This is a genomic window from Pantoea phytobeneficialis (assembly GCF_009728735.1).
Taxonomy (GTDB): domain Bacteria; phylum Pseudomonadota; class Gammaproteobacteria; order Enterobacterales; family Enterobacteriaceae; genus Pantoea; species Pantoea phytobeneficialis.
The window spans coordinates 387665-445335 of sequence record NZ_CP024636.1 but is presented as its reverse complement, the minus strand read 5'-3'; the positions used below and the strand labels follow the sequence as shown (position 1 = coordinate 445335).

46 protein-coding genes (2 of these 46 running past the window's edge) are annotated in these 57671 nt (G+C 53.5%); 27 read left to right on the top strand and 19 right to left on the bottom strand.

The features are described 5' to 3' along the window. A protein-coding gene (locus CTZ24_RS01955; protein WP_021184160.1) for an ABC transporter substrate-binding protein crosses the window boundary here: on the bottom strand, positions 1–410 show its 5' end (the start). Its footprint begins 931 nt before the window's first position; the window shows 410 of its 1341 coding nt (coding positions 1–410); it begins with the start codon at positions 408–410; its stop codon lies beyond the left edge, outside the window. A gap of 528 nt (positions 411–938) precedes the next feature. On the opposite strand from CTZ24_RS01955, the gene CTZ24_RS01950 reads away from it, so the two are divergent. Together CTZ24_RS01950 and CTZ24_RS01945 are read left to right on the top strand one after the other, a co-directional pair. Further along, entirely contained in the window at positions 939–1538 is a 600-nt protein-coding gene (locus tag CTZ24_RS01950; protein ID WP_021184158.1) for a GNAT family N-acetyltransferase, read from the top strand. A gap of 12 nt (positions 1539–1550) precedes the next feature. After that, the gene (locus CTZ24_RS01945; RefSeq protein WP_208724653.1) at positions 1551–2642 is read left to right on the top strand and encodes an ABC transporter ATP-binding protein; all 1092 of its coding nucleotides are present in this window, start codon (positions 1551–1553) and stop codon (positions 2640–2642) included. A gap of 378 nt (positions 2643–3020) precedes the next feature. Here the strand turns inward: CTZ24_RS01945 and CTZ24_RS01940 are convergent, their stop codons facing one another. Further along, positions 3021–4142 carry an ROK family transcriptional regulator gene (locus CTZ24_RS01940; RefSeq protein WP_021184155.1) on the bottom strand — a complete coding sequence of 374 codons (1122 nt, stop codon included), beginning with the start codon at positions 4140–4142 and terminating at the stop codon, positions 3021–3023. Between the two features lie 28 nt (positions 4143–4170). Continuing rightward, on the bottom strand, positions 4171–5037 hold the full coding sequence (locus CTZ24_RS01935) for a glucosamine kinase nucleotide-binding domain-containing protein (protein ID WP_437180275.1): 867 nt from the start codon (positions 5035–5037) through the stop codon (positions 4171–4173). Positions 5038–5318: 281 nt separating this feature from the next. Here CTZ24_RS01935 and CTZ24_RS01930 point away from each other — a divergent pair, with 281 nt between their 5' ends. Beyond that, on the top strand, positions 5319–6479 hold the full coding sequence (locus CTZ24_RS01930; RefSeq protein ID WP_208724651.1) for a Gfo/Idh/MocA family protein: 1161 nt from the start codon (positions 5319–5321) through the stop codon (positions 6477–6479). 69 nt (positions 6480–6548) lie between these two features. Here CTZ24_RS01930 and CTZ24_RS01925 read toward each other — a convergent pair whose 3' ends face one another. Beyond that, on the bottom strand, positions 6549–7820 hold the full coding sequence (locus CTZ24_RS01925) for an MFS transporter (protein WP_208724650.1): 1272 nt from the start codon (positions 7818–7820) through the stop codon (positions 6549–6551). Between the two features lie 417 nt (positions 7821–8237). On the opposite strand from CTZ24_RS01925, the gene CTZ24_RS01920 reads away from it, so the two are divergent. Further along, positions 8238–8837, top strand: coding sequence for a hypothetical protein (locus tag CTZ24_RS01920; protein ID WP_208724649.1), 600 nt, complete (start codon positions 8238–8240; stop codon positions 8835–8837). Positions 8838–9121: 284 nt separating this feature from the next. Continuing rightward, positions 9122–11512: a glucose/quinate/shikimate family membrane-bound PQQ-dependent dehydrogenase gene (locus CTZ24_RS01915; RefSeq protein ID WP_036626384.1), complete on the top strand. Its 2391-nt coding sequence runs from the start codon at positions 9122–9124 to the stop codon at positions 11510–11512. 109 nt (positions 11513–11621) lie between these two features. Here CTZ24_RS01915 and CTZ24_RS01910 read toward each other — a convergent pair whose 3' ends face one another. The 3 genes from CTZ24_RS01910 to CTZ24_RS01900 form a co-directional block, all read right to left on the bottom strand. Continuing rightward, a complete protein-coding gene (locus CTZ24_RS01910; protein WP_208724648.1) occupies positions 11622–12830 on the bottom strand; it encodes an MFS transporter in 1209 nt (402 codons plus the stop codon). A 111-nt stretch (positions 12831–12941) separates the two neighbouring features. Next, positions 12942–13838 carry a LysR family transcriptional regulator gene (locus tag CTZ24_RS01905; RefSeq protein ID WP_208724647.1) on the bottom strand — a complete coding sequence of 299 codons (897 nt, stop codon included), beginning with the start codon at positions 13836–13838 and terminating at the stop codon, positions 12942–12944. Between the two features lie 106 nt (positions 13839–13944). Beyond that, a complete protein-coding gene (locus tag CTZ24_RS01900) occupies positions 13945–14313 on the bottom strand; it encodes a helix-turn-helix domain-containing protein (RefSeq protein ID WP_013507554.1) in 369 nt (122 codons plus the stop codon). Positions 14314–14476: 163 nt separating this feature from the next. On the opposite strand from CTZ24_RS01900, the gene CTZ24_RS01895 reads away from it, so the two are divergent. From CTZ24_RS01895 to CTZ24_RS01885, 3 genes are all read left to right on the top strand, one after another. Further along, positions 14477–15136, top strand: a complete 660-nt coding sequence (locus tag CTZ24_RS01895; RefSeq protein WP_021184146.1) for a response regulator — start codon at positions 14477–14479, stop codon at positions 15134–15136. Then, complete coding sequence (locus tag CTZ24_RS01890) at positions 15133–16488, top strand: sensor histidine kinase (protein ID WP_208724646.1); 1356 nt, start codon at positions 15133–15135, stop codon at positions 16486–16488. The genes CTZ24_RS01895 and CTZ24_RS01890 overlap by 4 nt, the downstream gene beginning before the upstream one ends. Positions 16489–16945: 457 nt before the next feature. Next, positions 16946–17812 (top strand): nucleoside-specific channel-forming protein Tsx, encoded by an 867-nt coding sequence (locus CTZ24_RS01885; protein WP_208724645.1) that lies wholly within the window; start codon positions 16946–16948, stop codon positions 17810–17812. A 109-nt stretch (positions 17813–17921) separates the two neighbouring features. On the opposite strand, the gene yjdN is transcribed toward CTZ24_RS01885, so the two are convergent. Continuing rightward, a complete protein-coding gene (yjdN, locus tag CTZ24_RS01880) occupies positions 17922–18347 on the bottom strand; it encodes a VOC family metalloprotein YjdN (protein ID WP_021184142.1) in 426 nt (141 codons plus the stop codon). A 78-nt stretch (positions 18348–18425) separates the two neighbouring features. Beyond that, on the bottom strand, positions 18426–19328 hold the full coding sequence (locus tag CTZ24_RS01875) for a LysR family transcriptional regulator (protein WP_013507549.1): 903 nt from the start codon (positions 19326–19328) through the stop codon (positions 18426–18428). Positions 19329–19444: 116 nt separating this feature from the next. Between CTZ24_RS01875 and CTZ24_RS01870 the strand changes: the two genes are divergently transcribed. From CTZ24_RS01870 to CTZ24_RS01855, 4 genes are all read left to right on the top strand, one after another. Continuing rightward, positions 19445–20758 (top strand): amidohydrolase, encoded by a 1314-nt coding sequence (locus CTZ24_RS01870; RefSeq protein ID WP_208724644.1) that lies wholly within the window; start codon positions 19445–19447, stop codon positions 20756–20758. Continuing rightward, positions 20755–22200, top strand: coding sequence for a M20 family metallopeptidase (locus CTZ24_RS01865; protein WP_208724643.1), 1446 nt, complete (start codon positions 20755–20757; stop codon positions 22198–22200). Before CTZ24_RS01870 ends, CTZ24_RS01865 begins: the two co-directional genes overlap by 4 nt. Before the next feature lie 92 nt (positions 22201–22292). Further along, entirely contained in the window at positions 22293–23813 is a 1521-nt protein-coding gene (gene abgT, locus CTZ24_RS01860; RefSeq protein WP_208724642.1) for a p-aminobenzoyl-glutamate transporter, read from the top strand. Between the two features lie 199 nt (positions 23814–24012). Next, positions 24013–25422 (top strand): MFS transporter, encoded by a 1410-nt coding sequence (locus CTZ24_RS01855; RefSeq protein WP_021184138.1) that lies wholly within the window; start codon positions 24013–24015, stop codon positions 25420–25422. A gap of 571 nt (positions 25423–25993) precedes the next feature. On the opposite strand, the gene CTZ24_RS01850 is transcribed toward CTZ24_RS01855, so the two are convergent. Genes CTZ24_RS01850 through CTZ24_RS01840 form a run of 3 tightly spaced genes read right to left on the bottom strand, consistent with a single transcriptional unit; the run spans position 25994 to position 29846 of the window. After that, positions 25994–27313: a c-type cytochrome gene (locus tag CTZ24_RS01850; RefSeq protein WP_021184136.1), complete on the bottom strand. Its 1320-nt coding sequence runs from the start codon at positions 27311–27313 to the stop codon at positions 25994–25996. An 11-nt stretch (positions 27314–27324) separates the two neighbouring features. Continuing rightward, on the bottom strand, positions 27325–29109 hold the full coding sequence (locus CTZ24_RS01845; protein ID WP_208724641.1) for a GMC family oxidoreductase: 1785 nt from the start codon (positions 29107–29109) through the stop codon (positions 27325–27327). A gap of 2 nt (positions 29110–29111) precedes the next feature. Continuing rightward, a complete protein-coding gene (locus tag CTZ24_RS01840) occupies positions 29112–29846 on the bottom strand; it encodes a gluconate 2-dehydrogenase subunit 3 family protein (RefSeq protein WP_036626341.1) in 735 nt (244 codons plus the stop codon). A gap of 295 nt (positions 29847–30141) precedes the next feature. On the opposite strand from CTZ24_RS01840, the gene sbmA reads away from it, so the two are divergent. Beyond that, positions 30142–31383 carry a peptide antibiotic transporter SbmA gene (gene sbmA, locus CTZ24_RS01835; protein WP_021184133.1) on the top strand — a complete coding sequence of 414 codons (1242 nt, stop codon included), beginning with the start codon at positions 30142–30144 and terminating at the stop codon, positions 31381–31383. Positions 31384–31427: 44 nt separating this feature from the next. Here the strand turns inward: sbmA and yncE are convergent, their stop codons facing one another. The 3 genes from yncE to CTZ24_RS01820 form a co-directional block, all read right to left on the bottom strand. Beyond that, positions 31428–32483 (bottom strand): 7-bladed beta-propeller protein YncE, encoded by a 1056-nt coding sequence (gene yncE, locus CTZ24_RS01830; protein WP_208724640.1) that lies wholly within the window; start codon positions 32481–32483, stop codon positions 31428–31430. Between the two features lie 210 nt (positions 32484–32693). Beyond that, positions 32694–32903 carry a YdgH/BhsA/McbA family protein gene (locus CTZ24_RS01825; protein ID WP_013507539.1) on the bottom strand — a complete coding sequence of 70 codons (210 nt, stop codon included), beginning with the start codon at positions 32901–32903 and terminating at the stop codon, positions 32694–32696. 294 nt (positions 32904–33197) lie between these two features. After that, entirely contained in the window at positions 33198–34385 is a 1188-nt protein-coding gene (locus CTZ24_RS01820) for an MFS transporter (protein WP_208724639.1), read from the bottom strand. 103 nt (positions 34386–34488) lie between these two features. Between CTZ24_RS01820 and CTZ24_RS01815 the strand changes: the two genes are divergently transcribed. Then, positions 34489–35448, top strand: a complete 960-nt coding sequence (locus CTZ24_RS01815) for an AraC family transcriptional regulator (RefSeq protein WP_208724638.1) — start codon at positions 34489–34491, stop codon at positions 35446–35448. Here CTZ24_RS01815 and CTZ24_RS01810 read toward each other — a convergent pair. Continuing rightward, entirely contained in the window at positions 35445–36977 is a 1533-nt protein-coding gene (locus CTZ24_RS01810) for a methyl-accepting chemotaxis protein (protein ID WP_208724637.1), read from the bottom strand. The two genes, CTZ24_RS01815 and CTZ24_RS01810, sit on opposite strands and share 4 nt — an antisense overlap. 91 nt (positions 36978–37068) lie before the next feature. Then, complete coding sequence (locus CTZ24_RS01805; protein ID WP_208724636.1) at positions 37069–37377, bottom strand: hypothetical protein; 309 nt, start codon at positions 37375–37377, stop codon at positions 37069–37071. A 908-nt stretch (positions 37378–38285) separates the two neighbouring features. Here CTZ24_RS01805 and CTZ24_RS01800 point away from each other — a divergent pair. From CTZ24_RS01800 to CTZ24_RS01755, 10 genes are all read left to right on the top strand, one after another. Continuing rightward, positions 38286–40490, top strand: coding sequence for a polysaccharide biosynthesis tyrosine autokinase (locus CTZ24_RS01800; RefSeq protein ID WP_208724635.1), 2205 nt, complete (start codon positions 38286–38288; stop codon positions 40488–40490). Between the two features lie 45 nt (positions 40491–40535). Then, positions 40536–41279 carry a hypothetical protein gene (locus CTZ24_RS01795; protein ID WP_208724634.1) on the top strand — a complete coding sequence of 248 codons (744 nt, stop codon included), beginning with the start codon at positions 40536–40538 and terminating at the stop codon, positions 41277–41279. A gap of 239 nt (positions 41280–41518) precedes the next feature. After that, positions 41519–43672 (top strand): polysaccharide biosynthesis tyrosine autokinase, encoded by a 2154-nt coding sequence (locus tag CTZ24_RS01790; protein ID WP_208724633.1) that lies wholly within the window; start codon positions 41519–41521, stop codon positions 43670–43672. Positions 43673–43763: 91 nt separating this feature from the next. Beyond that, entirely contained in the window at positions 43764–44642 is an 879-nt protein-coding gene (locus tag CTZ24_RS01785; protein WP_208724632.1) for a glycosyltransferase, read from the top strand. Then, on the top strand, positions 44639–45895 hold the full coding sequence (locus CTZ24_RS01780) for an EpsG family protein (RefSeq protein WP_208724631.1): 1257 nt from the start codon (positions 44639–44641) through the stop codon (positions 45893–45895). Before CTZ24_RS01785 ends, CTZ24_RS01780 begins: the two co-directional genes overlap by 4 nt. A gap of 29 nt (positions 45896–45924) precedes the next feature. Then, on the top strand, positions 45925–46962 hold the full coding sequence (locus tag CTZ24_RS01775; RefSeq protein ID WP_208724630.1) for a glycosyltransferase family 4 protein: 1038 nt from the start codon (positions 45925–45927) through the stop codon (positions 46960–46962). Between the two features lie 29 nt (positions 46963–46991). After that, a complete protein-coding gene (locus CTZ24_RS01770; RefSeq protein ID WP_208724629.1) occupies positions 46992–47807 on the top strand; it encodes a glycosyltransferase in 816 nt (271 codons plus the stop codon). A 106-nt stretch (positions 47808–47913) separates the two neighbouring features. Next, on the top strand, positions 47914–48450 hold the full coding sequence (locus tag CTZ24_RS01765; RefSeq protein WP_208724628.1) for a serine acetyltransferase: 537 nt from the start codon (positions 47914–47916) through the stop codon (positions 48448–48450). A 13-nt stretch (positions 48451–48463) separates the two neighbouring features. Further along, positions 48464–50149, top strand: a complete 1686-nt coding sequence (locus CTZ24_RS01760) for a hypothetical protein (protein WP_208724627.1) — start codon at positions 48464–48466, stop codon at positions 50147–50149. A gap of 47 nt (positions 50150–50196) precedes the next feature. After that, entirely contained in the window at positions 50197–51777 is a 1581-nt protein-coding gene (locus CTZ24_RS01755) for a hypothetical protein (RefSeq protein ID WP_244634010.1), read from the top strand. Between the two features lie 35 nt (positions 51778–51812). Here CTZ24_RS01755 and murQ read toward each other — a convergent pair whose 3' ends face one another. Both murQ and gltP read right to left on the bottom strand, forming a co-directional pair. Continuing rightward, positions 51813–52724 carry an N-acetylmuramic acid 6-phosphate etherase gene (gene murQ / locus CTZ24_RS01750; RefSeq protein ID WP_208724625.1) on the bottom strand — a complete coding sequence of 304 codons (912 nt, stop codon included), beginning with the start codon at positions 52722–52724 and terminating at the stop codon, positions 51813–51815. A 145-nt stretch (positions 52725–52869) separates the two neighbouring features. Continuing rightward, positions 52870–54171, bottom strand: coding sequence for a glutamate/aspartate:proton symporter GltP (gene gltP, locus CTZ24_RS01745; RefSeq protein WP_021184117.1), 1302 nt, complete (start codon positions 54169–54171; stop codon positions 52870–52872). Between the two features lie 561 nt (positions 54172–54732). On the opposite strand from gltP, the gene acs reads away from it, so the two are divergent. The 3 genes from acs to actP all read left to right on the top strand — a co-directional run. Beyond that, positions 54733–56688: an acetate--CoA ligase gene (acs, locus tag CTZ24_RS01740; RefSeq protein ID WP_208724624.1), complete on the top strand. Its 1956-nt coding sequence runs from the start codon at positions 54733–54735 to the stop codon at positions 56686–56688. Between the two features lie 235 nt (positions 56689–56923). After that, the gene (locus CTZ24_RS01735; protein ID WP_208724623.1) at positions 56924–57253 is read left to right on the top strand and encodes a DUF485 domain-containing protein; all 330 of its coding nucleotides are present in this window, start codon (positions 56924–56926) and stop codon (positions 57251–57253) included. After that, positions 57250–57671, top strand: partial view of a cation/acetate symporter ActP gene (gene actP / locus CTZ24_RS01730; RefSeq protein WP_021184113.1) — the beginning only. 1231 nt of this gene lie beyond the right edge of the window; 422 of the gene's 1653 nt are visible here — the first part of the coding sequence; its start codon is at positions 57250–57252; the stop codon falls past the right edge of the window. The genes CTZ24_RS01735 and actP overlap by 4 nt, the downstream gene beginning before the upstream one ends.

Here is a 57671-nt window from a genome sequence, read left to right as displayed (position 1 = left end):
AGAATCGAATCCGGGAAGCGCGTGGTCCAGCCGTAGGTTTTGGCGTAATCATCCAGCGGCCAGAGTAATTTGTCTTTGACCAGCGATCCCATATCGCCGCCGCCCTGGTTGACCTGCGCAATCTGCGGGCCATCACCGGCGGTCAGCGCCAGTTTGAGCGGGATGCGGGTATCTTCAAAGGAGTGCACGGAACGCTGGATGACAATGCCCGGATTTTTTTGCTGGAACGCTTTAATCGCCTGATCCACCGCTTCGGTCTGCTGTGGATAGTTATAAATGTCCCATTCGTTAAGGGTCACGCTGGCGGCCTGCGCCATCGATGCGCCGAGCAGTACCCCAGCGGAAACCAGACGAGACAGGGTGCGCAGAGAGCGATGGAAGTACTGCGAACGTACGGTTGACTCACACATAATGCTCGGTTTCTCCAACAGATGACTGGCATCCCTTCATCTCGACACCCGCAGATCCCGCAGGTTGATTCAGCAGAAATATCGCGCTTATCCATACTTACTTTATGAACAAAAGAAAGTCAAACCTGTGCGGCGCGGAATTTTTGCTCTGTGATGCAGTGCAAAAAGTGAGAAGAAAGGCCCGTCGATCAGCAGAGAATGCTGCTTAATTCAGCAAGAATTGGCGGTAATCAGCCTGTCAGCAATGATGACCAGCATAAATCACTCGTGATTTTGCCAGCCATTAAGCCACTGATAGAGCATATGAAAATCGTATAGTTATGACGAAGAAACGAAGGGGAATGGGTACAAGGCCCGCGCAGCAAGGACCAGCCAGCGCATTTTAGCGCGACTGTCATCGCATCAGTCATGCGCTGCGGTTATGCTTCTGTGCCGCTTTGCGGGATGACGCAATTATTACACCTTGAAAACTAAGTCAGCTTTCATTACCGTAAAAACTGTTCATCTCCTGACCACAGAGGCTCCACCATGACGGCTGAAGGTGTTATTCGTCACGCCACCGAGGCGGATTTTCCCGCGCTCTCGCGTATTTGCTTAGAAACCGCCAATGCGGGAAAGGATGCGACGGCGCTTTATTCCGATCCCGCCCTGCCTGGCCTGCGCTTTGTGATCCCTTACGCGCGCTTCGTCCCTGAGTTTGCCCTGGTGCTGGAGCAGCACGGCGAGGTGGTGGGCTACGCCGTAGCGGTGCCGGATACCCGCACGTTTGAGGCCATCCTCAATCAACAGTGGTGGCCGATGTTGCAGACGCAATATCGCGCCACTCCCGCCAGCGCACCACTCGACAGCAAAGTGCTGGATGCCATCCGTCAGCCGGATGCCGCCGCCGAGCAACTGGTAAGCCAGTGGCCTGCGCATCTGCATATCAATCTGTTGCCTGTGGCACAGCAAGGCGGTTGGGGACGTAAGCTGATCGAGCAATTGTTGACGCTGCTGCGTCAGGCCGGCGTTTCCGGCGTACATCTTGGCGTCAGCCTGCAAAACGAGCAGGTGTGCGGTTTTTATCAGCGCCTTGGCTTTACGCCTATCGTGCGCAGCAACGCCATCTATATGGGCCAGTTACTTTAAGCGAGACACAGCATGACCAGCCTGCATCTGCAAAGCGTTAAGAAATCCTATGAGAACGTGAACGTGATTCACGGTATCGATCTCACCATCAACAGCGGCGAGTTTGTGGTGTTTGTTGGCCCTTCCGGCTGCGGTAAATCGACGCTGTTACGCATGATTGCCGGGCTGGAGGAGATCAGCGACGGCAAGTTGCTGATTGAGGGGGCGGATATGACGCACCAACCCGCCACCGAGCGTGGTATTGCGATGGTGTTTCAGTCCTACGCGCTCTACCCGAATATGACGGTACGCGGCAACCTCGCTTATCCGCTGGAGGTGATGAAACGCCCGAAAGCGGAGATTGAACAGGCGATACGCCAGACCGCCGGGCGTCTGCATTTAACGGAATTGCTGGATCGGCTTCCGCGTGCTCTGTCCGGCGGGCAGCGTCAACGCGTGGCGATAGGCCGCGCCATTATTCGCCATCCGCGCATTTTCCTGTTTGATGAACCGCTGTCGAACCTCGATGCCGAATTGCGTTTGCAGATGCGTATTGAGATCGCCCGCCTGCACGCTTCACTCGGCAATACCATGATTTACGTTACCCATGACCAGTTAGAAGCGATGACGCTGGCTGACCGTATCGTGGTGCTGCGTAAGGGGCAGATTGAGCAGGTTGGCGCACCCCTGGAGTTGTACCGCGACCCGGATAACCTGTTTGTCGCCGGGTTTATCGGCTCACCGAAAATGAACTTCTTGCCAGCCGAAGTGGCGGCGTTGGCCCCCGGTCAGGTGCAACTACGCGTGCCATCGCTGGGGATTCAGGCGTTAACCCTGAAGCTGGCGGCGACCTGCCACGAAGGGCAGAAAGTGACGCTGGGGGTGCGGCCTGAGCATTTTCAGCTCGCCCCGGATGCCAACGCGCCGCTGAGTTTTAGTGCACCGCTGTCGTTCAGCGAGATGCTGGGACATACCAATTATCTTTATCTGGATGTCGGGCAGGAGCGTCTGCTGGTGATTGAGGAGCGCCATGCGACTCATCATGAGATTGGCGAACTGATGCGTTATCAATTGGATGCGGGGAGTTGTTTGTTGTTTGATGAGCAGGGGATGCGGTTGCGGTGAGGAGGTTTCGGCTGCCGGGCCAGCAGCGGTCTGGCACCGGGAAGATTCCGCCCGCCGGGCATCAGGTAGTTTCAGCACCGCCGTGCTGGCGGACGGGTTAAGGCCCGAAGGCGCGGGCCTTAACAATCCGCGCTCGGCGCTGCGGATGCCGCCCACCCCACCGCCTGAAAGCCAGGTGCTTTCTTCATTGCGCGATAAATGGCAGCACGTTACCCGTAGCGGCGCGATAAATCGCGCAAAAAAGAGGCTGGCGCGAGGCCCGGGATTGCAAAGGGCGCGGCCAGGCGCCCTTTGCTCGGTCACCGCACCGGCGAGCTGAAACTGCATCAGCCTGTGGCGAACGAAATCACCCCGATGCCAATGCAAGCAAAACCCGTTTTAAGACGCGATCTCTTCATCCGCCTGCGCGGCCAGCAAATCCAGCAACTTATTCACCGCAAAACCCGCCGCGCCTTGCGCCCACATCCGATTAGACTCGGTCAGGAACTGCAACGGCGTCATATGCGGCGTCAATTTCAGGCGATAGTTCTGGAAGCTTTGGGTGATATGGTCCAGCAGGATACGCGACGCCATCTGCGGCTCCATCGCCAGATAAACCACATCCGGGTCGTAGGCAATTGACAGGTTCGCCAGTGACATCCCCAACTGATGCCCGGCTTCCGCCAGCGCACTCAGCACCTCCGGAGTCGGACGCATATCGAGGTCACGCAACGCCTGCGGCACCTCATCTTTCAACGTGGCAGCCACCCGTTGCAGGATCGCCTGCGATGAGGCGACATCCTCCAACAGGCGTTCGGAGCCGTCGCCCAGCAGGGCATTGCCAATCTCCCCCGCTTTGCCGTGGCGGCCCCGATATAGCTGGCGATCGAGCAGAATCCCTGCGCCAATGCCTTTGCCAAAGGTGGCGATAATCGCCGACTGAGCATGGCCGAGCTGACCAAAAACCAGCGCCGCCATCGCCAGCGCATTGGCGTCGTTTTCGATAAATACCGGCAGCGAAAAACGCTCTTCCAGCAGGCGAGCAATCGGCACGTTGTCCCAGTCCAGCACGCGGGAGCGCACGCAGTATCCGTTGCTGGCATCCACCAATCCGGAAAGCGCCAGGCCAATCGCCCCCACTTTCTTGCCCTCGACGCCACGCAAGAACTTCGCCAGCGCATCGCCCAGTTGCTTGGGCGTCATCGCACCGGAAGGCATCTGCTGCTCGCCAATAATGTTGCCACCAAGGTCGGTCAGCACGATCAAATTGCGTTCGGCGTTGAGCTGGATACCCACCACGCTGGCGTGGTCAGGATTAAGACCGAGCAGGGTTTTTGGACGCCCCATCGAAACGCGTCGCAACCCCAGCTCCTGCACAATGCCCCGCGTCAGCAGGCGATTGGTGGCCTGCGAAACCGTTGACATACTCAAGCCGCTGCGCACTTTCAGATCGGACTGGCTGATCGGCGCATTTTCGACAATCAGCCGCAGAATTCGGGCGGTTACGTTCGGAGCGATCATGGTTCTCTTTATCAGCAGAATGAAAAGGTTATGCGGGTTGGCTCAGGCTAAACTGCGTGGCAAGCCGGATCGCGCCACTCAGCGCATCCCCCTGCGGCGGCACCAGCAACGCGGCGATCTCCGCCGGAAGCCAGGGCTGAATCGGGGCGGCTAAGCCTCCCATCAGCGCCAGATTACCATGACTACGCGCCAGCAGCGGCTGCACCATCTGCGCGATATCCGCTGCGGTTTGCTGAATCAACGTCGTGCCATGCACATCTCCCGCCTGCGCGGCAGCGAAAACGTCCGGCACCACCCGGCCCCAGTCAGCCGGAGTGGCATGACGTGACCAGATTAGCATCTGTTCCGGGCTGTCGTGATAATGCGCCATGATGCGTTGCGTCAGCGCAGAAGGTGGCACAATGCCTTCGTGTGCCAACAGCGCCAGCCTGAGTGCGCGCTGGCCCAGCACCGCGCCCGATCCGGCATCGGACAGGGCAAAACCCCAGCCGCCGAGCAGCGTAAATTGCGTGCCATCCCAGGCTGCCCCCTGGCTACCGGTGCCGGTGATAAACACCGCACCCGGCGCGCCATGATGCGCACCGGCACAGGCGATTTCGACATCGGTGAAGAGATAGCGTGCCTGACAAACCGGCTGCCAGCTCTCCAGCCGGGCTTTCACCGAGGCAACATTGGCCCCCGCCAGCCCCGCCACCAGCACCGTTTGCGCCCGCGCCGTCGCCGGTAAGGCCGCCTGGGTGAAGAGATCGTCAATCACCCGATCAATCGCATCAATGGCCGCCTCAAACTGCGACCAGACGTTAGCAGGCCCACCGCGCGCTTCCGCCAGCAGCTGTCCCTGAGCGTCGGTGAGACGTCCACGACAGTGCGTACCACCACCATCAATACCCAGCATCAGTGACTGCACGCGCTTCCTCCTGCTTTGCCCCGCACGGAATGACTCTATATAGATGTGCGAAAGATAGGGTAAAAAAACTTAAATCGCAATAACAAATAAATATGGAAGCCACAACACCAAATAAAAATGATTAAAATCATACAAATAATAAAAACACGCATTTCTTTTACCAGGATATCCATTGACATTAGTTTTTCTGCCGTAATAAGTTAGCGGTCATATTATCAGCAGCCTGATGGGTCGGGCGGCTAACAGGCAACGGGCTTCAGGGGTACAACATGAAAGTGGGCATTATTGGTCTTGGCTTTCGTCTTTCCCATGTGGTGAAAGAGTTCAGCAAAGCCGATACAGAGTTCTCCGTCGTGGGTTATGTCGATCCGGCTCCGGCGGGTTTACCTAATCTTCACACCTTCGGCATCGATCCCGGCAAAGCATTCGACAGCATCGACGCCCTGCTGAGTCATGGCGGCTTTGATCTGCTGCTGGTCGGTTCACCGAACTTTATGCATCTTGAGCATATCCGTCAGGGACTCGCCGCGGGTTATACCGTCTTCACTGAGAAGCCGGTGGTGATCAATGAAGAACAGACTATGGCGATGGCGCAGCTGGTGCAGCAATACGGGCATGAACGCATTCTGGTCGGCCTGGTGCTGCGTTACTCGCCGCTGTACCACGATCTGCTTTCAGCGCGTGATGACAACCGTCTCGGAGAAATCACCTCCATCGAAGCCACCGAACATATCAAGCCGTACCACGGTGCCTTCTTCCAGCGTGACTGGCGTCGTCTGGAAAAATACGCCGGTCCCTACATTCTGGAAAAATGCTGCCACGATATCGATCTGTATCAGGGATTGATGGGTGAACGTCCAGTGCGCGTCGCCAGCTTTGGTGGCCGTAAATCCTTTACCCCGCAACACGCGCCGCAAGGTGCCGTGACGGCAGATTCCGAGTTGTATCACGTCAAGCCGAGCGGCTGGTCAAGCACCGATGCGGTGTTCGACAGCGACGCCGATATCGTTGACTACCAGACAGCGCTGATTGAATACGCCGGTGGCGCTACCCTCGCCTTCCACGCCAACCTTAACGTGCCGGATGAGTTCCGTCGTTTCTGCGTCATGGGCACCGATGGCATGGCTGAGGGCGACTTTGTACGTAACTACTTCCGTGTGCACAACGCCCGAACTGGCGAACGTGAAGTGGATACCGTCTACAGCGGCAACGCTTACGATGGCCACTATGGCGCTGATGCCCTGATGGCCGAAGAAATCGTGAAACACATTAAACAGGGAACGCCGCTGAAGGTCACGGTGGTGGACGCGCTGGAAGCGGGACTCACCGCGATAAAAATCGACGAAGCGCGAAAATCGAAAACCGTGGTGGATATGACAGAAAGCTGGAAAAAATTTGATGCCAGCCTGGGGAAAACAGCGGCCGTCTGACGGCCACTGCTCGCGATCCCAGCCCCCTGATCGCGAGCTTTGTCATGGCAGTTCGGACTGGCAATACCCTTAACCGGCCTGTTGGCCGGTTTTTGTTGCCTGCGGCACCACCGGATCGTTCTCCAGCCGCTGACGTTTCCGCAGATGCGGGAAAAGGGTCATCCAGAGCGCCACCACCACCAGCGTACCAATACCGCCGAGCGCCGCAGCTGGCACTGCACCCAGCCACGCCGCCAGCATCCCGGACTCAAATTCACCCAGCTGGTTGGAGGTATTAATAAAGATGGCGTTCACCGCGTTGACGCGCCCCCGCATATCGTCCGGGGTATCCAACTGAACCAACGCGCCGCGAATCACCATGCTGACCATATCAAACGCCCCAAGCGCGGCCAGCGCCAGTAGCGACAGCCACAACTGGCTGGAAAGCGCAAAGATAAGCGTCGCCACTCCAAAACCGGCCACCGCGCCAAACATGATCATCCCGACGTGCTTTTCCAGTTTGTGACGACTGAGCCATACACCGACCACCAGCGCCCCGACTGACGGCGCGCCACGTAACATCCCCAACCCCCAGGGTCCGGTGTGCAGAATGTCTTTGGCGAAAATAGGCAGCAGCGCGGTCGCCCCGCCTAGCAGCACCGCAAACAGATCGAGTGAAATCACCCCAAGCACATCTTTGCGTTCACGGATGAAATGCACACCGGCAAACAGGTTGGTGAGGTTCATCGGCAGGCGCGTTTGCGGCGGGCGTTCATAGCGGATACGGCTGACCAGCAGCAGTGAGAACAAATAAAACAACGCCGAAACACCGTACACCACATCCGGTCCGGCTACGTACAGCAACCCACCGAGCGTAGGCCCAATGATCACCGCGGCCTGTCCACCGACCGCGTTAGCCGCCGTTGCGCGAGCCAGAATCTGTGGCGGCACCAGCGCGGGCAGCATCGAGGATAATGCCGGCCACTCCAGCGCCTTGGCGACGGCAATCAGAAATACCAGGCTCCAGATAGCGGTTTTATCTGCCCAGTTGAATAACGTCAGCGCCACTAACGCCAGCAGCGCTCCCCACTCGACCAGTTGTCCCAGCAGCACAATTCGCCGCCGGTCGAACTGATCGGCCAGATGTCCGGCTGGTAACGCCAACAGCACCGATGGCAGAAACTGCATCAGGCCGATCATCCCCAACGCCATCGCGCTGTTGGTCAGCGAGTAGATTTGCCAGCTGACGGCAACGGAAAACATCTGAAAACCAAATGAGGAACAGGTGCGCGCCAGCCAGAAAGCAACAAACGACCTGTGCCGCAGCAGCGAGCCATCCGCTGCTGATGTCAGAGAACCCATATTTATCCCATCCTGAATTGCAGTTCCGGCCAGTGTCGTTGCACAAGCCTTATGAAAAAACCTCGCTGAGGTTTTCCTTATCTTTTTCAGGCGACAGAGTGCGGGATTTTGGCGGCTCAGGCAACGGCAAGGCGTGCTCTTTAAAAACAGTTGGTTATATAAAAAAAATCCAAGCATAGAGCTCTGAATATTAGCAGGCTTATTTTTTATTGAGGAAATAGCGTAAACCACCAGAGAAGGGCAATAAGACGTTAATTAATGTATTAATAATACCTAATATCTCTTTAGCAGAGACAGATAAAAAAGGTGATCTTCACAAAGGAAACGTTTTATATTAGAAAACTGTTCACAGCAGCAGTCGCACCATTTTTATTATAAATAAACCCTTCCAGTTAATTAATATATTTATAGAGATAAATGGAAAACAGTTCATACAACCCTTATGTTACTGAGCGTATCCGCCGCTTCGATGGCAGGATAACCGGCGCTTGCTATTCATCACCCCTTATAAATTCTGGGCAGAATAGTCATGCATCACTTAACGATCGCAACATAGTTTCCTTACATAACCAATTTTTTGATGAAACAGCGTTAATAATTACCCCATTACAGGGAAATAGGCTTACGGATTTATTACAGACACCAGAAAATTATTCCTGCCTGCGATCAGACAATGTCCGACTGGCCATTAACTATGAGGCGTTGCAGCAGAATGGTCCCGCCCTAAAGTCCCTGGCACAGGATTTTAGTTTCTGGCTCTACGATGTAGCGACACCGGGAACCCAGTGGCGAAATATTGAGGAATTTCCCTTCAGCGGCATTGTGCTGACCCATGTTTTTTTCAACGAAAATTATCTCAAGTTCAGCTTTCCCTTTCTCCTCTCTGCCTTCCGGGAAAGAGAAGCAGAGGTGATATTACGCACCCCGACTTTAACACTGACGGATGAGTGCTATGCTCGATTACATATCAGTGGCTGGCAGGAACAACGCACCAGCAGCGATTTATTTGAAGTGTAAACGGTTACACAAAATAGCGCGCTCAGCAAAAACAGCCCGATCAATTCGGGCATGTTACCGGTAATACCCTTATAAAATGTTGTGTCATTCCCCATTCTGAAGTCCAAAGCGCTGAAAAAGATCAAACCTGTTAACGTTTTTAAGATAAAATTTAACGCAAAGGGATCATCAGGCGTCACGGAAGCGTTCCGGAGTGGACATTTACATCACCTCGTACCTTATATCGGGATTCGGCGCAACGCGTTGTTTCCTTTAGTCTTATGGCGAAAAAAGAGGTCAACATTATGGGGAAAAATTCCTCATCTTTTGGCGTAATTCGTTTCCTGACAGTGCTGTTCGCACTGCTGACAGGGGCGTTTATGCTGATTGGCGGCGCGTGGTTAGCCGCCATTGGAGGTTCCTGGTACTACGTAATTGGCGGTGTGGTTATGTTAATCACCGCTATTCTGCTGTGGCGTCGTAGCGGTTCAGCATTGGTGTTGTACGCCTTGCTGCTGCTGGCTACGTTGGTGTGGGGCGTATGGGAAGTCGGTTTCGACTTCTGGGCGCTGGCACCGCGTACTGACGTGCTGGTGATTTTTGGCGTCTGGCTGGTGTTGCCGTTTGTGTATCGCAAACTCAACAACGCCGGAAAAGGTGCGCTGGGCATTATGGGCATCGCCCTGGTTGCCAGTGCGCTGGTGCTGGCGTGGGCAGTATTCCACGATCCGCAAGAGCTGAATGGCACTCTGCCAGCCACCGAAGCCAATGCCCCGCAGGCACAACCGCTGAGCAACATCGCCGATGGCGACTGGCCTGCTTACGCGCGTGACCAGCAAGGCACCCGCTTCTCACCGCTGAAGCAGATCAACGCAGATAACGTGAAAAATCTGCAAGTTGCCTGGCAGTTCCAGACGGGTGACCTGAAGACGCCAAACGATCCGGGTGAAATCACTGATGAAGTGACCCCGATTAAAATCCGCGACACCCTGTATCTCTGCTCACCGCACCAAATCCTGTTTGCACTGGATGCGAAAACCGGTAAGCAGAAGTGGAAATTTGATCCAGGCTTGAAGCCGAACCCGACCTTCCAGCACGTAACCTGTCGTGGCGTTTCTTACCACGAAGTTCCGGCCGCTGCTGATGCGTCTGGCACCCAGCCTGCGCTGTGCTCACGCCGCATTTACCTGCCGGTAAACGATGGTCGTCTGTTCGCGCTGGATGCGGAAACCGGTGAGCGTTGTGCTGCTTTCGGCAACAACGGCGAGCTGGATCTGCAACACAAACAGCCGGTGCTGACCCCAGGCCAGTATGAGCCGACTTCACCACCGATCATCACCGATACCACCATTGTGATTGCCGGTGCGGTGACGGATAACTACTCAACCCGTGAGCCGTCTGGTGCCATCCGTGGCTTTGACGTCAATACCGGTAAACTGCTGTGGGTGTTCGATCCGGGCGCGAAAGATCCGAACGCGATTCCTGATGATGAACATACCTTCACCATGAACTCGCCTAACTCCTGGGCGCCGGCGGTGTACGATCCGAAACTGGATATCGTTTACCTGCCGATGGGCGTGTCTACCCCGGATATCTGGGGCGGTAACCGCACACCAGAACAGGAGCGCTATGCGAGCAGCGTACTGGCGCTGAACGCCACCACCGGTAAGCTGGTGTGGTCGTATCAGACCGTGCATCACGATCTGTGGGATATGGACCTGCCGTCACAGCCGACGCTGGCCGATATCACTGACAAAGATGGCAACACCGTACCGGTGATTTATGCTCCGGCGAAAACCGGTAACATCTTTGTGCTGGATCGTCGCACCGGTAAGCCAGTTGTTCCGGCACCGGAAACCCCGGTTCCGCAGGGCGCAGCGAAAGGTGACCACGTTTCTCCGACTCAGCCTTATTCAGAACTGACCTTCCGTCCGAAGCAGAATCTGACTGATAAGGATATGTGGGGCGCGACCATGTACGACCAGCTGGTGTGCCGCGTGATCTTCAAGCGTCTGCGCTATGACGGTCCGTTCACCCCACCGTCTGAGCAGGGTACGCTGGTGTTCCCGGGTAACCTCGGTATGTTCGAATGGGGCGGCATTGCGGTCGATCCGCATCGCCAGATCGCTATCGCTAACCCGATGGCCCTGCCGTTCGTCTCCAAACTGATTCCGCGCGGTCCGGGCAACCCGATCGAGCCGCCGAAAGGCGCGGAAGGGGGTTCTGGCACCGAAACCGGTATCCAGCCGCAGTACGGCGTGCCGTATGGCGTGGAGCTGAACGCGTTCCTGTCACCGTTTGGTCTGCCGTGTAAACAACCGGCGTGGGGCTATGTCTCTGCCGTTGACCTGAAAACCAACGAAACCGTGTGGAAAAAACGCATTGGTACGGTTCGTGATAGCGCGCCGGTTCCGCTGCCGTTCAAGATGGGTATGCCGATGCTCGGCGGCCCGATCACCACAGCCGGTAACGTATTCTTCATCGGTGCGACCGCAGATAACTACCTGCGTGCCTTCAGCACCAACACCGGTGAAATGCTGTGGCAGGCACGTTTGCCAGCAGGCGGCCAGGCAACGCCGATGACCTACGAAATGGATGGCAAGCAGTATGTTGTCATCGCTGCCGGTGGTCACGGTTCGTTTGGCACCAAGCTGGGCGATTATGTGATTGCCTACGCACTGCCGGACAATAAATAGCGTAAATAAAACAGGCGGACTCAGTCCGCCTGTTTTATGCATTCAAAACCGTAGCGGCGCGATTTATCGCGCAGTTTTAAAGGCGCGCGATAAATCGCGCCGCTACGCATCAATGCTTCCGCAGCACCCGCGCATTCAACACCGCACACAACGCCATAATCACGCAGGTTGCCAGAAACACTGGCCGCATGCCGAAAGCCCCGCCGACAAAGCCGCCAAACAACGGGCCGCTCACCTGACCGACATACTGCGCCGACGTTGAGTATCCCAGCATTTTCCCCACCTGGGTTTGCGGCACATTGTGGCGAATCAACGCCGTGACGCACGGCATCAGCCCACCCAAGGCCATCCCCATCAGAAAACGCAGCACCACCAGTTGCCAGGCTGCGGTAATAAACGCCTGAGGAATCAGCAGCAACGCGCATGCAATCAAACCATAAATCAGTACCCGGCCATGACCGATACGGTCGGCCAGCCGTCCGAGACGTGGTGCAGAAAGAATGCTGCCGAGTGCAGCGGCTGCCATCACCAGGCCGGCGGTGACGGTAATCGCGTGGTCGCCGCTGACAAACTGCCCGACATACAGCGTGATAATCGGTTCAATCGACATATTGGCGAAAATCAATAACATGCCGGATAACCACATCAAACGTACCACCGGCAGGTTCACCGCTTTCTCATCGGCGCTGCTGCTCTGCACCGCCTTTTTCGCCTGACGCGGCGCTTCTTTCAGCAAAAAAGTGGTGGCGAGAAAAGCGAGAAAAATCACCGCACCGGTCAGCCAAAAGGTATGACGAATGCCGATCAACGGCGGCAGCACGCCGCCCAGTAACGGCCCCACCACATTACCCGCCATAATACCGGACGACAGCATACCCAGCGCCCAGCCGGTCTGCTCTTTCGGCGTTTGTGCCGCCACCAGGATGGTGGAGCCGGATGCGTAGCCGCCGAGCAAACCAGCCAGCAGACGCAACGCCACCAGTTGCCAGGGCGCGGTTGCCATACCAATCAATGACATGGCAATCGCCATCCCCAGGCTGGCGCGGATCAGCATCAGTTTGCGACCATAGCGATCCGCCAGCTTGCCCCACAGCGGCGCAGTCAGCGCAGCGCTGAGGAAGGTAGCGCCATAGGCCGCCCCCGACCAGCGTGCAATCGCTGCCGGTTCCTGCACCCCGAGTTGCTGTACATACAACGGCAAAAACGGCAGCAGAAGCGTCATCGCCACGATGGTGCTGAAGGAACCGAGTACGCAGACGAACAAATTTCGCCGCCAGTGTTGCTGTTCAGGCGCTAACGCCGTTGGAGGTTGCTGCATGATGATATCCCTGTTTTAAGCTGACATTCAGGCTAACAGCGGTATCGTGTCGATAACAGAGCAACCGGGATATTTGCCACGCAGCGCGCTATTGTTGCCAAAATGCAACAATCAGTTCTCACCCAATGCGGTGATCAGCGCATCGCACAATAACGTCACTGGCGAGGAGGGTTCTGGCTGCGTTTTCAGCAGCAGATAACTGTGCAGGCGATCCATTTGCCACTCCGGCAGCACCTGCACGATATCCCCCTGCGCCAACGCTTCACGCGTCATATAAGCCGGTAGATAGGCAATACCGGTGCCTGCCAGCGCCGCATTCAGCAATGCCATGCTGTTATTGGCACGGAAGCGACTACGAACATCCAACGCCAGCCGCTGCTTATCACGGCGAAACGGTAGCGCAGCGGTGTGGGCTGGGCCGTGGAACAGCAACAAATCGTGGCGCGTGAGCTTTTCGGGATGATCGATAACCGGATGCGCGGCCAGATAATCAGGCGCGGCGTACAAGCCCCAGTCAATGGTGCTCAATTCGCGATAATCAGGGGTTTCTGGTGCGCGCGCGCGAATGACGATCGCCACATCCGCGAGGTTCGAAAGGTCTTCACTGACACGATCGGTCAGTTCAAGATCAACATTGATATGGATATGGCGACGAATAAAGCGGTTTAACGTCGGCACCACGCACTGGCAGCCAAAGGTCACCGGTGCCTGCAAACGCACGTTGCCGGTCGGCAGTTGATGCACCTGTTGGACAAAGGCATCAGCGCGATGCATCTCATCCATCAGGCGGATGCAAAAGGGATAATAGGCCTGGCCAAGTTCCGTCAATGCCACTTTACGCGTGGTGCGCTGCAATAATTTGATGCCGAGGCGTACTTCCAGCCGGGCAATTTCACGGCTGACATAGGATTTTGATACGCCGAGGGTGCGGGCTGCTTCGCTAAAACTTTGCCGTTCAACCACGCGCGCAAACAGCATCATGGCGGTGAGATTGTCGCTGTTGTCCATTGTCCATAACCGGCAGAGTAAGGGAGAACAGCAGCTTAAAAGGATTAGTGCGGAATAGCACCTGATTTCCCGCGCCCACATGGCAACGGGAAATCAGGTTGGCGACTCAACTGGCCACCGCCAGCGGAAATAACAGACGATCCGGTTCGACACGGCGCTGACGACGCAGCTGACCCGGTGTGACGCGGAAGTAGTTTTTAAAGGTGCGGGTGTAAGCCTGCTGCGTGTCGAAGCCGTAGCTCATCGCCACTTGCAGGATCGCCTCATCACTGTTCAGTAACGTCAACGCCGATTCGGTCAACCGACGCTGGCGAATGTACTCAGCCAGTGAAAATCCGGTGTGCTGACGAAACAGACGTTGCAGATGCCAGCGGGAATACCCGGAACGGCGTGCGACTTCATCCAGATGCAAATCGTGTCCTAAGTTGTCTTCTATCCAGTCCAGCAAACTGCGGATAAATTGACTCTGATTCATGGCTCCTCCTGATACGACGTGATGTCCAGTGAAGCCACTTTAGCGCGTTAAATTTATCCCTTAATTAGCGGAAAATTAGCGCAGAATTAGCAAGGGGAAAACGGGTGTAATTCTGCGCTAATTTTCCAGCGCTACACTTTGTTCATACATTTGGGAGGGCATCATGCGTGTGCTGCTGGTTGAAGATGATGAAATGATTGGCGCGAACTTGCAGCAGGCGCTGGAGGCCGCTGGCTGGTCGGTGGACTGGGTACGGGATGGCGTGTTTGCCACCAATGCCTGGACTGAAGGCGGCTACAGCTGCGTGTTACTCGACCTGGGCTTACCGCGGGAAGATGGCATCCATGTCCTACGCCGCGCCCGTACCCGTGGCGATATGACGCCGGTGCTGGTGCTGACCGCGCGTGATACCGTGGCCCAGCGTGTTCAGGGACTCGACAGCGGTGCCGATGATTACCTGCTAAAACCCTTTGATTTACAAGAGGTCCTGGCGCGAATGCGAGCGATTACCCGACGTCGTCACGGTGCGGCGGATTCCCTGTTAGGCAGCGGCGACGTGCAGCTCGATATGATGACGCGTGAAGTGCTGTATAAAGGGCAGCGTGAGCAACTTACCGCGCGTGAATACGCCCTGCTTTATGCGCTGCTGGAGCGTCCGGGCGCCATTCTTTCACGCGAACAACTGGAAAACCGCATCTACGGCTGGGGCGAAGAAGTCACCAGCAATGCGGTTGATGTCTTAATTCATGGCATGCGCCGCAAGCTGGATAACGAAGTGATTCGCAACGTGCGCGGCCTGGGGTGGCGAGTCCCTGCAATATGAAACCCTTCACGTTTATGCGTTCCCTGCGTAATAAATTGCTGACTACCCTGTTGCTGATGCATCTGGCGATGATCGGTGGTGTCACCTCCTATTTTTACAGCTGCTACGGCGACATGATCGGCACTATGAAGGACGATCAGCTGGCAAAAATCGCCGATGCCTGGGCCAGCAGCAAACGCATTCCTGCCCTGATGCCGCTGATGCTCAACGCCGATAAACTCAAAAGCGCCTATGTGGTGCAATTGTGGGATGACAATCAGCAGCTGCGCGCCAGTTCCTGGCCGGAGTTGAATGCGCCATTGCAAAATAAAAAAGGCTGGAGTGACGTTAAGATCGGAGATTGTGAAGACTGCGACTGGCGTGTCTTCAATCGCCCCGGCGAACCCGGCAGTGAAATCGCTGCCATTCAGGTGCTCTACAACATCGGCTATATGAAAAGCGTGATGGTGAAGCGCGCACTGTCAGCCATTATTCCGTTGATTTTAATGATGCCGCTCTCGCTGCTGGTGATCTGGCTGGTGGTGCGCGCCATTACGCGCGACTTACGCGTGGCCTCGCGCCAGATTGCCGCCCAGGAGATGTTGCATCCCGACAGCGTCCCCCCGGATGGCTTACCGGACGAAATCCTGCCGCTGGTTGCCGCCTATAACTCGCTACTGGATAAACTGCGTGCTGCCTGGTCGTCACAGCGCCAGTTCCTCGAAGATGCCGCCCACGAACTGCGCACGCCGGTCACCGCCGTGACGTTGCAGCTGGAGAACCTACGCCAGCATATTCAACCGGGCGAGGCCAGCCGTCAGTTTGATCAACTGGAAGCGGGCGTGACCCGTACCCGCCATCTGGTGACACAGCTGCTGAACATCTCGCGCCAGGAAGATCAGTCGGTGGTCGCCACGGTAGAAAATATTGAGCTGGAAGACCTGCTGAAGGAGAGTATCGAGCAGCTGATGGTGGTGGCCGATAAGCGCGGGATTGATATCGGTTTTAACGGCACTGCCCACTACCGCATCCAGGCCAGTCGTTCCGATTTACGCAGCCTGTTTGACAACCTGATCGGTAATGCCATGCTGCACACCCCCGAAGGCAGCCTGGTGGATGTGCTGCTGCATCGCGTCGGCAATCACACCGTGGTGGATATTGTTGATAACGGGCCGGGTATGCCGGAAGGCTTTATCGAACGCGCGTTTGACCGCTTCACTCGCTCGCCTGATGTGCAGGCCCAGGGTAGCGGCCTTGGGCTGTCGATTGTTCGCAGCGTGGCGCAAAAACACCGTATGCAGGTGGCACTGTCGAACTGCCTCAATCCGCAGGGTCAGATTTGCGGTTTGCAGGTGCGAGTTACCCTCCCTTAATAGCTGTCTCTCATCCGTAACGGCGCTGTTTATTCCTGCTCCTCATCCGTAGCGGCGCGATTTATCGCGCTGTTTTTTTGTGCTGTGCCCCTCCACGCAAAAAGATGCGCGATAAATCGCGCCGCTACAGGCAAAAAGACGCGCGATAAATCGCTCCGCTACATCCGATTCCCCCATAAGCATTTTGCAACGCGTCGCGACAACGTAAACGGTTGCGGGGTTCCGTTCGATCCATGACATTTATGTGACATAACTCACATTTTTGGTGAATGGAATTGCAACACTTTTTGACAAACGTGATCAAAATCTATTTTCTATCGGACTGATACAGGCACCCTACGCGAGCTTTAAAAACCGGCAGCTCAGACCGGCTTAAAACAATTCACCGCCCACCCCTGGGATCGACTGACACCGATCGCGCATTTTTGCGACGATCACGAGCATGTGGTTAACGATAATGAAATATAAAGCATTGATAGCAGGGGCCTTACTGGCCAGCAGCTGGACCGGCGCGACCCAAGCAGCAGACAGCAACCCGCAATACCTTTCCGACTGGTGGCATCAGAGCGTCAACGTGGTGGGCAGTTATCACACCCGTTTCGGACCACAGTTTAATAACGACGTGTATCTGGAATACGAAGCCTTTGCCAAAAAGGACTGGTTTGATTTCTACGGCTACGCCGACCTGACCAACTTCTTCGGTGTGGGCAACAGCAACGCTAACGGTATTTTCGACCACGGTTCGCCGCTGTTCATGGAAATTGAGCCGCGTTTCTCCATCGATAAGCTGACCGGTACCAGCCTGGCGTTTGGTCCGTTTAAAGAGTGGTACTTCGCCAACAACTACATCTACGACATGGGCCGCAACGCGTCGCAGCGCCAGAACACCTGGTATATGGGTCTGGGCACCGATATCGACACCCATTCCGATGTGGGCCTGTCGCTGAACGTGTACGCGAAATACCAGTGGCAGAACTACGGTGCCGCCAACGAAAACAGCTGGGATGGCTATCGCTTCAAGGTGAAATACTTTGTGCCGATTACCGACCTGTGGGGCGGTAAGCTGAGCTATATCGGCTTCACCAACTTCGACTGGGGTTCCGATCTGCGTGACGAAACCGGTCCATCACGTACCAGCAACTCGATTGCATCCAGCCACATTCTGTCGCTGAACTACGACCACTGGCATGTTTCTACCGTGGCGCGTTATTTCCACAACGGTGGACAGTGGGCTGATGGCCAGGAGCTGAACTTCGGCAATGGTCCGTTTGAAGTGAAATCAACCGGCTGGGGTTACTACCTGGTTGTGGGTTATAACTTCTAACTTAGCTAACGCCACCTTCATCCGTAGCGGCACGATTTATCGCGCAATGTTTTCCGGCACAGCGCCGAATTGCGCGATAAATCGCGCCGCTACGGGGTAACATCGGTGACTAAATTCTTGGTTTATAAGCATTCACCATCCACGGCACACCGAACTTATCGGTGAACATGCCAAAACCATTCGCCCAGAACGTCGGCTCCCAGCTTTTTGTCACCTGCCCGCCGGCAGACAACGCATCAAACCAACGCTTGCCCTGCACTTCATCTGGCGTGGAGAGACTCACTGCAAAGCCGTTGTAGTGCGCCTCACGATTCCCGTCACTCAACATAATTTCGCCCTGCCCGATGCGCAGGTGCGCGTGCATGATATGTTCCGGTGGAAAGGTCATCCCGGAGGGACAACCTTCTGTGGATTCCGTCTCCGGCATATCGCCAAAGGTCATTTTAAACAGCAACTCGCCGTCAGTCGCCTCAAGGTAGAATGCGATGGCCTCTTCGCAGCGGCCGTCATAAAACAAATAAGGGGTAATTTGCATGGTCGGTTCTCCAGAGTGAACGCCCGATGCCAAGTGTAGTGGCTGCCAGCCAAACAGGACGCGAGCCGGGCCGCACTCTTACCTTTGTTGACAATAGCGCCGGAACAGCTGCGCCATATAGGCGCTCATCGGCGTCAACGCCGTGTCCTTACGCTGAATCAGATAAAAGTTTGCCTTGGGTAACGGATCATCCAGCTCCAGCGCCACCAGCTGGCCGCCGTGGGTTGGGTCTTCAATCACATCTCGCGAGATAATGCTGACGAAATCGGTCTTTGCCACCAGGCTGGTACAGGCCATAAAGGTTTCGCAAGTGACGACGATTTTTGGTGCCATGCCGCGCTCGCCAAACATATCGTGCAGCAGCCGATAATAGCTGCCCTGCGGCGTCGGCATGGTCCAGTCACAATGCTGCAACTCCGCCAGCGAGCGTGCATGAGCCATCGGATGACCTTTACGCACCACCACCTGATAATCTCGCTCCATCAGTCGTTCGTAGGTCAGTTCCTGATCGAGATGGCTTTGGTCGTAAGTGTTGATGGTGAAATCCAGCTCCCCCTGGCGCAGCTCATGTACCATCGCCACCAGTTGGCCTTCGACGATACGCACCTTTACCAGCGGATATTCGCGGTGAAAATGATTGATCACCTGCGGCATCACGGTACGCGCGATGCTGCCGCCGACGCCAATATTCACCCTGCCGCCCGCCAGCCCCAGTCGCTGCTGAATATCTTCCTGCGCGACGCGCAGTTCTTCCAGTACCAGGCTGGCATGCCGAAAAAAGTTATCACCAATATCGGTCAGGGTAACGCCCTGATGGCGTCGTTCAAATAAACGCGCGCCGAGTACCAATTCCAGTTCCTGGATCGACTTAGTCAGCGCAGGCTGCGATACGCCTGACAGACGGCTGGCAGCGCGGATGCTGCCCTGGCGGGCCACATCAACAAAGGCGCGGAGCTGATGCAATTTTAAGTTAGCAGGCATAGTTACTCGGTGATAACCGTTGTTTATCAGGAACAAGATATTCGCATCTTATGCGCGCCAATACCATTGTGTAGATTCGGGACAATGCATAAAAAACCAACATAAAGGATATGCCGATGAAAACCCTTTCCGACCGCGTCAGCGCCCTGGTACCACAAATGCAAAGCTGGCGACGCGACCTGCATCAGTTTGCTGAGTCGGGCTGGCTGGAATTTCGTACCGCCACCCTGGTTGCCGAGGAGCTGCATCGTCTTGGTTATCAACTGCAACTGGGCCGTGAAGTGGTGGATGCCGATGCGCGTATGGGGTTGCCTTCAGCCGCAGTACTGGCGGCACAGGAAGCGCGCGCCCTGGAGCAGGGGGCGCTACCGCAGTGGCTCCGCCATTTCTCCGGCGGCTTCTGTGGCATAGTTGCCACCCTGGCAACCGGTCGCCCTGGCCCGGTGATGGGCTTCCGCGTCGATATGGACGCGCTCGACCTCAATGAAAGCACCGCCGCCGATCACCTGCCGCAGCGCGAAGGCTTTGCCTCCTGCAATGCAGGCATGATGCACGCCTGCGGTCATGACGGTCATACCACCATCGGCCTTGGCCTCGCCAACGTGTTGATGGCGATGAAAGACCAACTGAGCGGCACCATCAAACTGATTTTCCAGCCCGCCGAAGAGGGCGTACGCGGCGCGAAAGCCATGGTGGCAGCGGGTGTAGTGGATGATGTGGATCTGTTTACCGCCATCCATCTCGGCACCGGCGTGCCTGCCGGCGAAATCGTTTGCGGCAGCGACAGCTTCCTCGCCACCACCAAACTCGATGTGCAATTCACCGGGGTGGGAGCCCATGCGGGTGGTCGCCCGGAAGAGGGACGCAACGCCCTGCTGGCCGCTGCGCAGGCCACGCTGGCGCTGCACAACCTGCCGCAACACAGCGGCGGCGTAGCGCGTGTTAACGTCGGCGTGTTACAGGCTGGGACCGGCCGCAACGTGGTAGCCGACACTGCGCTGATGAAGGTTGAGACGCGCGGCGTCAGTAACCAGGTGAACGACGATATTTATCAGCAGGCGCTGCGTGTGATTGCCGGTGCCGCAGCGATGTACGGCGTTGAATCCGACGTCAAACTGATGGGCGGCGCACGTAGCTGCACCCCAAGCCAGCCGTGGGTCGCGTTTATCCACCAGCAGGCAGAAGCGCTGGGGCTGTTCGACTCGGTCATCGACACCAAAAAGCAGGCCGCCGGTTCCGAAGATGCCACCTATATGCTGGAGCGCGTGCAGCAGCGCGGCGGTCAGGCATCCTACGTGATTTTCGGTTGCGAGCTGGCGGCAGGCCACCACAACGCGAAGTTCGATTTCGATGAAGGCATCATGGCGGTGGCGGTACAAACCCTCGCCACGCTGGCACTGAATGGGGCACAGTTCGGAGTCCAGTCATGAGCCATCCTGACTTTATCGATCACTACATCAATCAACATCAGGCGCGCTTCAGCGCCATCAGCGACGCCATCTGGGATGTGCCAGAAACCCGTTTTGAAGAGACGCAATCCTCGGCGTTACTGGCCGATGCACTGGAGCAGGAAGGCTTCAGCGTCGAGCGCGGCGTGGGGGGTATCGAAACGGCGTTTATCGCCAGCATCGGCAGCGGTAAACCGGTGATCGCCATTCTGGGTGAGTTCGATGCCCTGGCCGGTCTGAGCCAGAAAGCGGCCTGCGCTGAGCCGCAGCCGCTGGTGGAGAACGGCAACGGCCACGGTTGCGGTCACAACCTGCTGGGCACGGCGGGGATGGCGGCCGCCTTCGCCATCAAGGCCTGGTGGGCAGAGCACGGCCAGCGCGGCACGCTGCGTTTTTACGGTTGCCCCGGCGAAGAAGGCGGTTCCGGCAAAACCTATATGGTGCGCGAAGGGTTGTTTGACGATGTTGATGCGGCAGTGACCTGGCACCCGGAAGGTTTCAGCGGCATGTTTAACCTCAGCACCCTTGCCAATATCCAGGCGGCGTTCCACTTCAAAGGGGTGGCAGCGCACGCGGCCAACTCGCCACATCTGGGGCGCAGCGCCCTCGACGCCGTCACGCTGATGAATACCGGCGCGAACTTTCTGCGTGAACATATCGTGCAGGAAGCGCGCGTCCATTATGCCGTCACCAACACCGGCGGCGTCTCTCCCAACGTGGTACAGGCTGATGCCGAAGTGTTGTACCTGATTCGCGCGCCGCAACTCGACCAGGCTCAGGATATTTATCAGCGGGTGATCAATATCGCCAAAGGCGCAGCGCTGATGACCGACACACAAATGACGGTGCGCTTCGATAAAGCCTGCTCCAACTACGTTCCCAACCGCGCGCTGGAAGCGGTGATGGAGGGTTATCTGCATCAGTTTGGCCTGCCGGATTACAACGACGAAGAGCGGGCCTTTGCGACGCAGATCCGCGCCACCTTAACCAAAGATGATCTGCGCAACGCCCGACTCAACGCGGCACGCACCGGCGGTGAAGCCGGAGTTGCCTGGAGCGAGGCGCTGGGGGACAAAGTGCTGATGGATGACGTTGCCCCGTATGCAGTAACGCGTGAGCTGCTGTATGGCTCCACCGATGTGGGCGATGTCAGTTGGGTGACACCCACCGCGCAGTGCTTCGCGCCGTGTTTTGCCTTCGGTACGCCGCTGCATACCTGGCAACTGGTGGCGCAGGGTCGCACCGCTATCGCCCACAAAGGTATGTGCCTGGCGGCAAAAGTACTGGCCGCCACGGCGCTGACCCTGTTGACCGATGATGCCGCTCTGGCACGCTGCCGCGACGAGTTTATCCGCGTACGCAGCGAGCAACCCTATCAATGCCCGATTCCGCCAGGGGTAAAACCGTCAAAACTGGCATCCTGATAATAAACCCGCGCCCATGCAGGCGCGGGTGGTCGTACCCAAAACAATAAAATTTTTACGCAAATACAACATAACGAGACGAGGAAATGCCGATGGAAGTCACCACGGAGAATCGCAGCCCAGGGAAGCTGTTTAGCTGGATTGAGCGGGTCGGTAACAAAATACCGAACCCTTTTTTATTGTTCGTCTATTTGATTGTGGTGCTGATGGTCGCGACGGCCATCATCAGCGGTCTGGATCTGGCGGTGAAGAATCCGACCAACGGCGAGCTGGTGCGGGTCAATAACCTGCTGAGTGTGGCCGGGTTGCAGTGGATCCTGCCCAATATCATCAAGAACTTCAGCAGTTTTACCCCGCTGGGTTCGATTCTGGCATTGGTGATTGGTGCCGGTCTGGCAGAAAAGGTCGGTCTGCTGCAATCGCTGATGGTCAAGATGGCGTCACGCGTTAGCCGTCGCTACGCCAGCTATATGGTGCTGTTTATTGCCTTCTTCAGCCACATCTCCTCCGATGCCGCGCTGGTGGTGATGCCGCCGCTCGGCGCGCTGATCTTCCTCGCCGTGGGACGTCATCCGGTAGCGGGTTTGCTGGCGGCGATCGCCGGTGTGGCGTCCGGGTTTACCGCTAACCTGCTGATTGTCACCACCGATGTGCTGCTGTCGGGTATCAGCACCGAGGCCGCCAAAGCGGTGAGCGACACGGTGCACGTCAGCGTGATCGATAACTGGTTCTTTATGGCTTCATCGGTGGTGGTGCTGACCATTGCCGGAGCGGTGCTGACCGACAAGTTTATCGAGCCGCGTCTGCCCGCCTGGAACGGTGGCCACCAGGATCGTCTGCCGCCACTGACCGCACTGGAAAACCGCGGCCTGCGAGCCGCAGGTATCGCCGCGCTGGTGTTTATCGCGCTGATGGCGCTGCTGGTGGTGCCGGAACACGCGCCACTGCGTAACACGAAAACCGGCGGCATTATCCCGTCGCCGTTTATTCAGGGCATTGTGCCGATCATCATCCTGTTCTTCTTTGTGGTGGCGATTGCCTATGGCGCGGTGACCAAACAGATCCGCCGCGCGGATGATATTCCGCAATTGCTGGTTGATCCGATGAAGAGTATGGCGGGCTTTATTGTGATGGTGTTTCCGCTGTCACAGTTCGTCGCCTTCTTCAACTGGAGCAACATGGGTAAGTTTATGGCGATTGGCCTGACGGATATGCTGGAAAGTGCCGGAATCAGCGGCGCACCGGCGTTTCTTGGCCTGATGTTCCTGTCGGCGTTCCTGTGTATGTTTATCGCCAGCGGTTCCGCCATCTGGTCGATTCTCGCCCCGGTGTTTGTGCCGATGTTTATGCTGCTCGGCTTCCACCCGGCCTTTGCGCAGATGATTTTCCGTATCGCTGACTCGGCAGTGCTGCCGCTGGCCCCGATGTCACCGTTCCTGCCGCTGTTCCTGGGTTTCCTCCAGCGCTACCAGAAAGATGCGCAACTTGGCACCTATTATGTGCTGATCTTCCCCTATCCGCTGGTGTTCTTCGCCACCTGGATTGTGTTGCTGGTGGTCTGGTACGCACTCGGTTTACCGATCGGTCCGGGCGTCTATCCCAGCCTGCATTAATCGCATCGCCAGGGACGGCGATCACACTTACGTGATTTGCAACGTACGTTGCTAAAATCTCACCGCCTCACCTCTCGGCAACCTGGGCATAATTGATTATTCTGCTATTCCTTCGCTTGCTAACGGTTAATTATTTTTAAAACCAATCTCCGCCGTTCGCGAGTTTTGCAAACACCGTCATACCGAGGTTCACACAAAAATGACAACAGCCTGCACCACAGGGATGGCTGGCGATTTTATCGCTGCGGATCGCCGCACCTTAGCTGGACGCATTGATGCACTCCCCTCTTCCGCTGGCCTGTGGCGTTTTATTACGCTGCTGGCACTGGGCGGCTTCTTTGAACTCTACGATCTGTTCGAAACCGGCTATATCAGCTCCGGGCTACTGGCGGCGGGCGTGTTCCACACCGGTAGCGCGGGCGTGTTCGGCATTGCCGATCAGGCCGCTTTTGCCTCGGCCACGTTCCTTGGCCTGTTTGTCGGTGCCAGCCTGCTCGCGCCCTACGCAGACCGCTTTGGCCGCCGCCTGACCTTTATGTGTGCACTGGCATGGTACGGTGCATTTTCGCTGCTGATGGCGTTCCAGCAGAGCGCCGAGATGATTATCCTGTGCCGCTTTCTGGTGGGGATTGGCCTCGGCATTGAGCTGGTGACCATCGATACCTATCTTTCCGAGTGGGTGCCGACCCAGCTGCGTAGCCGTGCTTTCGCCTTCTCGTTCTTTATTCAGTTTCTTTCGGTTCCGGCGGTGGCGCTGATGTCGTGGTGGCTGGTGCCGCAAACCATTCTCGGTCTGGAAGGCTGGCGTTGGGTCGTGATTGCTGGCGCGCTCTGCTCGCTGGTGATCTGGTTTATTCGTAAGAACCTGCCGGAATCAGCGCGCTGGCTGGCACAACAGGGACGGCATCAGGAAGCGCATCGCGTCCTGAGTGCAATGGAACAACGCTGCGGCATTGCGCCGGGAGAAGACTTTTCCGACAGCGATGCGGCGGCGCAGCTGCCGAAGAAAGGCCGTTTCAGTGAGATTTGGGCGCCGGCGTATCGTAAGCGCACCCTGATGCTGGTGGTGATGAACTTCTTCCAGGCGATTGGTTTCTTTGGCTTTGGCAACTGGCTGCCAGCGCTGCTGTCCGGCAAAGGGGCCACGGTGACGCACAGCCTGTTGTATGCGTTTTTCATTACCCTGGCGTACCCGCTGGGTTCGCTGATTTGCAGCCGCTACGCCGATAAGCTGGAGAACAAGTGGCAGATTGTTCTGTCGTCGTTGATGACGGTGGTGTTCGGCACCCTGTTCGCCTTTATGACCAACCCGGTGTTGATGATTATCTGTGGCTTCCTGATTACCTACAGCAACGCCTGGCTGACCTTCAGTTACCATGCTTATCAGACTGAGATTTTCCCGACGCACATTCGCGCCCGCGCGGTGGGTTTTTGCTACTCCTTCAGCCGCCTGTCAACCGCGTTCAGTAGCATTCTGATTGGCATGATTCTGCAATATGCCGGAAGCGAAGGGGTGATTGCCTTTATCGTGTTGAGTATGTTGATGGTGATGCTGTCGGTGGGGATTTACGGTCCGAAGACGCGTGGGATTGATTTGGAGAATATTTAAGGGGAGGTTCCGCCCGCCAGGCATTTGGCAGTTTCAGCACCGCCGTGCAGGCGGACGGGTTAAGGCCCGAAGGCGCGGGCCTTAACAATCCGCGCCCTGCGCCGTCCTCGCGCAGCGCATCGCGCTGTCCCCTCGCTTATCACTCAGGCCACCCGGACCGCGCGGATTCGCCATCCCTGGCTCATTGCGCGATAAATCGCGCCGCTACAAATAACCGCACGTAACGTAGCGGCGCGATTTATCGCGCAGACAGCAGTGATGATTTTACCGAGAAGAAAAGGTGTACAGCAGCGGGTGGGGCGCCATCCGGACTCGCTGAGCGAGTGAATGCTGCCAGGATGAGCCGCATGGATGCGGCGAAAGGCGGCGTTGAGCAGGAGCGAATCGCCGCCGGTCCGTCGGCAGTTGTAGCGGCGCGATTTATCGCGCAAAAAGCACCGCGTAGCGGCGAGGGAGGCTGGCGCGAGGCCCGGGATTGCAAAGGGTGCGGCCAGGCACCCTTTGCTCGGTCGCCGCACCGGCGAGCTGCAACTGCCGGTGCCTATGGCGAACGAAATCAGCACCTTCGCTGCTACTGCTGCTCCAGCACCTTAATATCCGCATTACCCTGATGAGCCTGCACCGTCTCATCCTTACGTAACGACGCGACATCCTTCGCCGTCACCGTGGCTTTGGCACCATTCCCCCAACTGCCGCGAATAAAGTTCACCACATCCGCCACCTGTTGGTCGTTGAGACGCCAGCCGAAGGCCGGCATGGTGATCGCCGTTGGCGCACCCTGCACGCCCGGCAGCGTTCCGCCCGTCAGCACGATATGGATCAGCGAAGTGGGATCTTGCGCCAATACCACCGGGTTGCCCCGCAACGCCGGGAAGAAGCGTTGATAGCCGCTACCGTCCGTTTTATGGCAGGCCGCACAGCTGTCGACATACACCGACGCGCCAGGCTGGCTGTCATCCCCTTTCCACAACGCCTGCGCGACGGTGTCATCCTGCTTAAACACCGCCTGGTTGGCATCTTTCGCCCCCAGCGACTTCAGGTAACGGGCAATCGCCGCGATATCCTCATCGCTCAGATATTGCAGGCTGTGCTCAACCACATCGGTCATGCCGCCAAAAGCCGCAGTGTGATCGTTGCGACCATAGCGCAGGAACTGACGCAGATCGTCCTCGCTCCAGCGGCCTAAACCGTCGCGATTGTCACCACGCAGGTTGCTGGCCGTCCAGCCGTCAATCGGTGCGCTGCTGCCGGAGAGATAATCGTGGGCATCATCGTTACTCAGCGCCTTCTCCTGCATGGTGATGCTACGCGGCGTATGGCAGGCACCACAGTGGCCCAACCCTTCCACCAGATAACGCCCACGCGCCAGCTGCGGATCTTCCTGCGCGGCAGGCTGGAACGCTTTCACATCCGGCGCAAACATGCCACGCCAGATAGCCAGTGGCCAACGCATCGACAGTGGCCACGGAATGTCGCTGTCTTTATTGGCCTGCGCGACCGGTGCCACACCGTGCATAAAGTAGGCATAGAGCGCCTGCATATCTTCATCGCTCACCACCGCGTAAGACGGATACGGCATCGCCGGATACAGCGTATCACCGTTTTTCGCCACACCATGACGCACCGCTTTCTGGAAATCGTCATAGCTGTAGTCACCAATCCCGCTGGTTTTATCCGGGGTGATATTGGTGGAGTAAATGGTGCCAATCGGGGTCGCCATCGGCAGACCACCGGCAAAAGGCTGGCCACCTTTCACGCTGTGACAAGCCACGCAGTCACCGGCACGCGCCAGATATTCACCCCGTTTCACCAGGGCATCATTTGCCTGATCATCCGCCAGCGCGGCGAACGACAGCGTGCCCAGCACCAGGGCCAAAATGTTTTTAAACATCAATGAATTCCTTATGCCTGCACCAGTGGACCGGGGTTTTTCAGATACTGTTCACGGATGGCTTTAGCTGACCAGTAAGTCAACGCTGCCACCATTCCGGTCGGGTTGTACCCCAGTCCCTGCGGGAACGCAGACGCGCCCGGGACAAAGACGTTCGGTACATCCCAGCTCTGCAAATAACGGTTCACTGCGCTGGTTTTCGGATCTTCACCCATGATCGCGCCGCCGCTCATGTGCGTGGTCTGATACACGGTGGTGTCAAAGTGGCTACCCGGCCCTTTCGCGCCGCCGATGATCATCTTCGGGTTCATCGCTTCGGTGATTTTGCGCATTTTGCCGATCATAAACTGCGCCATCTTGATGTCGTTGTCCTGCCAGTCAAAGGTCATACGCAGCAACGGCTGGCCGTAGGCATCTTTGTAGTTAGGATCGAGATCGAGGTAGTTGGCGCGATACGACTGGTGCGCACCGTGGGCATCCATCGAGATGTGATGGTTATAGGTATCCGCCACCGCCGCTTTCCACTTGCTGCCCCAGGTCGGAGTGCCTTGCGGCGTCGGCAGACCCGAAATCGGTTTGGTGCCCGCCTGGTTAACCCAGAACGGCGAACCGCCAACGAAACCATACGGACCGTGGTCGAAGTTGTCGGCGTTGAAATCATCCACCGCCACCCCTGCGCCACCGGCACCGATAAACGGGTTGGTGGTGGTGTTCTTGTCGAACAGCGCTTTCAGCGTCGAGATGTTCTGATAAGCAAAGTTACGGCCTACCGTGCCTTCGTTGGTGATGGGGTTGTACGGCTGGCCGATACCGGACAGCAGCATCAGATGCACGTTATGGAACTGAAACGCCGACAGGATCACCAGATCAGCGGGTTGTACCACTTCACGTCCCTGACCATCGAGGTATGTCACACCGGTGGCGCGTTTTTTGTCGTCGGTCAGATTGACGCGCAGCACGTAAGCGTTGTTGCGCAGCTCAAACTTCGGCTCCTGACGCAGCGCAGGCAAGATGTTCACGTTGGGCGAAGCCTTGGAGTACATGTAACAGGCATAGCCGCTGCAATAACCGCAGAAGTTACACGGCCCCATTTGCGCGCCGTAGGTGTTGGTGTACGGGCCAGAAGTGTTGGCCGACGGCATATCATAAGGGTGATATCCCACCGCTTCTGCCGCCTGAGCAAACAATTGTGCGGAGTAAGTACGCTTCTGCGCCGGTAACGGGAAGTCGCTGGAACGATCGGGCGCGTATGGGTTGCCACCTTTCTCTTTACCCACCAGCTTACCTTTGATGGTCCAGGCGCTGCCGGAAGTGCCAAACACCTTCTCGGCCTGATCGAAGAACGGTTCCAGCTCGTTGTAGCTGACGCCGAAGTCCTGAATCGTCATGCCTTCCGGAATGAATTTTTTACCGTAACGCGCTTCGTAATGGCTGCGCAGATTCAACTCGACCGGATCGACACGGAAATGCACGCCGGACCAGTGCAGGCCAGCGCCGCCGGTACCGGTGCCCGGCAGGAACGCCGCCAGTTGGCGATACGGCACCGCCGTTTGTGAGGCATCGTGTCGAATGGTGACGGTGCTTTTCGACAGATCCTGGAACAGCTTTTTACGGATGTTATAGGTCAGTTCATCAATGGATTGCGGATACGCGCCATCCGGATAGGTGTCGCGGTGTGGGCCACGCTCCAGCGCCACCACGTTCAATCCGGCTTCGGTCAGCTCTTTCGCCATGATCGCACCGGCCCAGCCAAAACCCACCACCACCGCATCCACTTTCTTCAGTTCATTTGCCATGCTTACGCTCTCTCCCCGCGAATATCCACCGACGGGAACGGATAGCGTTCACCGCGTTCCACCCAATCCATATAGTCAGCACGGGCACCCGGGAAGCCGATCAGCTGCCAGCCCACCATGCCCTGATTACCACCGTGGATGGGATCGCTGAAGTAACCCTCGCGGGTGTTCTGCAACAGGAAGGAGAAGAAGGTTTTGGCCGGAAGTTGCGTGAACGCCGCTTTGCCGCTTTCGAAGTCGCTCAGCAGCGCGTCCTGCTGCTCACCGCTCAGCTCAGCAAACACTTTGCCGTGCTGCTGTTTGCTCCAGTTATCGGCTTCCGCCAGACCGAGACGGTAGATCTGCTGCGGCACCAGCGAGAGCTGATAACCCAGCTCTTTTGGCAGATCGGGGTTGAACGGCCCCTGCATATACCAGTTGCTGCCGGTGGCGTACGGGGTGTTCATCTGGCGATCGATAAACTCCGGCACCCCGGCTTCCAGCGCGCCAGGCCCCCGTTCATCGTTGGGGATCAGCCGCGCCACTGCGGCGGTAATCAACGCGAACTCTTCTGCGGTAAACCAGGTGGGCTGATAATCGCGCGCTTTTTGCGGCGCACCCTGTTGCTCTGCTGCACCGGCAGCCATTGGCGCAACCAGTGCGCCCATCGCTGTGGTTCCAACCGCCATTGCTGGCGCCAGAGTGATGGTTCTCAGCAGAAAGTCCCTGCGCGTGTGACCATTTTTGTGTTCTGACATGACATTGCCTCAGTGCCGCATATAATGTGGCATGAAAGGTTAACTAATTGCGTTGTAATGATTTTTATGTGCGGGCTTAAGGATACAGCGCCACCGTTACCGGTAACATTGCGCGCAGTGTAACACCGATGCTGACAAAGATTTAGCGGAAGGAAACAAATTCGCACAAATTAATTAACATTTTGCGCAGCTGCTTTACACCGCAGGCGCGACATTGTCATTGTCTGATACAACAGCCTACAGACAGTTAAGTCCCCAAAACGGTATAAAGGGATCTGATCACAGCGGAGTGTCTATGTTTAAGTCCTATTTTCCCCGGCCAGCGCTGTTTTTCAGCTCGGCTGCCATCTGGAGTTTGATGGCGATTTTTGCCTGGTTTGGCTTCGCCAGCGATTTACCGGCAATGTGGCCCAACATCGCCGCAGCGATGAGTAAACCTTTGCCCGATAATGCGTTGCGTTTTATCGCCGCCAGCCAACTGTGGTTTTACGGCTATTACTGGCTGGTGGTGGCGCTGTTTGCCATTGCCTGGCGCATCGTCGATAACCACCCGTGGCAACGCTGGTCGGTGTGGGGTTCCGCGCTGATCATCTTTGTCACCTGGTTTGGCGTACAGGTCGGCGTGGCGGTGAATGCCTGGTACGGTCCGTTTTACGATTTGATCCAGAAAGCGTTAACTAAAGCGGGATCGGTGCAGATCGGTGAGTTTTACCAGCAGGTTATCGCCTTTTTAGGCATTGCATTAATCGCCGTGGTGATTGGCGTGATGAACTCATTCTTTATCAGCCACTGGGTGTTCCGCTGGCGCACCGCGATGAACAACTACTACATGCACAACTGGCAGCGCCTGCGTCATGTAGAAGGTGCCGCACAGCGTGTGCAGGAAGACACCATGCGCTTCGCCAGCACGCTTGAAGACTGGGGGGTGAGTTTTATTCAGGCGATCATGACGCTGATTGCCTTCCTGCCGGTGCTGATCGCCCTGTCACATCATGTGAAAGATATTCCGCTGTTGGGCAATATCCCTTATGCGCTGGTGATCGCCGCCGTGTTGTGGTCAATTTTCGGCACCGGCCTGCTGGCACTGGTGGGGATTAAGCTGCCAGGTCTGGAGTTCCGTAACCAACGAGTGGAAGCCGCCTATCGTAAGGAACTGGTCTACGGCGAAGATGACGCCTCGCGCGCCTCGCCGCCAACCGTAACCGAGTTGTTTAGTCGCGTGCGTTTCAACTATTTCCGCCTCTACTTCCACTATCTGTACTTCAACATTACCCGCATTCTCTACTTGCAGGTGGATAATGTGTTCGGGCTGTTTTTGCTGTTTCCGTCGATTGTCGCGGGCACCATCACGCTCGGTTTACTCAACCAAATCACCAACGTGTTTGACCAGGTACGTTCATCTTTCCAGTATCTGATCACCTCATGGTCAACGCTGGTTGAGCTGATGTCGATCTACAAACGTCTGCGCAGTTTTGAGCAGATTTTGCAGGATATCCCGCACGAAGAGATGATGCGCGAAGCGGCGGAGTCTGAATAACATCCTTGTAACGGCGCGATTTATCGCGCCGCTACGGATCCTTCTTACAATGCGATACGCAGCACGCTGTCCGGATTTTTCGGTGGCTCTTTACGGGAACCCGGCTGCTTGATGCTGACAAACAGCGTTTTACCGTCGGCAGACAGCGCCAGGCTGTTCGGCAGGCCCGGTGCTTTCACGGTGCGTTTCACCTTGTAGCTGCTGGCGTCGATGATGCTGATCTCACCTGCTTTACGGTGCGTCACATACAGTTCGTCACGGTCAGCGTTAAACAGCACCGCCAGCGATTCCGGTACATCGATCTTGTGGATGACCTGCTGAGTGCGGGTATCCAGCACCAGCACCTGCGGCTGTTTGGAGTCGCTGAGGAAGGCGCGATGGCCTTTGGTATCCAGCGCGATATTCAGGAAGAAGTGATCCTTCTCCGCATCAATTTTCTGACGTTTTTCAATCGCATTCAGACGGGTATTGATGGTGACCAGCTCGCCATCACCGTTGGTGACGTAGAGTTTCTGTGCAGCGGAATCCAGCGCCAGACCGGTCCCCATTTTGCCGGTGTTCGGCACGGTGCTGACTAACTGCAAGGTTTTGCCATCCACCACCCATACCACGCTTTGCGGTCCGAGGCCGGTGATATACACGCGGTCGGTTGCCGCATCGGCCACCAGCTCACGCGGTTGCAGCGGGCGCACATCTTCACTGCGTTTGCGCGCATCCAGCACCAACGTGTTCAGCACCTTGCCAGTGCTGGCATCAATAGCCGTCACCGCCGCATTCACGGTATTACCGATATACAGGGTATTGGTTTTGGTATTGATGGTGGCACCGAAGGCTTTCAGATCGGTGTCGATGGTCTGCTTCACCGCCAGATTTTGCGGGTCGAGACGATAGACAGTGCCGCCTTTTTCATTGGTGGCATTTTGTGACGTCGCGAGGAACAGCGCGTTATCGCTGTTGCTGAACGCCAGTTCATACGCACCTTTAGAAATCGGCTGATTCAGTTCCTGCGCATCAGCTGCCAGAGCAGCAGAACCAGAGAACAGAGCCGTTGCCAGAAACAGTGGACGCAGCACCCACTGCACAGTTTTATTCGCTTTCATGACTTCTCCATAGCAAAACCACCGCCTCACGGCAGTGAATGAAAGCCCGACATTGCAACCAGATAGTTAAAAGCAGCCCGAGGCGGGCCGACGAAGGATATTAGTTTTTGCGAATAGTAATCATTTGCGAGGGAAAGTGACAGGATTTTATCTGCTTAAACGCGGCCAGGGCGCCCGGAGGCGCCCTGTCAGCACAGATTGTTAACCGACTTATTTGGTCAGTTCAGCGGTCATGTGCACGCCGTTGTTGAAGTTGGCTTCGGTCACTTTATATGAAGCACCAGCTTCGTGTGCCTGAGCAGCGATTTTCGCTTCAGCACCGTCCAGAGTAGAAGCGGTAGCGGTCACGCTCTGAGCAAAGCTGGCGAACGGCAGAACAGAAAGGGCAACAACAGCAGCAAAAGTTTTGATAGATTTCATGGTCAATTCCTCGGTCAACGTTTGATTAGGTAAGGCATCATCGCCTTGTTGAGAGATATAATAGGCGGGAAATTGATCAACAAAAAGCGGAGAGATTTGCGGATATCATTCAAATAAACTGAATATAAAAAGCACGATATGATTAGCTTTTATGCAGAGTGTTAATAATCTGCCTTTTGGTTAAAAGGCAGGATTTATCGCTGTGATTGGTGAAGGTTAACGTGCGCGATACATCGTGCCGCTACAGACAGGTGCAGTTTGTAGCGACGCGATGTATCGCGTGGTTTTCATTACCTAACCGTGATGGCGCACGCGGGTGAAAATGGTGATCGCCGCCAGCAGCATTAGTACACCGCTGGAGAGGAACACGCCGCCAGCTCCCTGTAAATCAAACATCCAGCCACCGGCGGCAGCACCGACGGTAATCGCCAGTTGGATGGTGGCGACCAGTAATCCGCCCCCGGATTCGGCATCATCCGGCACAGCGCGTGAAATCCAGGTGGACCAGCCGGTCGGCATCGAGCCAAACGCCAGGCCCCAGAGCGCGACACCCGCCCCCACCAGCCAGGACACGCCGCCAAAACTCACCAGCACCAACGCGGTGACACTCATCACCAGCGCCATGCCACTCAACGTCAACGACACGCTGCGCGTCACCAGATAACCCGCCAGCGATGTGCCAAAAAAGTTTGCTACGCCAAACGCCAGCAACACCAGAGACAGTTGGTTGACGTTGAGCTGGGCCGCGCTTTCGAGGAACGGACGCAGATAGGTAAAGAAGGCGAAGTGACCGGTAAACATCATGATCACCGCCAACATGCCCCAGCGCATCACGCTACGACGCAGCAGGTCGAGCACGCCACCGCTACGCGCCTTGTTCTCCGGCGGCATAGCAGGCAGGGTAAAGAACTGCCAGAACAGCGCCAGTATCCCCAACGCCCCGGTCAGCAGGAAGATATTACGCCAGCCAATCAGCCCACCCAGGTAGCTACCCATCGGGGCCGCGATAATGGTCGCCAGTGAAATCCCGCTAAACACAATCGACAATGCACGCGGCACCTGCTCACCTGGCACCAGACGCATGGTGATGGCGGTTGATAACGTCCAGAAACCGCCAATCGCCATCCCCAACAGCACGCGAGCCAGCAGGATCATGGTAAGGTCCTGAGCAAACGCCACCAGCAACGCCGAGGCAATCAGCAGCAGGGTAAACGCCAGCATCACCATCCGGCGATCGAGACGACGGGTGATATTGCCGATCACCAGGCTGGTCAGCAGCGCCACCAGCGCAGTGACCGTCACCGTCTGTCCGGCCTGCCCTTCGCTGACCTGCAATGCATCGGCAATCGGCGTGAGCAGGCTTACTGGCAAAAATTCGGCGGTAATCAGGCCGAATACGCCAAAAGCCATGGCAAATACCGCCCCCCAGGCCGGTTTCTCTACCGGCAAACTCTGTTCGACGACATCACTATTCAGGCTCATCTGCGATCCCCATCACAAAAAATTAAAATGTGAGCATAGTGAGCAACAGCAAGACGATCTATGATACAAAAACTTTGTTTTTTGATAATTCGTCTGGAATCGTATGAGCCGCTATGAAGATCTGACCAGCGAACTGCTGATGGGCATGCGCCTGTATGGCGTCAAATACCAACGTATCGCCCTTAACGCCCCGTTTGGTCTGCGTTATGACGACGCGCCGGGTCGGGCGCAGCTGCATTTTGTCGGGCGTGGATCGCTGTTGATCCGTTCTGCCTCCGGGACGATCTATCCCCTTCAGGCGGGTGACGCTTTGTTGATCCCACATGGCCGACCGCATGCGCTGATCTCCAGCGAAGAGGTAGAGTGCGAACCGATCAGTACCTTTACCAGCAAACCGATCTGCGCCAGCGTGTGTGCCATTGACGGCGCTGAAGGGGAGTGCGTGGACAACACCGATGTCGTGCTGTTCAGTGCCTGCATGGCGTTTGAGTTGGGCGGCATGCAGCCACTGGTCCACACCATGCCGGATGTGATGCTGGTCAGCACGCTGTTGGCGCAATACCCGGAAATCCAGCCCATTCTCGACGCGATGGAGCGGGAAACGCGCCAACGCCAGGCGGGTTTTGCCGGGATTTTGTCCCGGCTGGCGGATGTGGTGGCGGCGCAGATTGTGCGTGGTTGGGTGGAGAATGGCTGTGGTAAGGGCAGCGGCCTGGTGCAGGCGTTGCGCGATCCGCGTCTCAGCCTGGCGATGGCCGCCATGCATCGTGCGCCGGGGGAAAACTGGACTGTCGAACGACTGGCGCGTGAATCCGGTAGTTCACGCTCGGTGTTTGCTGCACGCTTTCAGTCGGCGACCGGAATGACGCCCCTGCGCTACCTCACCGAACTGCGTATGCGGCTGGCGGTGCAGCGTATCGTCAACGAGGGCGAGGCGATGGAAAGCGTCGCCTTTCATCTGGGTTACGGTTCGCTGGCGGCCTTCAGCCGGGCGTTTAAACGGATTGTCGGACAACCGCCAGGCGCTTTGCGCGCCCGACGGGAGATGCTGCCCGATGTCTAACGGAAAACGCTAATCGCTTCCACCAGGCGGTTCGCCTGACGTGCCATACGGCCCGAGGCTTCCGCCCCCTCCTGCACCCGCGCTGCGTTCTGATGGGTAATATCGTCAAGATCTTCTACCGCCCCGCTCACTTCACTCAGCGCGGTGGATTGCTCTGCGGTGGCGGCACTGATTTGCGCGATAAGCGTGGTAACGTGCTGCACCTGTTCAACAATGTCCTGCATGGTGCGCCCGGCAGCATCAGCGTGCGCACTTCCCGACTGCACGCGGCTGGCGCTGGTTTCCACCAGATTTTTAATCTCACTGGCTGCGGTGGCACTACGCTGTGCCAGATTACGCACCTCACCGGCTACCACGGCAAACCCTTTCCCCTGTTCACCGGCTCGGGCCGCTTCCACTGCGGCATTCAGGGCGAGGATGTTGGTCTGGAAGGCAATGCTATCAATCACGCTGGTGATATTGGCGATACGCTTCGAACTGTCCGCTATTTCAGCCATCATCCCCACCATCTCCTGAACCACCTGGCCGCCCTTCACCGCCGACTGGCTGGTGTTGACGGAGAGGTTATTCACCTCGCTGGCAGTCTCGGTATTACTTTTTACCGTCGCAGTCATCTCGTTCATGGTGGCGGCAGTTTGCTGCACGTTAGCCGCAGCCTGTTCGGTACGACGGCTCAATTCATCGTTACTGCGCGCGATGGCGTCGCTGGCGCTCAGTACATTAATCGCCTGACCGCTGACATCATCCACTAACCAGCGGAACATCAACCCCAATTGGCCGATGGCACGCAACGTGACGCCGATTTCATCTACCCGATCCATCTGCTCCACTTTATGGCTGGCACCGGTCGCCACGCTCAATGCCTGACGGCACATGCGTTCTATCGGGCGGGAAATCTGTTGTTCCAGCCACAAACAAGCCAGCAGCAGCAACACCGCCATACCGCCGGTAAAACAACCGATGGCCAGCGGGGCCATCCCCAGTAACCAGACACTCAACGCCGATAGCGGCAACAACGCCGCGAGGGTGGAACGAATCCGCCAGCGCAGTGGCAGGGTTTTCAGCACCGAACTAAACCGGCTCACAATCAAACCCTTATGGAAGCGCCGCCCTTTGGCACGCCCTTCGCGGAAATCACGATACAGCGCTTCTGTCTGGCGGATCTCCTCGGATGTCGGTTTGGTACGTACCGACATATAACCCTGAACCTGCCCCTCACGCACCACCGGAATGGCATTGGCACGCACCCAATAATGATCGCCATTTTTGCGGCGGTTTTTCACCAGCGCAGTCCAGGGTTCTCCCTGCTTTAACGTTGCCCACATATCCGCAAAGGCTTCTGGCGGCATATCCGGGTGGCGCACCATATTATGTGGCTGACCATTGACCTCTTCCGGGCTAAACCCGCTGACTTCAATAAAAGCGTCGTTGGCGTAGGTGATATAGCTGTTGAGATCGGTGGTGGACATCAATGTGGCATGATCGTCGAAGACGTATTCGCGCTGAGTGATGGGCTGGTTGTTACGCATGAGTCAGTCCTTGCAAGGCCCGCAGAGGGTGAAGTATTGATAACGCTTTTTTATATTTTCGGCAGGTAATGGTCCTGACTTTAGCGTGGCTTTATAATTTTAGAGTCAGACCCCACGGGGGAGAAGCGCTGCGGTGTGCTTTAACAGAGGGATAAATCAATAAAATTTTATTTAGAGTAAATAAAATCAATGTTTTATCATAAAAATCAGTTTCCCCTCCTGGCCACGCGCTGATATTGACAGCCCCCTCGCCAGAAAGACGGACGATAAATCGCGTAGTTCCAGTGCCACTCCCCTTTATGTTTTTCTGCTCCCGGCAAAAAACATTATTTTCCGGTCCAGTCAGGAATAGCGAATACCCCTGAACCCGATAAACAGACTCAGTCGTCAGGTTAATCATTCAGGTTCAGATCACTGGTTATGGCTGGTCATATTACCTGGCCTCTGCCAACCCTGGCTTTAAGTTCCTGTTAAAACACGGCCTAACACCTCTGCATCACAATTTCTATAAGATAATTACTGAACTCCCAACACACGAAACCGCCGTGCGGAGTGCAATACGGCCGTGAGAAAATGCCTTTAATGCCTTCCGACCAAATGGCTAAAATCCTAAGACCACGCACGCAGGAAAAAAATCATCTCAATAAAAACGGCAGCTTATTAATTTAACTATATCGCCTGGTAATATTTTTATTCTTTAGCAGAAATAATATGCCAATCTAAAATGAATAGCCAAAATCTTAGATGAGATTGTCATTCAATCAAAGCCACGCGCATTTTAGGAAATTAGCTATATTCCTTTGCCCCCAATTGGAAGATATTACTAAGCATGACAAAGATGTTTTCTTGTAAGAAATTCACCCGGGCAGCAGCTGTTTTTTAACTGCCTAAAGACCAAATTAAGATTTACATTCATCAAAAAAATAATAACGATGCATCACATTTTTACGTTAAGTTAGCGATTTATGGCTACAGACACACACCAGAGGCCGTTTTTGTGTAATATGATGAATATTAATGGATTATTATTAAATGATATTCTGTTCGCTTAGCCACATTCAGGGCCATTAATAAATAGAGAAACAGCGAGCAATTAAAATTTATTTATTTAACCACTGCAACAACAGCATGGTTCTCCAACAGGGACGTACCACTGGCAGATAAGACGAAATTGAAAATATTCATACCGTACTGGCAGTAATGATGTACTGCTATCGCGGAGCTTTTGATGCTGTTTATCAATTTATTGCTCAGGCCGGTAATTGTTGGGCTGCAAGGCCCACTGGTGGATTTCACGGGAATCATGGCATGACAACCACTATTAAACATAAAATCGTCACCGCCAAATCAGAAGAGATCGATTTGGGGCGCATTTACGGTGGGCTGCTGGATCATCGTAAATTGATTATCGCGGTGACCAGTGTCGTTACCCTGTTTGCGATTGTTTATGCACTGTTCGTCACGCCGGTTTATCAGGCGAATGCGATGATTCAGATTGAGCAAAAGCAGGGGAATGCGTTGCTGAATAACATCAGCCCAATGCTGCCGGATACCGAGCCCGTCTCCGCGCCCGAGATCGCATTGCTGCAATCGCGCATGATCCTCGGCAAGACCGTTAATGATTTGAACTTACAGGCTGTCATTAGCCAGCAATATTTTCCGCTGTTTGGCCGTGGATGGGCAAGGTTGACGGGAGAGGTGCCGGGAAAACTCAGCATCAGTCAGTTGTATCTGCCACGTACAGATGAAACCCCGCCGCGCATTACCTTAACCGTTGTGGATAACGAGCGTTTCCTTGTCGAGAACGGCAATGTCCAGTTCTATGGCAACGTCGGTAGCCCGATCACCCGCGATGGCATGTTACTGAATGTCGATAGCATGCATGCCCAACCGGGGACGAAATTCACCGTGAAATATATTTCACGCCAGGCGGCTATTGCCAGCCTGCTGGATAACTTTGATGTCGAGGATCAGGGCAAGAAAACCGGGATCCTGCTGCTGACATTGAGCAGTGATGACAAAGCCAGAGCCGCATCGATCCTGAATGTAATCAGCGAGAACTATTTAGAACAGAACGTTGCCCGGCAACGGGCTGAGGATACTAACAGCCTCGATTTTCTGCATCAGCAATTACCACAGGTACGCAGTGATCTCGATGCAGCAGAAGACAAAATGAATCTTTACCGTCGCCAGGTAGACTCGGTGGATTTGTCTCTGGAGGCGAAAGCCGTGCTTGATCAAGTGGTGAATGTGGATAGTCAGCTGAATGAACTGACGTTTCGTGAATCTGAAATTTCACAGTTATATACCAAAGATCACCCGACCTATAAAACGTTGCTGGACAAGCGCCAGACGTTATTACAGGAGCGCGACGATCTGAACAAGCGTATTTCCACGATGCCGGCCACCCAGCAGCAAGTTGAACGTCTGAGCCGCGATGTGGACTCCGGACGTGCTATTTACATGCAGCTACTTAACCGTCAGCAAGAGCTGGGCGTGGCGAGATCAAGCATCATCGGTAATGTGCATATTATTGACACCGCTGTGACGCAGCCGTCTCCTGTTCTGCCGCAAAGAACAAATATGGTGGTGACGGCCCTGGTCGCCGGATTTATTTTCTCGCTGATACTGGTTGCCGGGAAGATGTTATTGCGTCGGACAATTGCATCAGCTGAGCAACTGGAGCACATCGGGGTGAGTGTGTATGCCAATGTGCCGGTGTCCGAATGGTTGAATAAGCAGAATCAAGGCGTGAAACGCTTCGGTAGCAAAAAGTCGGTTGTGGGGAGCAAGTTCCTGGCAATTGAAAACCCTGCTGACCTGGCGATTGAGGCATTGCGCAGTCTGCGCACCAGCCTTTACTTTGCGATGCTGCAAGCCAGAAACAACGTGTTAATGATCTCTGGCGCCACGCAAAACGTCGGTAAGACATTTATTGCCAGCAACTTAGCGGCAGTGGTCGCTCAGTCAGGTCAGAGGGTGTTATTTATTGACGCCGATATGCGTAAAGGCTATGCCCATAAGCTGTTTAATCATCGTGGGAATAAAGGGTTGTCAGACATTATCTCTGGTCAGGTCAACGTGGTTGACTTAGATAAGAAAGTCCCTGGTGTTGGCTTCGATTTTATATCACACGGAAGCATTCCTCCGAACCCGGCAGAATTGCTCTCGCATAAGAGATTTGAAGCTTTATTAACCTGGGCATCGAATAATTATGATCTGGTGATTGTTGATACTGCGCCGATTCTGGCAGTCACCGATGCCGCAATCATTGGACGCTATGCAGGCACGTCCATGCTGGTTGCGCGATTTGAGGTCAACACCATCAAAGAAGTGCAGGTCAGTATCAAACGCTTCGAACATGTGGGGGTGGAAATCAAAGGATGCATTCTTAATAGCGTGCTCAATAAGGCAAGCAATTATTATGTCTATGGATATAGTCAATATAATTACGCCTATGCAGATGAAAAAAAGGATAACAAGACTGAGTCAATGAAAATGCCCTCTGTGTAACCAGGGTGTTTTTAAACGCTAAACTCAATGGTTAAAGGTTTTCCTATGCGTAAAACAATCTTCGTTGTAATTTTAAGCGGTAAAAATTATAAAGACTCACGCGTTCTTAATGGCATGATGAATAAATCTTGTGCCGATACCGATCTCCTGATCATCAATCGGGGACCGAATCCGCTGCGATTTGATAAAGACTTCATTCATACCCTGGGCTTTTGTGTCAATAATATCGACATTAAAGAGTCAATTGGTGATCTGCCATTGGGCGAAGTCTGCAATAATGTTATCAGCAAAAATGCAAGCTATGACCGCTTTATTTTTTGCGATGATGACAGTATTCTGAACAAAGAATATATAAAACGTCTTGATCGCTACCATAAGCAAGGCGTGGACTTACAAATCCCGAGTATTCGTGGGCGTATCGATGGCCGGGTTTATTATCCAATTATTAATGAAGCGGTGTGTAAAGCCGCCGACGGTTTCAACATCAACACCGAGAGCACGGTTAAATCATTGGGGTTAGGTCTGGTGATCTATCGCTCATTAATCGAGAAGTTTTCAGCAAGAAATATGGGCGTATTCGACAGCCAGTTTGCATTAAACGGTTGTGATACTGGTTTTTTCAGTCGACTCGACTTGTTGAAAACGGAGCAGATCAATATTGCCATACAGGTTGTTAACTCACTTAATTATGCCCTGGTGCAGTCGCAAGGGATAACCAGTAAATGGCGCGCGCTGGACAAACTGCGCGATAGTTTCTTATCGGTAAAAATGAGTCGTTTTCGCTATTGATATGGATGAAAGAAAATAATAACACTTACGACAGAAAATTTTCCGGGACATTTTTAATTTTTAAAATCCTTGTATCAAGAACGTAAAACTAATAGCCCATTTTTTATTTTTTGGATTTATTTTATATGACTACTTTACAGCAGCGCATACACATTCAATCTGAGTGTCGTCTCTCTCCGTCGATCATCTGGCGCGGGCTATGCCTGTAACTTCTGTACAAAGATAACAGGATAAAAACCATGCCCATGAAACCGGTTGTAAACATGCTAATGGATGACGAAGAGGGGGTCGATACCAGTCGACTGTTCGCGGAACTGCTCGAGTCCCGCTATTTGATACTGGTTATCACCGTCAGTTTTATGCTGATGGCGTGGGTCTATACGTTACTGACGCCCGTCGTTTATCAGGCCAATGCACTGATTCAGTTAGAGCCGCAACGTGCCAACGCTATTCTGGCTAATCAGAACAGTACGCCGCTGCCTGATGGCAAACCGGTGTCAGCTATCGATGTGAAATTACTGCAATCACGCCATATCCTCGGTGCGACGGTTGACGACCTTAATTTGCAGGTGGTGGTTGAGCCGAAGCACATGCCGATTATTGGTTCAGCGTTGGCAACGTTGACAGGAAAATCTTCGGGTGAAATTGACGTCAGCCAACTTTTTTTACCCGGCACCACTGACGACAACAGCGAGCAGGTGACATTAACGGTGCTGGATAGCCGCCATTATCAGATTAACTGGGGCAATGCCTCCTTTGTGGCTGAAACCGGCAAAGTTTTTGCGCACGCAGGCATGCAAATCCTGGTTGCCAGCATCAACGCGCTGCCGGGGACGCAATTCACTGCGACTTATCTCTCCAGACTGAACGCAATCAACAGGCTTCAACATCAGCTGAGCGCGCAGGACCCGGATATCAATAGCAGCATGATCAGACTGACGTTGACCGGAGAAGATCAACACGAAACCATGCGGGTGCTGGATAATATCGCCTCACATTATCTTCACCAGAATATTAGCGAGCAGGTTGCGCAGGATAGTCGCAGCCTGGTGTATTTGAACCAGCAGCTCCCCGAAGTGCGCAGTGAGTTAGACCGTAATGAAGATAAGCTGAATGCTGCCAGAGAAAAAAACGGCACCGTCGATCTGCCGCTGGAAGCGCAATCGGTGCTTGACCAGTCGGTAGATATTGATAATCAACTCAATGAGTTGACCATCAACGAAGCTGACATCTCACAGCTCTATACCAAAGATCATCCGATGTATAAAACGCTGCTGGATAAACGCCAGACGCTGCTGGCAGCAAGAGATGGGTTGAAAGAGAAGATAGCGGCGATGCCCGCCGTGCAGCAGGAAATATTACGCCTGACCCGTGATGTTGATTCCGGACAAACACTTTATATGCACTTGCTGAGCAGACAACAGGAACTGAACATCGCCGTATCCAGTGCAATTGGCAATGCGCGCGTGCTTGACCATCCGCTTGATGATCCTGAACCGGTTTCACCGAATAAATACCTCATCATTATTCAAGGCTTGTTGCTTGGCCTTTTAGTGTCGATAAATGTGATTTTTATCCGATTTGTACTGGATAAAGCGGTGGAAACATCAGAGGAATTAGAAGAACAGGGAATGACCGTTTATTCCAGCATTCCGTTTTCACCCTGGCTGGAAAAAAGTAATAAGAAGAACATCTACAAAATGGCAAAAGCCTTTCTTCTGCGGGAAAACCCCACGGATCTGGCGATTGAAGCGTTGCGTAGTTTGAGAACCAATATACATTTTTCCATGCTGGAAGCACGTAACAACATTCTGATGATTTCAGGCGCCAGCGCCAGTGTGGGGAAAACCTTCATCAGCACCAATTTCAGTGCGGTGATGGCGCAAACAGGGAAGAAAGTGCTGCTGATTGATGCTGATTTAAGAAGAGGCACCGCGCATCATATTTTCAATGTTAAGGAAAAAGCAGGATTATCAAATATTCTGGCGGCGAAGTATCCCATTGAATCAATCCAGCCAATAACCATCAGCGATGATCTGCACTTTATTGGTCGTGGCACCCTTGACCAGGGTTTTACCGAACTCCTGATGAGCCGACGGTTTGGTGATCTGATGCGCTGGGCTGAGAAAAATTACGATTTAGTGGTGGTAGACACGCCCCCGGTGCTGGCCGTTACGGACGCGGAGATTATTGGTGCCTACGCCGGAACGACCATGCTGGTAGTACGCTGCGAAAAAAATACCCTCAAGGAAGTTGAAATCAGTCAGCGTCGTTTTGAACGCAACGGTATTCATATTAATGGATGTATTCTGAATGGGACCAAACTTCGTTCCTATGGATATTACCGTTACAGCAATATCCAATATACTTATGAGTCCGCCAGGCAAGGATAAAATAATTATTCACGCGTAGCTACGCACTTAATTAACTTTAACATTTCACACGAAGTGGAATGTCCATTCTATTCCCCAGGAGATCAGCATTATGAATGCTAAGTACGCAGCACGACCTTTAGTGACGATTTATATTCCAACCCACAATCGCTCGTCACTGGTTAAACGTGCCATAGCATCGGTTCAAAACCAGACCTATACAAACCTGGAAATTATTATTTGTGATGATGGTTCGTCTGATAATACCCAAATGGTGATTGCGGAGATGAAAAAACGGGATGGCCGCATTATCTATCTTAGAAATGATGTCCCGATGGGAGCCTGTTATGCGCGTAATCGTTGCATAGCCATCGCCAAAGGTGAATTTATTACTGGCCTGGATGATGACGACTATTTTCTGCATAGCAGAATCGCGAATTTTGTCACTGCCAGCCAGAGACTGAATAAATCATTTCTTTGCGCCAACATGATCTTCAAAAATCGTCACATTGAGAAAAAATGGAAGAGTTATGTCGGTGACATCACACTAAATATGATGGGATTTAAAAATTGGGTGGGTAACCAGGTATTCATCGAAACCCGCATGATGAAAAACATTGGTGGCTTTGATATCAACTTTCCTGCCTGGCAAGATTATGACCTCTGGTATCGCATGATCATGCAGTATGGTTCATGTTACAGAATTGATGACGCCAGCTATGTCGTTAATATTGAAGATGATCGCCCACGTATTACCACTGGCAGCAAGGCATGGCAGGGTTATCAAAAATTTATTACGACACATAAACCTTCTCTGAGCCGTCAGCACCTGAACTCGCTCTATTTTCAGGACAAACTGAACAGAAAGGATGAAATTAATCTCAGAGAATTCTTCTACCACCCCAGCATTGATAATCTTCTGATCCTTGCCAGACATAAAATCAGAAAGCTTATTAGCATTCAGAAACAATCACTAAAGGTCCGCTTATGATGATGAGAATGAATAAGCTAATGCCGCTGAGCTTAGCAATGAGCATGACCATTCCAATAGGTGGGTTGATACTTTCCTTTTTATCTCTGGATAAAAAAGGGATGAACCGACTGCCCTTTCTGGTGATGTCGATGTTCTATTTCTTTCTGCTGATCAAGATACCGCCATTAGGGGATCTCTACAGGCGCTATCTGGAAATCCATGCTTATGGTCCAGGTACGCATTTTTCTGATATTGCCAGTGCCCATACCGATATCCTGCTTTATGTTAATGGCTGGATTTTCCAGCTGCTGAATATTCCGTTCTTTTTTATCCCGGCATTTTACGGTGGCGTGATGTGTTACTTGTTACTCGCTGCATTCCGTAATGTGACATTGATAGACAGTTCGGAAAGAGAAAACAGGGAGATCTCATCGACCAGGTTGGCCCTCACCTATTTTACGGTTTTTTCGGCGCTGAATATTTTGAACCTCGTGCTGGGTATCCGCTACGGTACGGCACTGGTGTTTATGATTTATGCCGTTACCTGTTACTTCAGCAGAAGCAAACTGCGCTGCGGTGTATTTGTGCTGCTTGCATTGCTGATGCACTTTTCGATGGTGTTTGTCTCTCTTGTCTTCGTGGCAAGCCTGTTCTTTAAAGTTGAAAAGAAATTTGTCTTACCGTTAAGCATCTTCTTCTGGCTGCTGAGTTCTGTGGCACTGCGTTCAATTCTGCCCAGCATCGGGTTTATGGGCATTGGTGACTATGCTATGGGGGGTTATGTTGATGGTAGCTTTAGCGCAACGCCCAATGACAGCAACACCATTATGGTCGCCATTATTACCCGTTCACTCGGATTGGCTTCTTTCGTTTTCTATCTTTTCAGCAAAGGAGAGGTGAAAGGTTTTGATCGGTTTTTAAACCTCTTCATTCCCTGCTGTTTCATCATGTCTGTCTCATATACCGCAATGGGGCGTTATCTCAACATTGCACAATATTTGCTGGCGATCCGCATTTGTTATGTGTATTTGTTCTCAACCGGAGTTGACTCGGCAAGATTTCGCCTGCTACTCAGAAACTATCTTGTCGTATTTGCGTTACTTAGCTTGCTGATTATCAATATTTATACCCAACGCAGGACGTTAACGATGGGTGGACTCTGGTCATACGCCTGGACCAGCCCGGTTTTTCTGCTGAATTACAATGAACAGGACTTTGAGAAATATCTCAATGATATTGATTATGACGGCTACTGGATAAAACACAGATAACCTTACTACCCTATTAAAAGACCCAAAAAATGAAAAATAAAATCCTTTTTATTGTCCCAAGTTTGAAAAATGCGGGACCGGTTAACGTATGCCTTAATATCATCAAAAACCTGCCTGCGTTTTATGATATTGAAGTTCTGGCGCTGAATGGTGGTGAAAGGGAAGAGGAATTCGCCACGCGGGCTAAAATCACCGTCTTCAAACGTACCGCCATATTACAGATACTGAGATTTATCCGTAAAGGTGGCTTTTCGGTTATTCATAGCCACTGTACCGTCTCGGATATATTTAACTATTTATCGTTCCCCTCTGTACCACAAGTCACCACGATACATAACTATTTCGAAGTGGATTTTGTCCAGACCAAGGGATTCGTTAAAGGCATGCTCGAAGGCCTGGTCGGGCGTTATATGATTCGCCACTTTCATAAAGTCGCCTGTTCTTATGCGGTGATGAAACATTGCGTCAATTACCATGCGATGCATAACGTCACCGCCATTCCCAATGGGGTTGAGCAGCCGCGTCCACTACAACATCAGAATCATGACAATGAGGTCCACTATTTTTATTTAGGTGTACTTAACAAAAGAAAGAATGTTCAGCAAATTCTTGAAGCCTTCAGTGGCTGGTGCCAGGGGAAAATGGCAAAGCTGCATATTATTGGAGCAGGTAGCGATGAAACGTTTCTGCGCCAAAAATTCAACAATGAGAAAATTATTTTTCATGGCAGTACCGACCAGCCGCATGCGGTGTATAAAGATTTTGATTGTTTTATCTCAGCGTCTCATGCCGAAGGGCTGCCATTAGCATTGATTGAGGCGATGGCTTCAGGAAAGACCTTTATCTGTTCAGATATCGAACCTCATCAAGAGGTACATAACGCCTTTGAACAAAAAAGCGGATATTTATTTAACAAAACCACGCATGGTTTGATCTGCTGCCTCAACGAGTACTACCTGTCCGATGAAAAAGCCAGTCTGGCGGATAACGCCAAAAATAATTATTTAAAAAATTACTCAGCCAAAAAAATGGCACTTAGCTACAGCGAACTTTACCAAAAAATCTAAATTATTCTACACACAGCAAAAGGTGACTTATGTTACAACAACATTTTTCCGTGTTGATGTCCCTATATTATAAAGAAAGTGCTGAAAACCTGGATAGTTGTTTTCGTAGTCTGGAACAGCAAACTCTTCAGCCAACCGAAATAGTTCTGGTTATGGATGGACCTGTTGGACCCTTACTGGAAAAGGTGGTTTCACGCTGGGAAGATAAACTCCCCATCCACCGGGTGCAACTGGAAACAAATATTGGTCTGGGATTAGCACTGGCTGAAGGAATGAAACATTGCTCATATGAATATATTGCCCGAATGGATACCGACGATATATGCCTGCCGCACCGTTTCCAGCGGCAAATGACATTTATGTCAGAAAACAATGATGTGGCCTTGTTGGGTTCCGCAGTGATTGAATTTGATGAAGAAGGTCAACATCGACTTAAACGCTTACCTGAACTGCACGCTGACATTAAACATTTCTCACGGTTCAAAAATCCGTTTAATCATATGAGTGTCGTGTTTAGAAAATCCGTAGTGGATCACGTTGGAGGTTATCAACATCATCTATTTATGGAGGATTACAATCTGTGGTTAAGAATAATCGCAGAAAATTACACAACACATAATTTAACAGATATTCTGTTGAACGTGCGGGCAGGCTCTGGCATGTTAAAGAAACGCAGGGGTTTGAACTACATCAAAAGTGAAGTCTCTCTTTTTAATTTGAAACGCAAATTGAAAACGGCTTCGGTAGTTAACAACCTTGCGGCTTTTCTCGTTAGGGTATCTACCCGCGTTGCACCAGAAAAATTTCTTGAGCTTCTGTATCGTGTAGACAGAGCCAAAATTTAATTTTTTACTTTTCATCCCATCATACTTATTTTTTAAATAATAAAATTTTGTTCTTACAGGATATTGCTGTGAACAGGATTAATGACTATCCGGCGTAAGGTGAATCATGACGAACATCATTCGTAGCCTCAAACTGACATTATCTGAAGTTAAAATGAATCCTGGCATCAAATCCAAGCTGGTTGTACTGCTGTACCGCCTGGCTTCTTTACATGCTAAACGGGTGCGGGTGTTTTATCCCATAACGCTGGCTTTTGTTATTCTGCATAAGTTCTTTAACGAGTTTATGTTTGGTGTGGAAATCTCCTATCGGACCAGGATCGGTCATGGATTTGTTATCTGGCATGCTTACTCCGTCATCATTAACAGCGGTTGCGTGATTGGAAAAAACTTCAATATTCGACAATGCTGCACCGTCGGAGGGAATAGATTGCCGTACCCTAAACATTTTATCATTGGTGATAATGTTTCTATGGGCGTGAACTCCTGCATCCTCGGTGATGATATTGAAATTGGCCACAATGTCATGATTGGCGCAGGGGCCATTGTCATGACCAATATTGCTGATGACCACTACGTGGTCGCACAGAAACCTTTTATTAAAACTCGTAAGTTTCAATCAGACGCGGTGCGTGTAGCCTGAAAGGTATCCCAGAATGAAGTTTATCTATGTTGATCCTTCAGCGACGGTTCCGGGTAACGGGAGCCTGGAAAAACCTTATCGCACGATGGATGAGGTAATTTCATCCGGAGTTAGCCATCCTGTCACCGTATCAATTAAACGTGGCACACATTTCTACTGGTCCTATATCAGCCAGAATGTAATGGCTTTTTTCTTAAATCGTTCTGGCACGCAGAGTGTTCTGACATCCTATGGTGAGGGTGCTTACCCGATTTGGTATCCTAAAGACGCTGCCACACGTCACACTGATACCCTTTTCCAGAATTTTAATATCAACTCGTTACAGCTTTCCTCTCCCCCTGGTGAACAACATACCGGTGGCTATTTGTATGGTTCGCTCAGAGGGGATGCCAATGGGATTTGCAATCTGGAAATTCACCATATTAACTTTATTGGTGATCCCGCCGCGATAGCAGGTTCCGCTCCCGCCAAAGAAGTGGCATGTATCCACCTGACCGTTAAAGACAAAACAAACATCGCCCACAAAGTTTTTATTCATGATATCTATGGCGATAACATTAATTGCGGCATATTCATTCGTGGCAACCCCCATCTTTCAGAGCCTGATACCTATTATGGTGATCAAAGAAAAAGCTATGGGGTACGTATTCTTGATGTTTCTTTCACCAACATTGTTAATTACGGTGTCTTATTATCTGGTGCGGCCAGTAAAAATAAAAACCGTGATGTTCGTGGAGATGAATGGGAATCTGGCTGGGATAATATTTATTACTCGTCCTACCGTACCAATGTGTATAACCCGATAAAAGATCCCCATGCATGGACCACCGCCCGTGCGGATGTCCCGCTGTGGATGACCATGTGCGCTTACGCCACCGGGCAGAATTTTGAGGTGCATGGGTCCGGGCCAGCCGCGCCCGATCGCTATGCGTTAGATTTGGATTATCACTGCAATCATTGCCTGTTACGTTGGGGTTATCTGACCAATAATGCCAAACCGTTTATGTTCGTTCAGGGTCCCTTCTCCAACAGTTGGTATCATGCTAACGGTTATAAGCCGCTCAATGATGACATCTATACGCTCTACCATACCCTTGGCCTGGGTTGTGTGAATAACGTGATTGAATACATTGTTTCCTATAACGATGGCGTCGCGCGAACACAACGCAGCGAGGATATTTACTGGAAAAAAGCCTGTTGTTTTTGGTATTGCTATAACAATGTCGTGCGAAATTGCCTGTTTATTGACACCGTTTCTCAGGCCAATGACCATGTTCTTTTCTGCAACCCACGCAAAGAGGACAATCCAGCCGCCCTTGCCATGACGCTGGAGAATTGTATTTTTTACTGGAAACACCGTGACAATTCCAATCTGATCAGCCCTGCGGAAGTGTCCGAATTTGGCACGTTGCTGACCAAATACGCCTTCAAAAACTGCATCTTTTACTCTGAAGCCTGGTCATCCGCCGCTCCCGCCGCCCTGGCGGGTGTCTCCACCAGCGAGTTGCAATATGTCGATCCTAAATTCCGCTTTACCCTCCCCCTCGTGCCGCCGGCGGGTATGAAGGAAGCAAAAAATATCCTGCAACTCGCCAGCGATTCACCCGCCCTTAAAACCGGGACAACCAATACCGGCCTGGATATATGGGGAAACACTGGCAACAACATTGGCTGGCAGCAGCAACCGACGGCGTTGTAATAATAAACAGACGGTGAGACATCATGACTCTATCAAGAAGACGTCTTTTGAACTGGATTGTGCCTTCGACACTACTGGCGTTGTTCTCAAACCGCAGTTCTGCATCCAACTCCAGTGATGTCAGGATAAATCACCCTCCCTTACCCGCGACGGCAGCGCCAGACACATTACGTACTGAGATTGGCAAAGAGAATGGATTCGAACTGGTTGGCGGTTTCTTTACCGGCGAAGGCAAGCAAGTGGCGGGCAGTGGAACAACGTCGGTGTTTGACCGGGTCAAGCAACGCGGGCAGTTTGATATCGTACAAGGCGTTTCGGACCCTAAAGGGATCGCTGGCTTAACGTTTGGCGGGCCAGATAACCGGGGGGCGTTAATTATTGATGAACGTGGGCGTCTCCAGACGTATGCCACGAAAGAGGGAAAGCCCACGGCGGCCAGAGTGGCCATCCCGTTCAGTGAACCCTATGGACAAGGTATCGCTGGCTGGAATGGCAGCATATTGCGCTTACCCTTCTCCGGTGCCGAAGATGACACGCTGCATTCCTCGTTAATCTTTCTGCCCAAAGCCGACGGTTCAGCTGACATGTATATTGCCGGACCGGGGCAATATACCGACTACGGCACTCCCTATGCGGGATCGGGCGTGGTTGCTCCGCGTGCCTTAACGGATAAGGATTTAATCGCGCCGTTGAGGAAGGGAAATGTGCAGTCTACAACCTGGCTCAGCCAACCCAGTTGGGTAACGTTATTCACCCTGAAAACCGGTGTAAGAAATTCAGGCCCGAACTTCACCGGATTTTTTATCTCCGGGGGAACCCTGGCAGAGTCAATCTATACCTATCTGATTCAATGCAATGATATTTTTGTCTCATCACTCAATGCCGCGACGGTGAAGCATGTCTTGCGCATCACTAACTTACGCGATCCCTCGGACTACCGACACGACACCGCAAACCTGACGCAATTTGGCTACGTCTACAACACGTCGGACAATACGTTAACGGTCTACGCCAAAATTGCCGCCCGTAACGAAGGTGCGACCTTCATTCCACTTCGCTATGCCGAGGCAGGAAATTCAGGGGAAGAGAAAGTCGTTCTTCATCAAGCGGGCGATGGGCCACTGAACAGAGAGCCTGAAGGTATTGTGTATGTTGAGGAAGAAAATTCTTTAACCTCAAATACCTATATCCCCCTTAATGATGGCCGTGTGGTGAAAACATCCGGGGCAGTAATCCGCATCTCTGACTCCATAGCCGCCGCGACCCGATCGCCGGTGCAGGATGCGTTTAAACAGAACGATGACTTTAGCGCGGTTAATCGAGGTTACGCGCAGTCCGGCAAGTTGACCGCGACAAAAGAAGCGACGGGAAAATATAAGATCATCGGCACATCAATCGTCACGAAAAAATCTTTATGGAAAATCAGTAATCCGGTGATTGCAGGCGGAGCAGGCATCCAGAATCTGGCGGCGACTATCGAGTCTGATTCTTACAACACGATTGTGATTGGTGTCAGGGCGCTGAAATACACCCTGAACGGTTCTGAGGGCACCATAACCGCCGCCCTCGGTGACTACACCGACATTCCGGCTGACAGCTGGGTCGATATCCACACCACGTTGCAATGATCGGGTGCCAGCATAGTAACGCTGGCCCCCTTCCATTAACGCAACGGCACCTCGCGCAATGCCTGGCGAATAAAGCCATTGTTGTGGCTGAGCAGCGCTTGTGCTTCTGCCGCCGGCAAACCGGCGAGTACCATCACAATCGCGGTTTTGCAGTGTCCCTGGCAGGCCGCCAGCGCCTGCTGCGCAGTAGCGTCATCGCATTCGGTTGCCTGTTTAACGATATTAATCTGCCGCTGTACCAGCTTCTGGTTAGTCGCTTCGACATCCACCATCAGGTTGCCGTACACCTTGCCGCTACGGATCATCGCGCCGGTGGTCAACATATTCAGTACCAGCTTTTGCGCTGTGCCCGCTTTCATACGCGAAGAACCGGTGACCACTTCCGGCCCCACCACTGGGGTCAGTGCCACATCGGCCACCTGCGCCATCGCGCTGTTCGGGTTGCAGGTTAAGGCGGCACTAAAAGCTCCCACCTGTTTGGCATAATCGAGGGCGCCCAGCACGTAAGGCGTGCGACCGCTGGCGGCGATGCCTACCAACACATCTTTGCTACTGAACTGGATATCACGCAGATCCTGCGCACCTTGCTCATTATTATCCTCGGCATTTTCCACCGCCTGCAAAATTGCGGTGTGACCTCCGGCGATCAGCCCTACCACCTGGCTGCGCGGGGTGCCAAAGGTAGGTGGGCATTCACTGGCATCGAGGATCCCGAGACGACCTGAGGTACCCGCTCCGCAATAGATGAGACGACCACCCTGACTGAAGGCGGCGGTGATGGCATTCACCACCTCGGCAATCTGAGGCACAATCGCTTCTACCGCCAGCGCCACTTTCTTATCTTCGTCATTGATAACGCGCAGCATCGCTTCCGTCGACAGCTCATCAATCTGTTGGCTGGCCGGGTTACGCCCCTCAGTAATCATCTGGCTGAGATCGATTTTCATACAGGTTCCGCTAAGAGAATAATTTATTCTTGAAACTATATATCAAACTGAATTGTTAATTCACCTGGTGGAAAGGGAAATTTTTCCGTTTTGCCCGGCGCAGGAATAAAAAAACCCGCCAGATGGCGGGTTTATGAGAGGCAGGTTACGCAGCGTTTTGCGTACGTAACTTAAGCTCGTAAGCGGCGGCTTGTTCGGTGTCGAACTGGTTTTCCCAACGGGCGATCACCAGTACCGCCAGCGCGTTACCGATCACGTTCAACGCGGTACGCGCCATATCCATAATACGGTCAACACCGGCAATAAACGCCAGACCTTCCAACGGAATCCCGACACTCCCCAGCGTTGCCAGCAGCACCACGAAAGAGACGCCCGGTACGCCTGCAATCCCTTTGGAGGTCACCATCAACGTCAGCACCAGGATGATTTCATCGGTCAGCGACAGGTCAATGCCATACAACTGAGCAATGAAGATCGCCGCAATGCTCTGGTACAGCGTTGAGCCGTCAAGGTTGAACGAATAACCGGTTGGCACCACAAAGCTGGTGATAGCCTTCGGCGCGCCATAGGCTTCCATCTTCTGCATGATGCGCGGCAACACGGTTTCTGAGCTGGAGGTGGAGTAAGCCAGAATCAGTTCATCTTTCAAAATGCGCATCAGGGTGGTGATACGCAGTTTGCAGAAGCGCGCCACCGCCCCCAGCACCACAAAGGCGAAAAACAGAATCGCCACATACACCAACAACACCAGCTTGGCGAGCGGCCATAGTGAGGCGAAGCCGAAGTTAGCAATGGTGACGGCAATCAACGCAAATACGCCGACCGGTGCGTAACGCATGATCATATGCGTCACTTTAAACATGGTTTCAGAAACCGAACGGAACAGCCCCACCAGCGGATCGCGATGTTCCGCAGGCAGAGACGACAGCCCCAGACCAAACAACACCGAGAAGAAGATAATCGGCAGCATGTCACCCTTCACCAGCGAGGCAAAAATGTTCTGCGGGATCAGTGACAAAATGGTGGTGACCAGGCTGTGCGGTGCACCCTGCACCGCCTGCGTTGTGGCTTCGTATTTAGAGATGTCCACCGTTGCCAGCGTTGACATATCAATGCCGCTGCCGGGTTGGAATACGTTGGCCAGCGTGATGCCGACCACAATGGCAATGGTGGTGATCACTTCAAAATAGACAATGGTTTTGACGCCAATACGTCCGAGTTTTTTCGCATCGCCCACGCCAGCAATGCCGACAATCAATGACGAAACCACAATCGGCACCACAATCATCTTAATCAGATGAATGAAGATGTCGCCCGCCGGGCTGAGAATATTGGTGATTAACCATTCACGATCGTCCGGTTGATTATGCAACACCGTACCGACCACGACGCCCAGAATCAGCGCAATCAATATCTGCCAGGCGAGGCTGAGTTTAAAACCTTTCATAACGCGTTACTTTCCTCAGTTAAAACCCCTTTGCTCTGCTGCGAAGGAGCAGAAGACGAAACACACAGGGAAGTGAGCAAAAGCCCGATAAAATAGAGGGTTATTATGGACTGCATCCGATACTACCTTGCGCACATTTTGCACGCGTCCTGTGATGCAGCCTGAGTGGATACTGGCTTGCCAGGGGCGAGATAAGTACCATTTTCACTACGGTAAATGCAACCCCTGGCGGGTTCGCTTAATTCTTATCCTGCGCTGTAGCATAAAATGCTGATCCGGGGAGAAAACCATAACCCGCTGTTATGAAAAGTTTTAATTCGATAATTTTCCGCATAGCTATGCAAAATCGCGTAAAAAGCAGCCGGGCGCGTTTGCTGATATTTTGTTCAGAAATTTCTCAGAGTTAGCACCTGCTGCGCCTGATGATTCCATGATATTTGCCAAACGAATACCCACAGGCTTAGGCCGTGATCCAGTCTGCAAAACCGAAACAAAGCCGCAGGGCCGGGCTTCAATTAACCATTGATTGACATATGATTAACATCTTCAAGGAGGTCAGCCATGAGCCAAATTCACAAGCATCCCGTTCCTGCTGCGATTGCCGAGAACGCCCTGATTAATGCAGAGCAATATGCAGCGATGTACCAACAGTCGGTTGACGATCCCGAAACCTTTTGGGGCGAGCAAGGCAAAATTCTCGACTGGATTACTCCCTATAGCAAAGTGAAGAACACCTCCTTTGCGCCGGGTAATATCGCCATTCGCTGGTATGAAGATGGCACGCTCAACCTCGCGGCCAACTGCCTTGATCGTCACCTGCAAACCCGTGGCGACCATCCTGCCATCATCTGGGAAGGTGATGACGCCAACGAAAGCAAAACCCTGACTTTCCGTCAGTTACACGCTGAGGTGTGTCGTTTTGCCAACGTGCTCGGCAACCTGGGTGTGAAGAAAGGCGATGTGATCGCCATCTATATGCCAATGGTGCCGGAAGCCGCGATTGCCATGCTGGCCTGCGCGCGCATCGGAGCGGTGCATTCGGTGATTTTTGGCGGTTTCTCACCAGAGGCCGTCGCCGGACGCATCATCGATTCAAACGCCAAATTGGTGATTACCGCCGATGAAGGCATTCGCGCCGGACGCAGCATTGCGCTGAAGAAAAACGTGGATGATGCCCTGAATAACCCGAATGTCACCAGCGTGAAGAACGTGGTGGTATTCCAACGCACCGGTAAAGATACCGGCTGGCGCGAAGGCCGTGACCTGTGGTGGCATGACCTGATGGCAGGTGCCAGCGACCAGCATCAAGCGGTAGCGATGAATGCCGAAGATCCGCTGTTTATTCTCTATACCTCCGGCTCTACCGGTAAGCCAAAAGGCGTGCTGCATACCACCGGGGGCTATCTGGTGTATGCCGCTACCACTTTTAAGTATGTTTTTGATTATCATCCGGAAGACGTTTACTGGTGCACCGCCGATGTCGGCTGGGTTACCGGACACAGCTATCTGATTTATGGTCCACTGGCGTGTGGTGCTACCACGCTGATGTTTGAAGGTGTGCCGAACTGGCCGAAGCCGAGCCGCATGGCGGAAGTGGTCGATAAACACAAAGTGACCCTGCTCTACACCGCCCCCACCGCGATTCGCGCGCTGATGGCCGAAGGCGACAAGGCGATTGAAGGGACTAACCGCAGCAGCCTGCGCATTATGGGTTCGGTGGGTGAGCCGATTAACCCGGAAGCCTGGGAGTGGTACTACAACAAGATTGGTGATGGCCGCTGCCCGATTGTCGATACCTGGTGGCAGACCGAAACCGGTGGTTTCATGATCACCCCACTGCCGGGCGCTATCGAGTTGAAAGCAGGTTCCGCCACTAAACCGTTCTTCGGTGTGCAACCGGCGCTGGTCGATAACGAAGGCAATACCCTGGATGGCGCGACGGAAGGCAACCTGGTGATTATTGATTCATGGCCGGGCCAGGCACGTACCTTGTTTGGCGATCATGAACGTTTCGAGCAGACCTACTTCTCCACCTTCAAGCACCGTTACTTCAGCGGTGACGGCGCACGCCGGGATGAAGATGGTTACTACTGGATCACCGGGCGTGTTGATGACGTGCTGAACGTCTCCGGTCACCGCCTCGGCACCGCAGAAATTGAATCAGCGCTGGTGTCACATCCGAAGATTGCTGAAGCGGCGGTGGTGGGGATTCCACACAGCATTAAAGGTCAGGCGATCTATGCTTACATTACGCTGAATCACGGCGAGGAGCCGTCGCCAGAGCTCTACACCGAAGTACGTAACTGGGTGCGTAAAGAGATTGGCCCGATTGCCACCCCGGACGTGCTGCACTGGACCGACTCGCTGCCGAAAACCCGCTCCGGCAAAATCATGCGCCGTATCCTGCGTAAGATTGCCACCGGTGATACCAGTAATCTGGGCGATACTTCGACGCTGGCCGATCCAGGCGTGGTAGAAAAATTACTGGAAGAGAAACAGTCGATAAAAATGCCGTAAATAGTCATCTGATAAATACGTAGCGGCGCAATTTATCGCGCGCCGTACTGATAATCGCGCCGCTACGAATATAACCCGGCAATGCGGTTCAGCCTGTCCCCACAGGCTCCGCATCGTCAACCCTGCCCTCCGTCGTACTCGTCAACATCGCATTTACTAAATAATTAGAACATTCAGTCAGTTAACATCACTTTCCGGTGAGGTTACTGCCTGCCTTGCCTCTGGAGAAACTGTGATGAACGAAGCCGTAAACCAACAGGAAGCTGTGTGGCAACAAATCGAGAGCAATCCGCGCTTTCAGGAGCTGGTGCATAAACGCCAGTCCTTTGCGCTGGTGCTCAGCCTGATCATGCTGGTGTTATATGTCGGTTTTATCCTGCTGATCGCCTTCGCCCCCGCCTGGCTCGGTACGCCACTCCATCCCGGCACTAACGTCACGCGAGGTATCCCCATCGGCGTCGGCCTGATTGTGATCTCTTTTGTGCTGACGGGAATTTATGTCTGGCGTGCCAACAGTGAATTTGATCGTCTGACCCAACAAATTCTGCGCGAGGTGAAATCATGAAGCGTCTGCTCCCACTGTTCCTCGCCGCCGCCCCCATCAGCGCCTTTGCCGCCGATGCCATTACCGGTGCGGTGCAGAAACAACCCATCAATTACGGCGCCATTATTATGTTTGTGGTGTTCGTCGCCGCGACCCTCGGGATTACGTATTGGGCTTCCAAACGTACCCGTTCTCGCAGCGATTACTATACCGCAGGCGGCAATATCACCGGTTTTCAGAACGGGCTGGCGATGGCAGGCGATTATATGTCCGCAGCCTCGTTTCTCGGCATCTCCGCCCTGGTTTACACCTCCGGTTATGACGGCCTGATCTATTCGCTCGGCTTTCTGGTGGGCTGGCCGATGATCCTGTTTCTGATTGCCGAGCGTTTACGCAACCTTGGTCGCTATACCTTTGCTGACGTGGCCTCCTATCGTCT

Excerpts from the sequence above, each read along its gene's own strand:
- CTZ24_RS01950 (WP_021184158.1), top strand. The coding sequence starts at position 939 with ATGACGGCTGAAGGTGTTATTCGTCACGCCACCGAGGCGGATTTTCCC.
- CTZ24_RS01945 (WP_208724653.1), top strand. The coding sequence starts at position 1,551 with ATGACCAGCCTGCATCTGCAAAGCGTTAAGAAATCCTATGAGAACGTG.
- CTZ24_RS01940 (WP_021184155.1), bottom strand. The coding sequence starts at position 4,142 with ATGATCGCTCCGAACGTAACCGCCCGAATTCTGCGGCTGATTGTCGAA.
- CTZ24_RS01935 (WP_437180275.1), bottom strand. The coding sequence starts at position 5,037 with ATGCTGGGTATTGATGGTGGTGGTACGCACTGTCGTGGACGTCTCACC.
- CTZ24_RS01930 (WP_208724651.1), top strand. The coding sequence starts at position 5,319 with ATGAAAGTGGGCATTATTGGTCTTGGCTTTCGTCTTTCCCATGTGGTG.
- CTZ24_RS01925 (WP_208724650.1), bottom strand. The coding sequence starts at position 7,820 with ATGGGTTCTCTGACATCAGCAGCGGATGGCTCGCTGCTGCGGCACAGG.
- CTZ24_RS01920 (WP_208724649.1), top strand. The coding sequence starts at position 8,238 with ATGGAAAACAGTTCATACAACCCTTATGTTACTGAGCGTATCCGCCGC.
- CTZ24_RS01915 (WP_036626384.1), top strand. The coding sequence starts at position 9,122 with ATGGGGAAAAATTCCTCATCTTTTGGCGTAATTCGTTTCCTGACAGTG.
- CTZ24_RS01910 (WP_208724648.1), bottom strand. The coding sequence starts at position 12,830 with ATGCAGCAACCTCCAACGGCGTTAGCGCCTGAACAGCAACACTGGCGG.
- CTZ24_RS01905 (WP_208724647.1), bottom strand. The coding sequence starts at position 13,838 with ATGGACAACAGCGACAATCTCACCGCCATGATGCTGTTTGCGCGCGTG.
- CTZ24_RS01900 (WP_013507554.1), bottom strand. The coding sequence starts at position 14,313 with ATGAATCAGAGTCAATTTATCCGCAGTTTGCTGGACTGGATAGAAGAC.
- CTZ24_RS01895 (WP_021184146.1), top strand. The coding sequence starts at position 14,477 with ATGCGTGTGCTGCTGGTTGAAGATGATGAAATGATTGGCGCGAACTTG.
- CTZ24_RS01890 (WP_208724646.1), top strand. The coding sequence starts at position 15,133 with ATGAAACCCTTCACGTTTATGCGTTCCCTGCGTAATAAATTGCTGACT.
- CTZ24_RS01885 (WP_208724645.1), top strand. The coding sequence starts at position 16,946 with ATGAAATATAAAGCATTGATAGCAGGGGCCTTACTGGCCAGCAGCTGG.
- yjdN (WP_021184142.1), bottom strand. The coding sequence starts at position 18,347 with ATGCAAATTACCCCTTATTTGTTTTATGACGGCCGCTGCGAAGAGGCC.
- CTZ24_RS01875 (WP_013507549.1), bottom strand. The coding sequence starts at position 19,328 with ATGCCTGCTAACTTAAAATTGCATCAGCTCCGCGCCTTTGTTGATGTG.
- CTZ24_RS01870 (WP_208724644.1), top strand. The coding sequence starts at position 19,445 with ATGAAAACCCTTTCCGACCGCGTCAGCGCCCTGGTACCACAAATGCAA.
- CTZ24_RS01865 (WP_208724643.1), top strand. The coding sequence starts at position 20,755 with ATGAGCCATCCTGACTTTATCGATCACTACATCAATCAACATCAGGCG.
- abgT (WP_208724642.1), top strand. The coding sequence starts at position 22,293 with ATGGAAGTCACCACGGAGAATCGCAGCCCAGGGAAGCTGTTTAGCTGG.
- CTZ24_RS01855 (WP_021184138.1), top strand. The coding sequence starts at position 24,013 with ATGACAACAGCCTGCACCACAGGGATGGCTGGCGATTTTATCGCTGCG.
- CTZ24_RS01850 (WP_021184136.1), bottom strand. The coding sequence starts at position 27,313 with ATGTTTAAAAACATTTTGGCCCTGGTGCTGGGCACGCTGTCGTTCGCC.
- CTZ24_RS01845 (WP_208724641.1), bottom strand. The coding sequence starts at position 29,109 with ATGGCAAATGAACTGAAGAAAGTGGATGCGGTGGTGGTGGGTTTTGGC.
- CTZ24_RS01840 (WP_036626341.1), bottom strand. The coding sequence starts at position 29,846 with ATGTCAGAACACAAAAATGGTCACACGCGCAGGGACTTTCTGCTGAGA.
- sbmA (WP_021184133.1), top strand. The coding sequence starts at position 30,142 with ATGTTTAAGTCCTATTTTCCCCGGCCAGCGCTGTTTTTCAGCTCGGCT.
- yncE (WP_208724640.1), bottom strand. The coding sequence starts at position 32,483 with ATGAAAGCGAATAAAACTGTGCAGTGGGTGCTGCGTCCACTGTTTCTG.
- CTZ24_RS01825 (WP_013507539.1), bottom strand. The coding sequence starts at position 32,903 with ATGAAATCTATCAAAACTTTTGCTGCTGTTGTTGCCCTTTCTGTTCTG.
- CTZ24_RS01820 (WP_208724639.1), bottom strand. The coding sequence starts at position 34,385 with ATGAGCCTGAATAGTGATGTCGTCGAACAGAGTTTGCCGGTAGAGAAA.
- CTZ24_RS01815 (WP_208724638.1), top strand. The coding sequence starts at position 34,489 with ATGAGCCGCTATGAAGATCTGACCAGCGAACTGCTGATGGGCATGCGC.
- CTZ24_RS01810 (WP_208724637.1), bottom strand. The coding sequence starts at position 36,977 with ATGCGTAACAACCAGCCCATCACTCAGCGCGAATACGTCTTCGACGAT.
- CTZ24_RS01805 (WP_208724636.1), bottom strand. The coding sequence starts at position 37,377 with ATGATTAACCTGACGACTGAGTCTGTTTATCGGGTTCAGGGGTATTCG.
- CTZ24_RS01800 (WP_208724635.1), top strand. The coding sequence starts at position 38,286 with ATGACAACCACTATTAAACATAAAATCGTCACCGCCAAATCAGAAGAG.
- CTZ24_RS01795 (WP_208724634.1), top strand. The coding sequence starts at position 40,536 with ATGCGTAAAACAATCTTCGTTGTAATTTTAAGCGGTAAAAATTATAAA.
- CTZ24_RS01790 (WP_208724633.1), top strand. The coding sequence starts at position 41,519 with ATGCCCATGAAACCGGTTGTAAACATGCTAATGGATGACGAAGAGGGG.
- CTZ24_RS01785 (WP_208724632.1), top strand. The coding sequence starts at position 43,764 with ATGAATGCTAAGTACGCAGCACGACCTTTAGTGACGATTTATATTCCA.
- CTZ24_RS01780 (WP_208724631.1), top strand. The coding sequence starts at position 44,639 with ATGATGATGAGAATGAATAAGCTAATGCCGCTGAGCTTAGCAATGAGC.
- CTZ24_RS01775 (WP_208724630.1), top strand. The coding sequence starts at position 45,925 with ATGAAAAATAAAATCCTTTTTATTGTCCCAAGTTTGAAAAATGCGGGA.
- CTZ24_RS01770 (WP_208724629.1), top strand. The coding sequence starts at position 46,992 with ATGTTACAACAACATTTTTCCGTGTTGATGTCCCTATATTATAAAGAA.
- CTZ24_RS01765 (WP_208724628.1), top strand. The coding sequence starts at position 47,914 with ATGACGAACATCATTCGTAGCCTCAAACTGACATTATCTGAAGTTAAA.
- CTZ24_RS01760 (WP_208724627.1), top strand. The coding sequence starts at position 48,464 with ATGAAGTTTATCTATGTTGATCCTTCAGCGACGGTTCCGGGTAACGGG.
- murQ (WP_208724625.1), bottom strand. The coding sequence starts at position 52,724 with ATGAAAATCGATCTCAGCCAGATGATTACTGAGGGGCGTAACCCGGCC.
- gltP (WP_021184117.1), bottom strand. The coding sequence starts at position 54,171 with ATGAAAGGTTTTAAACTCAGCCTCGCCTGGCAGATATTGATTGCGCTG.
- acs (WP_208724624.1), top strand. The coding sequence starts at position 54,733 with ATGAGCCAAATTCACAAGCATCCCGTTCCTGCTGCGATTGCCGAGAAC.
- CTZ24_RS01735 (WP_208724623.1), top strand. The coding sequence starts at position 56,924 with ATGAACGAAGCCGTAAACCAACAGGAAGCTGTGTGGCAACAAATCGAG.